Consider the following 57,671-nt stretch of genomic DNA (forward strand, 5'->3'; position numbering starts at 1 on the left):
ATTGAACTGTTAAATACCCGCCGTTCGCTTTTTTCGGCTCAAGACTTAGGGGAGTTGGCACAGTTAATTCAACCGTTACCGGATAAAATAGAAACGCTGTCTGATGCGATCGCACAATGGTGTAAGCAGGATGTCCATTCCTCAAAGCATCAGGCTTGGCGGGATTGTCTGTCTGGTAAGGTGGCGGCGACGGTGGAGGAATGGTTGACTCGAAATCTGGAAACATTGGAAACTTGGGAACCTTCGGTGAATAAAGCTATCCTACAGCAGGGGATTTCAACAGAGAATTCTAATTAGCGATCGCCTGTTGGTTCGGGATGATTCACAAACTGTTCATTTTGTCAATACAGTGACTGTAGGAATTTTCGGCTTCTGGGGTGGCACAGTATCAGATGTCAACTCTGTGCTGGAGGTCACTAGAAATAACCATCGGTTAGGACACATCATTTATGTAGAGACGTTCCATGGAACGTCTCTACAATGGCGCCGAAAGTCCTAATTGATGTGTCTATTGCTATAATCAATGTCTCAGCAATTTGATACCCGTTGGCAAAATTTTGACGGCTGAAAGCGGGGGCGAAAAACCGGGTCAGCCGTCAAAATCGCTAGAATGTTGATATAGTAAGAGTTCTAGCGTTTTAAGATTTTGATTAATTGCGAGTAGAGACGTTGCATGCAACGTCTCTACAATGGTGCCGAAAGTCCTAATCGATGTGTCTACTGCTATAAATAGCAACCATTCCCCTCTTGCTACTCACTAAGAGGGGATTCAATTCATCGAAACCTTAAGGGCACAGCAATACCGTACCCCTACCTATCCACAAAAAACCGCTATTCATCCCCCTTCATCCAACCCCCCTCAAACCCTCTCCCCAACCGGGATTCACCCCCACTCCAAAAACTCCCATTAATCCCCTTTAATTCCTAGCCTCACATCCCGAAGAATTGCTAGAGTACAGTCTAGACACCTAAACCCAAAGGAAATCCGCCGTGTCTGACTACACCGCCGCCAGTTTTGCCCCCGTACAAGGCTTTATCGAAAAATCCCGCAAACTGCGAGACTTGTATGGCTCATCGCTAATCTTATCCTTTTTAAGTTCTAAACTGGTGCAAAAGGCAGACTCTTTAGGACTCCTGGTTATCTCCCCCGGATTACCCGATGTCGCTAAAGGAATGCCGAATCGGATTCTGGTACAAGGGAAATTTGACCGCAATTTAGTTAAAACGACTCTACTCACTGAATGGCAAAGGATACTCACCATTTGCCGAGAGTGGATCGAAGCTAACCTAGGTATCCCCAAAAATCAGTATTGTTGGTCACAAACTGAAGCCGATCAAGGACATCAGAAAGGAGAATGGGAACGCTGGGGAAGTTATACCTGGGAAATCTTTTGGGGTTATGGTGACTCCGTACAAGCCGCCATGGATGACTTGGAACGGCGCAAACTTAAGCGTGATTGGATTGCGATTAACTGGATGGGGGAAAGTTCTAGTTTAACCGGAACTGATGCGATCGCGTGGCATCAATTGGGTAAGTTTAACCCTAATCCGGGGCGTTCTCTTAGCCAAGGGGAACTAGAGGAGATGGAACTGTTTTATCGGCGCTTGTCTTGGCTACTGGATAACCCGGATTATCGGGTGGGACAAGAGAGTCTGTCTCTGGATGAGTTGAGAGAAAAGCAAGCCAATCCTGATCAAATTGGTCGCTATATTGCCCCCAATGAACGGTTAAGTATTCCAGAATTGGTCAAGCGTTTAGTCACCTACGATAAACTCGCCGATAAAATTGGACTGGATAAACTCAAAGCCAAACCCGATGACCCCGAATTTAAGGATATTATTCGCGAACCCGGATATTGGACGGGTTGGTTTATGGGGGATGGTGACAAGGTGGGCGATAAGTTAAAACTTCTGGCAAGTCGCCCTGATGAACCTCGTAGAGACGGGACTGTGGAAGATCTCCCGCCTACAGCAACGAATCTCAAAAAATTTACCCAGTTAATTCGAGAATGGGGACAAGAGTTTCAGAAAAACTCTGACCTATTTCCCCAGGGAAAAGGACGAGTGATTTATGCGGGAGGCGATGACTTTCTCGGTGTTTTATATAGCCCAGAATCCGACCCTCCCACGCCACCGGACAAGGTTAAACCGATTGAAGCGTTGCAGTGGTTATTAACCTTAGAACAGCATTGGCAAGACCAACAACAAAAGATTAAACATCAGTTAAATCTAGACTTTACCTATAGTGTTGGCTTCGTTTGGGCAGGACATCAAGTTCCCCAACGAGACATTTTACAACATTGTCGAGAAGCCGAACAACGGGCAAAAAATCAAGGACGCGATCGCGTGACGATTCGGGTGGTTTTTAATAGCGGTCAATCTGTCCAATGGACTTGTCCCTGGGACTATTTACACGTCCTCACCCAGTATCGCGATCGCGATGGCAAATCCTGGGGAGAGGAACCGAATTGGAACCATGTTTATAGCGATTGGGCGCAGTTAAAAGCCCGTCATGGAATTCGCTTAAAGGAAATGGAGGGAATGCCGATTCGGAAAGATGTCGCCTTGGCGATTTTTGACCTGTATTTTAATCAGGCGGGAGAAAGGTTCAGTCAGGAGAATAAATGGAGTGATATTGCTGGCGATAACACCAATATCGTGATTGTAAATTGGATTAACGACTTGATTCAAGTAGGGTGGCAATTATGTCGAACAACGGCTTCAAATACTTAATCGCCGTCAAGCCATTAGGCTTCATGTATGGTAGTGCTGGTGCTTTTTTATCCCCAGAAAACCTGGTCGGGCGATCGGGGACAAAATTCCCACCGGATGCGGCGACAATGGCGGGATTATTTTTTCATGCTAATCAGGAACATCAGTTTTCCAATCATAAAGAGTTAAGCCATAATCTGGTTGTCGCGGGGGCGTTTTGGGCAGAACGGGATGACCCCAAACACTTTTATGTACCGATTCCTTGGCATAAAGTTATCGCCGAAAAAGAGGAGGATGAATGGTATTTTGTCAAGAAAAAAGTTGCCCCCTCAGCAGCCAGTGACAGCGATGAAACCAACTGGATTCTGGGTCAGTATCGATGGCATCGGGATAACAAAGACCTCAATCCCGATTATACCTGGCAATCGATTTATAGCTGGACTTTACCCACCGCCGAACTGAGAAAAGGTAAAGAGGTTGAGACAGCCCCCTGGGAGTTTATCCCGTTTTTACATCCGCAACTGAAACAGCAGGAACGTCATGTGGTTAACCAAGATGGACTCTTCTTAGAAAATGCCGTACAACTGAATCAAGACTATTGCTTAGTCTACCTAGCCAACTATGAACTCCCTAGCGGCTGGTATCGGTTTGGCGGGGAAGGACATTTAGTCGATATTCAGACGCATCCTCTCTTAGAAACCCACCCCATTAATAAACTCTTGCGCCAAAAGATTCACCATGCTTTTGCCCTAATTACCCCCGGCGTTTGGGGGTCAAATAAACTCTCCTATCGCTATCCTCACCATCCCAGCTTTCCCCATCAGGGACTAAAAATGCTCACCGATAGACCGATTCCTTACCGTTATCGTATCGGTGAATCTAAACCGGAAGACGCCGAAAAACAGGACTATGATCCCAGGAAAACGGGACGCTTAAGTCGGGGACGCTACGCCGTTCCCCCTGGAAGCGTTTACGTGTTCAAACATCCCTTAAATCTGACGTGGTGGGATTTTCCCGATGCATGGTTTCCCCAAGAAGGATTCCCCCTCAAGCATTTAGGATGTGGCTTATGTTTACCCATTGATATCAAAGGATTACCCCCATGTACCACCAAGGCTACGGCATAATTAAAACCCTCGCCCCCCTTTATGTCGGCGCAACCGCTGGCGAAGAAACGGGGAATTTGAATCTAATTTTTCGGGATAAAATTACCCAAACGGGAATCATTCCCGGAAGTTCGATTCGGGGACGATTTCGGGCAGATATGCGACTTAAACGTCAAGATTGGTTAGAGTTAAACCTCAAGGCGGCGAAGGTGGAGATTCCCGATGCAGAGGTGTCAGAGATTGAAGTCGAAAGTAAGGGTACTACCCAAACCATTCCGCGATTAGTCTGGTTAGAACAACAGGCGCAAAGAAACAACCTGACGGTTCCGAAGGCGATTAATGATAATTACTGGTATGGGCAAACTGTACAGGGAGGAGACGATAATAGTACGACTGAAGCCTTAGTTAAATTTGAATACGCCTCCCTCCTCTGGTTACCTGTATTTTGTCCCGGTCAACCTGTAGTTTGGGTAACTTGTCCCTGGTTACTCAGACGATATCAAGACATCGCCAAGATTGACGCCGATGTTCCCAAGCCCTACACCGCCGGGAAAGGACTAAAAGGGAGACAAATAGCAGGGCGCGGTCAAGTTCTCTTCTTTAATTTAGGCTTCGTTGAAGTAGAAGAGGACGAGGACGAGGATTTATCACCTTGGATTCCACCGGGAAGCCAGTTAGAACAAAACAAATTAGTTGTTCTCAGCGATAACGATATTGCCATGGTGCATGATATGGCATTATATCGTCAAAGTCGGGTCAAACTCTTAGATGAGATGAAGAAAGTCGAGAATTTTTTCAATGTAGAAGCCTTACCCGAAGCCAGCGTCCTAGTCTTTCCCATCGCCCAGAAGAGAACCGGGTGGAAACCCTTTCAGGAGAAAGCCTCATTAGAATTATATTTTGGCGGATTAGAATCAATTGGATTTGGTCGCTGTCGGGTATTCATTCAATATCAAACCCCTGACAAAAAACCAATGACGAATGACCAATGACCAATGACAAAGGACAAATCAACCATGGCTTGGCAATCTTACGAACTCGATCACATCGCCCAAAAATTAGTTCTAGACGCCCGCAGACGCGACTCTGAATCCCTCAAGCAATCCCACAAAATGCGGTTAGCGGTAGCCTATGGACTAGAACGATTTTGGGGTGAACATTTGCGACTGCAAGGGAAAGAAGACAGCAAATCCCACTATTGGAAAGACACCTGGGATGCATTACACAAGCTGATGGAAAAAGCCGGAGTAATCATTCCCAATGATCCGGTAAATCCTAACCAAGTAGATGAAATTGAAGCCATGTCTGAGAAATTATGGCAACTCTCTATAGAGGATCAACGAGTCGCGATCGCGGTTTTAACTCAACTCTGTGATTGCATTGTTTGGTGGACACAACGATACAAAGTTAAGTAGGTGGACATAATTAACGTGAACGGTGAAGATCGTCATTCGTCATTCGTCATTTGTCCTTTGTAAGGGTTTAAGTCAATCGTAGGGTGCGTTAGCGAAGCGTAACGCACCATGGATAACCACATTTTTACACATCATTTATCGGTGTCAATGTTAGCAATATTCCCCCTCACCCCCAACCCCTCTCCCACCCTGGGGAGAGGGGAGTCAGAAAAGATAACCAGCTATATTTTTAAGCATGAATCATTCCGGTTCCCCTTCTCCCTTGATGGGAGAAGGGGTTAGGGGAAGAGGGTGAACCAATGTTAGTTTAGGATAGAATCAACCGCGCATTTTTAGGGCGCACGTCGGTGCGCCCCTACGATTTCCCCCCATCATCTAAAACGCCACTGAACCGAATCATGAAACCCATACCCAACGCCTACAAAAAAGTCCCAATGATGTTCCGCGCCCAAATCCTGGGACGCAGCCAACTCCACTATATTGACCCCCAGAAAAAGAAAGACGGGGAAAAACAAGATGTCCAATATTGGGCAGAAGAATGGATGGAAAAAGCCGAATTTATTCCCCTCACCCATTCAGACGACAGTCAAAACCCAACCGACCAAACCAAAACCTATCAAATTCGCTGGCGATTCGTTACCAATGGCGGACAAGATGATGGGATGATTCGTCCGGTTATTGGGGGTTATGGTATTCCCTTTTATCCCGGTAGTAGTATGAAAGGCGCATTCCGCCAAGCCTGTGAACAAGCCGAACAAGCCGGAATTATTCCCCCAAATCGCTGTAATCTGTACTGTGGCGATGAAACCAATTTCACCCCAGGACTTCTCCGCTTTCACGGCGCTTATCCGATTAATGATTGGACTAAAAATTTAGTTGATTTAGTCCATCCCCAGCAAGGATGGCAAGTGAAAACCCAGAATACAAGAGGGAAGAATCAATTAAGTGGAGAAAGTGCTTATGCGTTAGTCTCGCTGGTGCAACCGACCTTACGATTTGGTATATCTAGTCGTAAACCTTTATCGACCGAACAATGGCAAGAAATTTGGCAGATTTGGCAATACGCGATCGCGACGGGTTTAGGAACCCGAGTCAGTGCCGGATATGGGCAGGTTGAGACAGATTCTCGTTCAATTTTATATCAGGTTCGGGTCAAGGGACAAGGACAAGCCGCTAAGTTAATTGATGGGACGGGAGAATTTCGTCCGAATATCTTTCGCGCCAGTTTACGGGGTCATGCGTTACGCTTATTTGGCGGCTTAACCAATGCCAAAACAGCGGAAGCCTTGGTGGAACAATTGTTTGGTGGCGTGGAAGGAAATGGAAGCGTAGGACTCTTAAAGCTAGGGTTTCAAACGGAGGAGTTACGGTTAGGGACGTTTGGTCGAAATGAGTATGAACAGCCCACCTATAATGTAGAAGGAGATATAATTTGGTCATTAACTCGCCCCCTCCCCGATGATCAACACGCCGCCTTACAAAACCTCGTCACCGATTTAATCTGGTTTGCTATGGTGTTTGGCGGATTTGGCAAGTCTTGGCGACGGGCGGATCATCGCTTATTTTATGATGATGATGAGTATGAAAAGTTAATTGGTTGTCATTGGCAATGGGCGGGAAAAATTGACCAAAAAAATGCCTTTCGCGTCCGGAGTCCTAAAACAATCGGCAAGTTTATTAATTCGGTCTTAGACACAGCGAAAACCTGGATGAAATTACAAGGAAAAATCCCCAATCCCAATCATCCTGCCAATTGGCGCGAATCCTGGCATCCCTCTCGCGTCCAAGTCTGGGGACGATTGGCAAAAAATCGGGATGAATGTGTGGCGATTTATTGGTTACATAAACGCTATCAAGAAGGCATTCGTCGCGGCGAAACTGACAAAAGTATTAAACGGACATCGGTAACCGGAGAACTGGGTCAAATTGGTCGCTTGTGGCATCGAATGTATCCACCGAAACTCTTCTGGATTAAGAAAGAGGGAAAACTTGAACCGAAATCAATGAATCGGTTTATTGAGTTATTAACTCTGTTTCCGGATGAGTCACCGGAATGTAAGAAGTTTGTCGCATTTCTTCAGCAAAAACCAAAGGGATTTGAATTATTGTGGGGAGGAAAGGAATAATGGCAATTTGGATTGTAACCATTGGCAGTAGTGATGTGCAATTAGACAGTGACAAAATTAGTAAGAAAAAGGGACGAAGGGAAAAGCAGCGCAGTGATAAGATGTGGACTAATTGGTATAAGGATGAGATTCTGGGCGAATTCCACAATATTAAATTTGAACTCAAGCAAATCGATAACCATGTCACTCAACCTTATCGGATTGAACCCAGGGTATTGGGAACGGTTTATCAGTATCATTCCCCCCAGATACAGGAACAGATTTGGTCGTATTTAAATTTTCCCCTGTTGGATACATTTGTAAACCGATTAAAAGCAGAAACCGATCAGTTAGATCAAATTATCGTCCTGTTAACCGATCAATCCCAGATTTTCTCCGATTACCAAACCCAGCACCAAATTACCTGTCCCTATTGGCAAGATACCCATCCATTACAGCCTATTTTAGCCCGATATTTTCAGGGGGAGGATAAGTTTCCAAAAACCCCCTGTGAATGGATTTACCTAGCGCCGAACTCTAATGATCCAGGATTAGATGAATGGGATTATGTTCTCGATTTAGTCCGAAAGGAATTAGATTCTCTCCCTTTTACCGCCAACCCTAATCCGGCGACGAGTCAAACCGTTTATGTTAGTCATCAAGCCAGCACTCCAGCCATTTCTTCAGCGGTTCAGTTTATGAGTCTCGCCCGATTTGGCAAGCGGGTACAATTTTTAGTCAGTAATGAATATCACCTAGAACGTCCAGCGAATATTATTAGCAATTCCCAATATCTGCGGGGAATTCAGGTACAACAGGCGAAGGGATTAATTCAATCCGGAACTCCGGGTGCGGCGTTACACTTGTTAGAATTAGCAGAACTTAAGGGAAGTTTAGAGGCGTCGGTGGTGGCTGAGTTGGAAAAACTGGTGGATTTTTTCAATCTGAATCGTTCCCTGGCGGATAAGTCAAGTGAATTTGACCTTAAAGCAGCGACGGCGCGAATTGTTGATGGGATTGCCTTGATTGAACGATTATTTGAGCAAGAGAATTATCTGCCTGGAATTGCGCTATTGGCGGCGGCGCAAGAGACGTTTTTGCGGTGTGCGATTATGACGGAAATTCAGGGACGTTCAGTTTCGTTATCGATTAATGGAACTCAGCAACGTTTTCCGGCGGAGGATTTAATTCAATGGCTAAGGAGAGGGTTACAGTTTGTTTCTACGGATGATTTGAAGCATTATTGGTCTGTATCGGGTTCGAGTAAGGAAGAAGTGAATAAAACGATTAAGACGCTGAAGCTAGAGACATTAAAGCAATTACAGTTTCCCATTGATGACAACCGATTCAAGCGTCAACCCAACCAAATCGGCAAGAATGAATTTATGCTCAAATGGCTGTGTCATCTCCGGTCAGATTTCCAGCCGTGGAAGGTATTGCACTGGTCATGTATTCAGAAGAACGAAGCGGGAGAACATGATGATGATATCCGCAACCAATTGATGCATAATTTGCAAGGCATGAAGCCGGAGGATGTGGTCAAGTATTTATTAGGGAATCAAGAGAGAGATATATCGGTTATTCAGGCGTATCAGACTGAAGTGAAACCGCAATTTATGGCGGCGATTCGTCTGTGTGGTTTGCCATTTACTGAGCCGAAGTTAACAGAGAGGCTGCAAGGTGTGGCAGATGCGATGCGGATTAAATTATCTTAGCATTTACTCAAGGCGAACCCACACAAAAAACGTCGGGGCGCACCGATGTGTATTGCGGTCAACTTAAGGTTAACCCCTCACCCCCAGTCCCTCTCCCAGCCCTCACCCCCAGCCCCTCTCCCAGCCCTCACCCCCAGCCCCTCTCCCAAGCTTGGGAGAGGGGAGTAAGAGGGGAGTAAGAGGGGAGTAAGAGGGGAGTAAGAGGGGAGCAAGAGGGGAGCAAGAAAATCCGGTTCCCCTTCTCCCACCCCCCTCGTTCCCCCCTACAAGAGGGGGGAGGACAGAGGATGCTATCGCTTTTGTTTCAAGGGAGAAGGGGTTAGGGGATGAGGGGGAAATGTCGAGGAGTAGATAGACACAGCTTAAAATATTACCAGCATTAGTTTTTCACATTAAGTTGACACGGATGACCGACGTGCGCCCGATTTAATCAAGTCAGCAGATGCTTCGCTTTTTGCCACAGAAGGGAAAGAATTCAAAGCCTCTCTCCCCATTCCCCCCTTTCAAAGGGGGGTTAGGGGGGATGGAGAGAGGTTTTCCAGATTCCGACCAAAAGTCAGCAAAATTACCCGCTTTTCTCAGGCTGGCGATTAATGATATAATCTCGATCAAACGCTAATTTAACTGAACCTTGAAACGTGAATAAGATAGCGGCGAAATCGACCAATCGACACACCTCGCCCAATCGCTGAAACCCTATGTTTTTCGTTGAGGTGTGTCGATGCCTTACAGGGAGCGGGTTTGAGGGCTGTGTCTGGCTCAATTTAGGCAGGATATGTTAGAGTTTTAGCGAGGTGTGTCGATTCGGGCGCTGAAACCCAGTCTCCGTAAGGCGTCCTCAGCGAACTCTTCCCACTCGCTGGGAAAACAAGTTGAATGGAAACGAAGGTGTAATCTGTCGCAAAAAACAGTTTCTCAAAGGGCTTCCCACTCGCTGGGAAAACAAGTTGAATGGAAACTTGCCTCAGGATTGTACTTGAAGTTGAATTTAACCTCAAGCTTCCCACTCGCTGGGAAAACAAGTTGAATGGAAACGTTGAACGCCGTTGTTGCACAACGGATTGGAGCATACTTCCCACTCGCTGGGAAAACAAGTTGAATGGAAACTTATCGCTAGAGCTGCTAATAGCAAACTCGGAAGTCTTCCCACTCGCTGGGAAAACAAGTTGAATGGAAACACTAGCTAAAAAGCTACTACTCCATCCCTACTGGCCTTCCCACTCGCTGGGAAAACAAGTTGAATGGAAACTCACAGTCACTTGGATACAATATTTGTACCCAAACTTCCCACTCGCTGGGAAAACAAGTTGAATGGAAACGTAAATGTAACTCCTGTGGCTTGGTCTACAATTAGCTTCCCACTCGCTGGGAAAACAAGTTGAATGGAAACCTTCGTGCTAGTAAAGTTTCTCCGGAAAATTTCAAGATTATCTTCCCACTCGCTGGGAAAACAAGTTGAATGGAAACTGTTTTCTCCTTCTTGTTAACTTTAGGATCGTAAAACCTTCCCACTCGCTGGGAAAACAAGTTGAATAAACAAAAAAACCCTGGCAAGACCAGGGTTTATTATTATGTAGGGATAAAACCAACCTTGGACAGTCGCCCATGCCCAAGAAACCCCAACCCCACCGTTACATCGATCGCACTTCCTTCGAGAGACTCTTAATCCTCATCGCTACGCTGATCCAGCATCCCGGCGTCGGGAGTCGCCAACCCTTAGAACACACCCCAAACCGCACTCACCACAACGCCTTAACCCCCCTCCAAAGCCAAATTCGCCAGGTGGCTAAATCCCTGGGTATTTCATATCCCGATCGCTACCCATCAATCGGTACCCTCCGCAAAGACTTAGAAACCCTGCGAAATTACGGCATACTAGACCACAGAAAATATCGCTGGGGATACTACCTAGGAACCGGAGTCATGAATCGAGATGAACTCAAAGTCGCCTTCAACGCCCTCCACTCCCAAGCCATGTATCAAGGCGATCCCCAAATCCGCAAGATCTACTACACCCTAGAAAAGCGACTACGGGGATTAGAACTAGACGGAAACACCGATATATCCTATCCTGTCCGCGCCTATATGAATCGCCCGATTATCCAAACTGACCCCGAAGTCATGGCGGAAAAAGGCACAACTCGCCACACCTTGTTTCACTGCTTAGACAGGATTGAGGACGCGATCGCCACAGGTCAATTAATCGAACTTTATCGCCTCCGAGAACCGTACCACAACAACATCGGATACTTACAGATTTACCCTCTACAATTGTTCTATCATGACATTGCTTGGTATTTACTTTACGAAACCGCCAGCAATCCGAATTTATACCAACCCGACGAAATCCAGCACCTAGAAGTCGAACGACTTGATCGGTTAAAAAATTACTGTAAAATCCTTGATTCCCCCGGACGAGGACAAAACGCCCAATTCGAGAGTCTCAAACTCGCCCAGAAACTCTTTAAAACCGGATGGGGAATAAATCTGGGAACCCCAGAGGAACAATACAACGAGCGAAAAAACCAGGAATCCTTTGAACGAATCACCGTGCGATTCTTCCCCCCATGCACTCAATTTATCCGAGAAGGCGAATGTCGCCATAACAACCAAAAAATTACATCCAAAAAAGACCAAGATGGACAAGAGTACATCGACTATAGTATCAAACTGCCCCGTCGTTCACTCCCGGAATTCTGCCGTTGGGTTTACCGTCATATTGGATGCAGCCAATTTATCTCACCCCCCGAATTAGTGGAAAAACACCGAAACGCTATTCAAGCCGCCGCTAACCGTTATAGCGCTACGCGAAGCGGGAATAAGGAATAGGGAAACGGAATATATTTCTTATTTGGAGGGGCTTTGATGCTCCCCCTTCCGTGCAATAAAAGCGAAGCATCCTCTGTCCTCCCTCCTCGCAGGGGGGAATGAGGGGGGTTGGGAAGGGGGCTGGGGGGTTAGGTTTTTCCAATTCACCATTGGTATCAGCCATAAATTGTCCTCGATGTTCAATAACGGGATGATCCGGTTTTCTCAGGCTGGCAATTAATGATATAATCTCGATGAAACGCTAATTTAACTGAACCTTGAAAAGCGAATAAAATAGCGGCGAAATCGACCAATCGACACACCTCGGCAAATCGCTGAAACCCTATATTTTTCGTTGAGGTGTGTCGATGCCTTACAGGGAGAGGGTTTGAGGGGTGTGTCTGGCTCAATTTAGGCGGGATATGTTAGAGTTTTAGCGAGGTGTGTCGATTCGGCGGCTGAAACCCAGTCTCCGTAAGGCGTCCTCAGCGAACTCTTCCCACTCGCTGGGAAAACAAGTTGAATGGAAACAAAAACATTGTCTTCCTGAGCTTCATCATTTTTCTCATCTTCCCACTCGCTGGGAAAACAAGTTGAATGGAAACCAGGTAGAGAAAACAACCAACGATTAATTTTGTCGGCTTCCCACTCGCTGGGAAAACAAGTTGAATGGAAACACTAAAGCCTCAAGCTGGGCTTTATTCAGAGCAACTTCCCACTCGCTGGGAAAACAAGTTGAATGGAAACTATTTCCATGTATATTGGAACCATCTCCAGGGTGGAGACTGACTTCCCACTCGCTGGGAAAACAAGTTGAATGGAAACTCAGTGTCAGTTCACACTGAATTTTAGGACTACTTCCCACTCGCTGGGAAAACAAGTTGAATGGAAACGGATTAGTCCGTAGGAAATCTACAGACTCTTGGGCTTGCTTCCCACTCGCTGGGAAAACAAGTTGAATGGAAACTCTAATCCAAGAGGTTTGAGCTCAGTTAGTACTGAGCTTCCCACTCGCTGGGAAAACAAGTTGAATGGAAACAAGCGACATTCTAGAGACCTTGTGCGCGAAGCCACAGACTCTTCCCACTCGCTGGGAAAACAAGTTGAATGGAAACCAGTCGGTTGTAACCGCTGCCCGTTTACATCGTAGACTTCCCACTCGCTGGGAAAACAAGTTGAATGGAAACGAGGCCGTCGATTCTTCTTGCTCGTGAGTCTCGTGAGTCAGACTTCCCACTCGCTGGGAAAACAAGTTGAATGGAAACAGGGTACACACCCTGTAACCTAAAAATCAGACAAAAAAAAGGGCACGGCATTGCCGTGCCCCTACCTTTCTCTATCAAATCAACCTATTGAATTTTGCGATATCCTCCACCCAACCTGCTTAAACCTTAATATCAGCACTGAATAAATATAAAGCTAAAGTTCCTCAACTACGAACTAAGGCTAAAATTCCCCAACTACGAACGACAAACAACCCACCCAACGATATAATAGACACAACGCTAAAGTCGTCAGGACAACCTGGGGACAAACAGCAAAACCCGCGAAACTAATCGCGCTGGAGGTAGCATTGTTAAAGATTCGTCAGGACAACCTGGGGAAATTAACCAACAATGCTACCGTCTCAACTCTGCCCCAGAATTTGCATCTTATCCTTCAACCGTTGGGTAATATCATCATCAAACTCAGCCTTCGTCCAACTCGGATTCCTAGCAATACTCTCCAGCGTCAAATCATCAAATACCGCCCCTTGAAACTTCGCCCGTTGTAAATCCGCCTCAGCAAAGTCCACCCGTTCCAAAATTGCCCCCTTAAAAAACGCCGTATTCAGATTCCCCCGCACAAAAGAAACCCCCCTCAAAATCGCCCCATCCAGATGAATTTCCTGTAACCTTGCCCCCTGAAACGTCGTATTCTCTACCGTAGACCGTTTCAATTGCACCGATATCAAATTTGCCTGATTCAAACTCGAATTAATAATTAGAGTTTTAGGATCAGACTTACTCCGGTTGTGATAATCACTAAACACCGCCTCCTTCAGATTCGCCTGATCCAAATTCACATTATCCAGATAACTATAGGTCAAATTCGCCTTTTGCAGCCTCGCCCCGATTAATTGCGTCTGTCGCAATACCGCCCGTTCCAGGTGCGCCTCACTCAAATTGGCTGGAATTAAACTTAAATTCGCCAAGGTAATCCCATTAATATAACACCCCGATAAATCCAATTGAAACTTCCGTTCCGTTTCCGTCAGCCTCGTCAACTCTGGCTTTAAATAAATATCAATCACCTGTTCAAACACTTGCACCAGCAACCGATTAATCGTCGCATCTTGATTATCCAACTTTAAATTCGCCAGAACAATTAAATACACCTGTTCCCAGTATTTTTCATACCCCGGTTCCAGAAACGTCAACAGAGAAACCGTGGCACTTGCCTTCAGTTCCGACTGTTCACTCCCCAACCGTTCCACAATCGACGTAAACCGTTGATCCAGTTGTTGGTTTTTCTCCCGGCGAATTTCCGTCAACTGTCTCCCAATCGTCACAAAAGCACCAACAATTGCCACAATTGCCGTCACCGCATTTGCCAGGGATGCAATTGTCGTCACCAAAGCAGAATTTTCCTCCCAAAAATTCTGATCCAGATTCGCCGCTTCTTTTTCAATTTTGACCGTTTCCTGTTCCAGTTTCTCGATTTCCTGTTTCAGCTTTTGATTCTCTAACTGTTCCCTTTCCGCCGCGAGTTGTGGGGAGGAAGGAGAAGGCGTGGCTGTCTGCGTCAATCCCGGTAACGGCTGAAACAAAACCAAGGAAATCAGGACGTTAGCCAATAAAACGGAACGGTGAAAATAGTCATTGGTCATTGGTCAGGATTCTCACCTCTAGACAAAACCCACCTTAGGTTAACTATTTATTATAAAACCGTTAGATAATTGTAGGGGCGGGTTTAGGGATTTAATTTTGGCATCCACCGATAACCTATCAACAAAACCCGCCCTGGATTAAGGGTTAATGATAGAATCTTTTGCGTTGCAGATATTCAACAGCAAATTGATACCGCACTTTGCTCTGCTATGCGGTACATTGTCGATCCCCCTAAATCCCATAAGCAAAAAAAGCGAAGCATCCTTTGGTCTCCCCCATGAAACAAAAAGCGAAGCATCCTTAGTCCTCCCCCCTCTTGTAGGGGGGAATGAGGGGGGTAGGGGGACGGAAGGGGGATCTAAAAAGGGAAGAGGGGGATCTGAAGGGGGACTTTGATCTACTGTACTTTATTACAGCGCAAAGCTCTGTAAATAATCATTCACTTGTCGGGGCGGTTTTAGGGATTTAATTTTGGCATTTACCAATAACCTATAAACAAAACCCGCCCTGGATTAAGGGTTAATAATAGAATCCTTTTCATTGCAGATATTCAACAGCAAATTAATAAATAATCATTCACTTGTCGGGGCGGGTTTAGGAATTTAATTTTGGCATTTACCGATAACCTATAAACAAAACCCGCCCTGGGTTAACGGTTAATGATAGAATCTTTTTCGTTGCAGATTGTCGAGAAGTAACCTCCTTTGTTGCTCAAGGGCGGGTTTTGTTGGGAACTTATTCCTAGATAATTCAATTAAACGGCTAAACCCGCCCCTACAATGAACTTATAAATTCTTTTGACCCAGCTAAAATGGTGGACTAGATTTGACATTTAACCCTGAATTTCGACAAGCTCAATTGCCGCGAAGTCGAAGGGTTAAACCGGGCGCACATCGGTCATTGGTGTCAACTTAAGGTAGAAAACCAATGCTGGCAAGGTTTTAAACCGTGTCTATCTATAGCGCTTCGCGCTGGTCTAGTTACACTTTGTTTGTACGAACATCCCATCTGGACTCAGTTTCAGGTAAGGGAGTTGTAAATACACCAGAGCGATTTGCTATACTTCTCAACATTTCCCCCTCATCCCCTAACCCCTTCTCCCACCGTGGGGAGAAGGGGGATCGGATGCTCTTGCTCCCCTCTCCCCGGCGTGGGAGAGGGGCTGGGGGAGAGGGGTTGAGCTTAAGTTGACACGGGCGCACATCGGTGCGCCCCTACTGGTTTATTCCACCGCTTCAACAGACATAGATACAGGCGATACGTCTGGCAGATAGGTTTTTTCCACAACTGGAGTACACCCCAACCACTGTACCGATAACTTCGCAAACTGCTGCGGACAACCACTGACACAAAATCGCGTCGGTAGCGGTGGTGAACTATTTTTTAATCCCATTAAATCCAGTTCTTGCGCCGCCGCCGCTACCACATGTTCAGCCGGATCAATTAATTGGACAGATGCAGGTAAAATTTGTCGCAGTACAGGCGCCAACAAGGGATAATGAGTACACCCATAAATCAACGTATCAATTCGCTGCTGAAGTAATGGCGTCAGATACTGCAAAGCAACTTCCGAGGTATAGGGTTCATATAACCGATTTTGCTCCACCAAGGGGACAAACTCTGGACAACTGACTTGCCAAACTTGAACCGTGGATTCCACTTCTAACAAAGCGCGTCGATAGGCATTACTCGCCGCCGTCGCCGGGGTAGCAATCACGCCAATCCGACGCCCTGCTTGTACCGCCGCACGAGATCCAGGCAAAATTAATCCCAAAATCGGCAGTTGAAACTCACGCCGTAATGTTTCTAGGGCTAAGGCGTCACTGGTGTTACACGCCAGCACCACCATTTTCACATCTTGCTCAACCATCCAGGTGAGAATCTCGCGCCCAAATTGGACGATTTCCCTGGCTGAACGAGTGCCATAAGGGAGTCGTGCGGTATCGGCAAAATAAAGAATCGATTCATGGGGAAGTTGTCGGTAGAGTTCCCTGAGAACCGTAAGTCCGCCAACACCACTGTCGAATACGCCAATCCGACGGTGTTGTGCTTCTCCCCTTAAGGTCAAAATCGGGTCATTTGTCATTCGTCATTCGTCATTCGTCATTCGTCATTCGTCATTTGTCAAAGAATTTTCCCACTTGGTAAAGGGGACTATTGAGAACCCCGATAACACTCGTGTTAAAAATTCTGCTGAATGTACTGAAGGATACCACGAGCGATCGCCTGTGCCGTTTGGCTACGGTGATTTGGATCATTGAGTTTTACCGAATCATCTCGACCCGTGACAAACCCCACTTCCACCAACACCGCTGGCATTGAGGTTTTCCTCAGCACATAAAACCGGGCGCGTCGGACACCCCGATCCTGTATGGGAACCGTCTGTAAAATGTTATTGTGAATCGTCTGGGCAAGTCGTTGCCCACTGGCGAAATAATAGGTTTCCAATCCATTGACATCTGGGCGGCTGAGACTAATGGCATTCGCATGAATGCTGACAAATAGATTAGCATTGACTCGCTCCGCCATGGTCACACGGGGCGCTAAATCCACAAAATAATCACTATTGCGGGTTAATACGGCTTGCACACCCTGCTTTTCTAATAATGCTGCCACTTCTTGGGCAATGGGTAAAATAACATCCTTTTCCCGTAATCCGCCAATACCCACAGCGCCGGGATCTTTACCGCCATGTCCCGGATCAACCATCACCACAATTCGACTATTGGGAACCGTGGGAAATGAGGTTGGGGGTGTGGGGGAAGGGTTTGGCGGCGGTACTGGAATCGATTCACGGGGCGGTAATGTGGCGCGTCGGGTTTGTATGGGTAGCGCCAATAGGCGATCGCTAATTTGATTAAGGCTACCAATCTGAGTTCCGGAACTCGGCTGCACCAAAATTACCACGGTGTTAGAGTCTTGCTGGCGCAGCAATACCCGTGATAAAGGACTATTAGCAGTCAGTTGAGGTCCTTTAACCTGATCCGCTAATTGAGCATTGGGGATAGTAATCCGGTACGCCCTCTCTTTAGCATCCCAACGACTGGTGGCTTGGACACTGCGATCGGCTTCAATCAATAGTTGAGTCTGATTATTTCCCAGTTCAACCGATTGAATTGTTGCTTGTTGATTAATGCTGACTGGTCGATTCGAGGTTTGCGATCGCGAAGGATAAGAGACTAAGACATTACCCGAACCATTAGAACGACTCTCTAAACTGGATGCTGAGGTTCCTCTGGGGATAATCACCAACCCGCCAACATCGCTGTATAATGCCTGCCAATCGGGACTATCTCGGTCAACATTTAAGGTGATCCGAGTCAAGGGGGGTGAATCTTTCAGCTTTTGGAATTCAATTTGGCTAACGCCGTAGCGATTCACGTTCAACGTTTGCTCAACCAGACGGCGGGACAGATTTAACCCCTCCACCTCAATCTCAATCTGGCGGCGATCGCGACTCCGCTTCACCTTAATCTGATCGGGTTCTCCACCATCGGTATGGATAAAAAATCCATTCCGAGTCACCTGGAAACTATCCACTTGTGTCGCCGATGTTTCCACCGTCACCGTTGGGGGTGAACTCGGTTGGCGAGATTGGCGATCGTTAACCCTGAGCGAAGTCGAAGGGTTAACAGTTCGGACTGAGGGAGGCGGACTGGGTAAACTGGATATCCGTTGTGGATCAGGGATATTCACCGTCCACTGCGTCGGCGATAGTCCTCTAAATTGTACCTGTTGGGGGTCGAGGGTATAACCTGGGGCTAATTCCACCACAATCCGAGTGGTTTGGTTTTCAAATTGTCCGACTCGGATTTCTTGAATCGCACCGCCCACTTGTTGATTCACCGTCGGGCGTCCCAGTCGAATTCCGGGCAAATCAATAACCAGCCGAGTCGGATTCGCAATCAGTTGCGCCCTCGGCTGAACACCCTCATCCGTCGTAAAGACTAACTGGTTTTGAGCGCGGTCAAACCGCCAAAACAGCAGTTGACGCGCTTCGGCGGCGGATGTATAGAGAAAAACACTCAAAAAGCTGGAGAGTAGCAGTAGCCAGCGAAATCTCACAATTATTGCTCCTAACTTAAAGCTCGGTGCTGCATACAGCATTTGGGTGGATGGCGTTTCACTTAAGGCAGTTGCTGAGTTCAAAACCGAACTCAGTCAGGTTGAGCGGGTTCACCCTATATCCCGAAGTCCAACTGCTTGCTTTGGTTTTAACCCTGGCTTAAGCCAATGACTCACCCAAGTTGAGTTGAGTAGCTGTTATAGACAGTCCGCTCTCAGGGACGTAGAGTAACGAATTTAAGTTTCAAACAAAATAGTATAGTCCCTTTTCGGATGAACAATCCCAACTGCTCCCAGACGCGCCATGGCACGTCTCTACATTGCTCCCCCTGCTTGTACTTCAGGAGAACTGGGGATGATTAAGTCATTCGGGTTTAGACTCTGACAGAGTTTCCACTGGCTCTGATCCGGGGACAGTTTCGGGTTCTTTTAAGACTAATCGCAATAAGGGGGGAGCGATAAATGTGGTTAAAATCACCATCATAATAATCGCCGCCTCAGTTGCATTAGAAAGCGCCCCACTAGCCGAACCGACGCCAGCAAAAACCAGTCCCACTTCGCCTCGGGGAATCATCCCCACACCAATTGCCAAACGATTAATACCCGGTTGACCAAAGACCGTAAAGCCTGTGACTACCTTACCGATAATCGCCACCACGATCAGGAACAGTGCCAAAATCAATCCTTCTCGATTGCTGGGAACGGCTGGATTAAGGACACTTAAATCAGTTTTGGCACCCACCACCACAAAGAAAATTGGGGTAAGGACATCAGCCACAGGTAACACCTGTTCCTCTAATTCGCGGCGTTTATCGGTTTCCGCCAGAATTAAGCCAGCAGCAAATGCGCCTAAAATAGCTTCAAGTTGAATCGCGGCGGCAATATAAGACAGAATCGCGGCAAAAATCAGGGCGGTGAGAAGTACCTGACCCCTTGTCTTCATTTCATCCACCAAGGCGACAAAATAGGGACCCAGAAAGCGCCCCACTAAAATCGCACCCACTAAAAAGACACCCGCACTGATGATTAGATAAATAACATTCGCGATCGCGATTTCCCCGGTTTTGGCTAAACTCGCCACCACGGCTAGCACGATGATGCCTAACACGTCGTCTAAAACCGCTGCACCAATGATAATTTGACCTTCTTTGGAACTGAGACTGCCGATTTCAGCTAAAACTTTGGCGGTAATCCCAATACTGGTAGCGGTGAGCGCCGCCCCTGCAAAAATAGCTGGGACGGCTGGAACGTCGAACAAATAGGTTAACCCAGCGGTTCCGGCGGCAAAGGGGGCAATCACCCCCACAATTGCCACAACAGCCGCTTGTGGACCAACTCGGATCAGTTCTTGCAAATCCGATTCCAGTCCAATTTCAAATAGAAGAATTACCACCCCCAGTTCGGCTAAAACCGAGATCACCTCACTCTGAGTGTCAAACACCGACTCAGCCGCCATTGGACTCAAGCCCGCTGTACGTTCCAGGAAGCTAACAATCATTGAGCTAGCGGCATCTGCTCCCGCTTCGGGAAAAACAAGTAGATGCAGCGCTGAGACGCCCACAACTACCCCACCAACGAGTTCCCCCAGTACAGGTGGCAAGTTAATCCGCGCACAAAGTTCGCCACCTAATTTGCTAGCGAAGTAAATGACGACTAAACTCAGCAATACGCCAGCGAAGATTAATGAACTCTCTTCGGCTTCGCTGGTGGTGGCTTCACTGGCTGCGGCTATCAGGGAGTGGTGGGTAGATAGCCAGGGGAAGCTAAAGGGGGGAGTTAGGGAACTCACCCAGGTAGTTGCATCAGCTATAGGTTGAGAAAAAAGCATGGATTCCATTCTACAGGGAACAGGGAACGGGGAACAGGGAGCTGGGGGAGCATGTAGAGACGTGCCATGGCACGTCTGGAAGCTGGGGGAGAGAAAGTTATCTCTTGGTCCATATCAAACCACAGGGTTACAAAAACCGTAACCTCAGAAATGATAATGCTCTAGGGTGGCAAAGTGAAAGCTTAATCTATCTATATGTGGAGAATCAATACAATGATGTATCTAGGTTCATCTCGTTCTCATTTCCTCAACCAAAAACAGTTACAGGTGATGGCTGGGGTTGTGGGATTAATCATGCTGGGATTGATCAATCCCGCGATCGCACAGGAACGAATGTTGCGAACGCTCACAGTAACTGGACAAGGCGTAGAACGAATTCCCACAACTCTGACGCGAGTCCAGTTAGGGGTTGAGGTAGAGGGAAAAACCGCCCAGGCGGTGCAACAAGAAGTGGCACGTCAGTCAGCGGCGGTGGTGGAGTTGCTGCGATCGCGTAATGTTGAACAACTCCAAACCACCAGCATCCAACTCAACCCTGTCTATAGCTACGAGGACAATCAGCGACGCCTGATCGGGTATTCTGCCAGTAACACGGTCAGCTTCCGCCTTCCCACAGAACAAGCAGGAACCCTTTTGGATGATGCTGTGGCTGCTGGTGCAACCCGCATCGATTCCATTAGCTTTACCGCCCCAGAAAGTGCGATCGCCACGGCTCAAAAACAAGCGCTACGAGAAGCCACCCAAGATGCCCAACAGCAAGCCGATGCCGTGTTAAATGCCTTGAACCTCACCCGTCAAGATATCGTGAACATTCAAATTAATGGTGCCACACCACCGTCTCCACCCATGCCGCTGATGAACAGGGCGGAGTCCTTTGCCCCAAATGCTCCAACACCAATTATTGGCGGTGAGCAAGAGGTACAGGCATCCGTCACGCTGCAAATTAGCTACTAATACCAAGTTGCGTTCTATGATGTCTAGGGAGAGCGAAGCGTGAAGCTTTCGCTATAGCGAGGAACGAGCTTTAGAATCTGGATAGATGCTTCGTGTCACTCTGTTTCACTGCGTTTTGCTCAGCATGACTGATTCTACTGGCGTGGCACACCTTAGCAAGATGAATTAAAATTGGAGACCCGAAACCGTAGGGGCGCAAAGACTTGCGCCCGATTCAATGGTCTACCTTAGACGGCAACTTGGTATAACCTTTAGAACTCTGTCTCGCCGTAGCGATCAACTGTACTAGGGTCATTATCGCGTTTAGATCCTAATAAATCCATTCGATCCACCCGGATAACGGGCTTGTGGTAATTGTGACCATCCCGCGTCGTTAACGGATCAATCTTCAGCGCTCCTTGAATCCCGATCAAACTTCCCTTCCGCACGTAGTTTGCCGCCACTTCCGCTGTCTTACCCCAAATCTCTATATTGAACCAGTCCGGCTTATCACTGTTGCGGCTGCGACGATCCACCGCTAGTGTTAACTTACACAAAACACTACCCGACTCGAAATAGCGGACATCGGGATCTGCGCCCACCCGACCCACTAGATTAACCACATTGAGACTCATTGTTTTAGTACCCTTGTACTTATCGCCAACCAGTTTAGCGAATTTATGCCGTCCGCCACAATCCCTTACCCTGGTGCAAAAAGGCAGAAATAACTGAACAGCAAACCTCTCCCCCAGCTTCCAGACGTAGCATGCTACGTCTCTACATGCACGCCCAGTGGTCAAAAACTTTCTCCGGATCAGCAAATTTCTCGTCTGAATGATACTTTCAGCTTTGATTTCAAAGATTAATCACGATGACTTTCTCAACTTCACTAGACTCAGCCAAAAAAACGTAATAGAATCCACCTCGGTTACAGTTCAGATACATTGTTTGTTATACATAGAAACATTCGACCTTGGGGGCGTATAAACGAGTGGGTATTTTCAATCGCTTTTCCCTATCCCGGGACATGGGTATCGATTTAGGTACAGCTAATACTTTAGTATATGTATCTGGCAAAGGCATCGTACTCCAGGAGCCTTCTGTCGTCGCCATGGACCAAGATGAAAAAGTGCCATTAGCGGTGGGAGAGGACGCCAAAAAAATGCTGGGTAGGACGCCCGGTAACGTAATCGCCTTGCGTCCTTTACGCGATGGCGTGATTGCTGACTTCGATACCGCCGAACTCATGCTCAAGCATTTTATCCGGCGAGTTCACGAAGGGCGGACTTTAGTGCAACCTCGGATTGTCATTGGCATTCCCAGTGGTGTGACGGGGGTTGAACGACGGGCGGTTATGGAAGCCGCCTCTCAAGCGGGTGCCAGAGATGTGTACTTAATCGATGAACCCGTTGCGGCTGCCATTGGTGCGGGGCTGCCAGTGGCAGAGCCAACCGGTAATATGATTATTGATATCGGTGGTGGTACGACAGAAGTGGCGGTGCTAAGTTTACAAGGTACCGTTTTGAGCGAATCAGTACGGGTCGCTGGTGATGAACTGAGTGAATCGATCACCCAGTACATGAAAAAAGTGCATAACCTGGTGATTGGGGAACGAACGGCTGAAGAAATTAAAATTCAGATTGGTTCAGCCTACCCGACTCATGAGGATGACGATTTCTCCATGGAAGTACGCGGCTTACACATGCTATCGGGTTTACCGCGCACCGTGAGTATTAAGGGACCCGAAATTCGCGAGAGTATGTCCGAACCACTGGCTGTTATTGTTGACGCCGTTAAACGGACATTAGAGCGGACACCACCTGAACTCGCTGCTGATATTATTGATCGAGGCATCATGTTAGCTGGTGGTGGTGCCTTACTAAAAGGACTAGATACGTTGATTAGTCACGAAACGGGTATTGTGACTCATGTAGCGGCTGATCCCCTAAGCTGTGTGGTTTTAGGCACAGGTCGTGTTCTAGAGAACTTCAAACAGCTAGAACGGGTGTTTAGTGGGCGCTCTCGCCATATCTAAGGTGATAATCTCTTAGAGAGCTACCTTGGTTGGTTCACAAGCTGCATGAGAAGTCAACTGCACTACTGCAACTCTGGCGCATCAGCCGGAAGCTGAACGAATACTGGACAGGTTATGTATATATTGCGTCGTTGGTGGGACAAACATGGAGTCGCTGTTGTGCTGGGGGGACTAACTCTAAGCCTTGCTTGGTTCGTTCGCCACACTCAGGGGGCAGCTCTCTTTGAGGCTTATCAGTTATTGACCCGTCCTTTACAATCAGAACCAACCCAAGAGGAGCGTTTGACCAATGCCAAAGTTTTGGAACTACAACAGCGTCTGATTGAACTCGAGAGCCAAAACCAAAAACTCAAAGAGCTACTGAATTATTCTAAAACCCAAGACAAGCAAGGAATTCTTGCTCCCATGATCGGGCGTAGTGCAGGTCACTGGTGGCAACATGTAACTTTAGGTCGAGGGAGTCGAGATGGGATTAAGGTGCATTCAATTGTTATGGCACCTGGCGGTTTAGTGGGTCAGATTGTTAATGTGACCCCGAATACAAGTCGCGTACTACTAATCAGCGACGCTACTAGCCGAGTCGGGGCGGTGATTAGCCGTAGCCGTAGCATGGGTTTTATTCGAGGACAAGGTTCAAATCGGGCTGTGCTTCAGTTTTTTGACAAAGTACCTGATGTACGTCGGGGTGATGCAGTTTCCACATCACCCGTGAGCAAACTGTTTCCGGCTGGATTACCGTTAGGACGGGTGGAGTCAGTCAACCTGGATAAAAGTCCAGCCCCCGAAGCTGTCATTGAGTTGACAGCGCCTCTAGAGGCATTAGAGTGGGTAATTGTTTATCCCCAATCAAAGACAGTTGATACCGAATAGAGTAAGTAGGTGGACACAATTAAAGTTAACGGTTGAGACTAGGGAACAGGGAACAGTAAGGGTTTTAGGGTGATTTACTTGCACTTAATACAGTACCGTTTACTTTTGTCCGACTACTTACAAGGGGATAACCTAAGATCCCGATCTCTCACAGGTAAAATCGATTTTCGGGATTTTCGTCAATTTTCGAGTAAGTTTTTATACTTAGGAATTTATCCCGATTAATTTTCCAATCAACAATCAACAAAAACCTAGATGTAATACTTGGGCGGTGAAATGGAGGTCAAAAAAAGGCAAAACTCATTGAGGATAGCACAGAAGAAACCCTGGAACAACATTTTCAACCTTTCCCAGTTTTCCCCCCAAGTTCGTCAACTGATCAATTGGACGGTAACGGCAGGTTCTGTGCTTTTATGTGTAATGGTTTTACCCACTCGGTTACCGGGCATGGAATTACTGGGAATTGCCCCGAATTGGTTGTTAATTTGGGTAGTTGCTTGGAGTATCAAACGCACCGCTTTTCAGGGGGCAATGGCAGGATTAGTACTGGGTTTGATTCAAGATGGGATGACTGCCCCTGAACCCACTCATGTTTTAAGTTTAGTGTTGGTGGGCATTTTAACGGCTCGAATGCAGAAGCAGCGATATATTCAGGAAGATTTTATTTCCGTGGCGCTAATTGTATTTGGGATGGCGGTTGTCGCGGAGACGGTGACAGCAATTCAGTACAGTTTTATGGGCGATCGCACTCTAGCAGAAATTTGGACGGATCACCAGCGCATTGCTCTATCCTCAGCGATTCTCAGTAGTTTGTGGGCACCTGTGGTGTATTATCCCTTAAGTCGTTGGTGGGAACAGATGCATTTGCTGGAACAGTCTTAAAATAGGGGCTGCTGAATAAGTCTTGTGGTGGGGAGAGGCAACAGGGAACAGACAACAGTTTCAACTGCCTGTTGGAACTTCAGGTTAAGGTTCAGGGAAGGGCAGATTGACCTATCTTTCTTAAGATTTGAAGCACCGTTGCTAGATCGCCATCATTTAAAATATTGAAATGGTTGGATAGCCCATAGACAGCAGTCGGTTGCGACTGTAGCTTGAGGAAGCTGAAACTGTCTCCACTACAAAGTAAGCCGTAGGTAGGCTGCGTTTGTTCTGGATTAGCCAGCATATAGGCTAATGCCTGCGGAATACCTAAAGATAAGGAAAACGTGGTACGCTTTGCTTCTAAAGGCAATCATGGTACATTTTTGGTTGAGTTACGCTATCACTAACCCAACCTACTTAGCTGACTTAGTGTTCACGCTTCATCTTTCCCAAAAGATAATCAGCCGCCGCTAGCAGATCAGAGCAAGTGTGAGTGGGTTGGAATTGCTGGAGATAACTATAGGAACGAATCCCACAGGTTAGCGCCACGGTGGGAATGGACACGGCTTGGGCGGCGAGGAGATCCGCTTCCGTGTCACCAATCATCCATGCTGATTGCGGCTGAAGAGAAAAACAGACGTGTTCAGTCAAGGCTTGTGCTAAAAGTTGTTGCTTGAGTTCAATATTATTCCGATAGGCGGCTTGATCGTCGTAAGTTCCATAAATACCGCTAAACAGACGAGTCAACCCGTAATTTCTCAAAATTTGTGTCGCTTGTTCCTGACAGCGTAACGTCACCAAGACTAGCCGGATACCTTGAGAATGGAGTCTGGCTAATGCCCAGCGCACTCCCGGTTGCAGCTTATCCAGATGTAACAGTAAGGGTTGATTGACAATTTCTAAGACTCGTGATAAGAAAAACTCAAATTGTTCCCCTTGTACACCTGATCGCAGGGCAATGTCTTCATCCGCCACCCGATCCTGTTTCATCTCCCAGAATTGTTGGGCTTCAAGCTGTTGAATCGGTAACGTGATTCCTTGGTCTTGATAAGCCGATCGCGTATCAGCCAGTGCTAGCTTGTAGGTGGTGTAATAGCGCTTAGAGACATCGACAATCGGTCCATCGAAGTCGCAGAAAACCGTCAGTGGCGCTACAGAGGGACTATTTCTGTGGGAGCGATCGCACGGCGGTGATTGCCAGTCGTAGGCAGCCACACCACTCATAAAATATTACTCAATTCAGCTTTTGAAAGAAACAGTTTTTTACATTTTAGCAGTTTCGATAGAAATTTTAATCGTTCGTCGAGGAATATTCCCCAGCATCCTTATCCGCATCCTAAGATCAGGGAAAGATCCTTCGTGACATGGCTGTAGCGAGATATGAGCTACTGTATCAATCCCCGGTGTCCTGAACCCAGTGATCCAGGTAACCTCAATAATCGAATTTGTCGCAATTGTGGCTCATTGTTGCTAATCCAAGGGCGCTATCAAGTGATGCGTCTCCTCAGTGATACCAGTGGCTTTGGTATGGTGTATGAAGCCTACCAAGGGGCTAATCCGAAAATCTTAAAAGTTCTCAAACCTAAGCACAATAACAATCCTAAAGTCATCGAATTATTTCAACAAGAAGCCACCGTATTAAGTCAACTTCATCATCCGGGTATTCCTCACGTTGAATCCGATGGATATTTTCAGGTTATTCCCCCAGGTGGGGAACCGCTGCATTGCATGATCATGGAAAAAATTGAGGGGCTAAATTTAAAGCAGTGGATGCGACAACAGGGGAATCATCCCATTTCCGAATCCTTGGCATTGAATTGGCTAAAACAACTGGTTGAAATTTTACATCTGGTTCATGGAAAAAATTATTTTCATCGAGACATTAAACCGGAAAATATTATGCTGCGTTCCACCGGACAATTGGTGTTGATTGATTTTGGCACAGCGAGAGAATTGACCTATACCTACTTAGCGGAAGTGGGTGGTGCGGGGAATGTTACTAAAATTAGTTCGGCAGGGTATACACCACCGGAACAAGAAAAAGGTCATGCGGTTCCCCAGTCGGATTTTTATGCCTTGGGTCGAACATTGGTCTATTTGTTAACCGCAAAATCGGTAACTGATCCGAGTATGTATGACCCATTAACTGATCGCTGTAATTGGCGCAAACAGGTTCCGAATATCTCCAAACCATTAGCTGACCTCATTGACAAGTTAATGTCACCAACAGCAGCAACTCGGCATAAGACGACTCAGGAAATTATGGATGAATTGGCTAATATTTCATCGTCGTCTCTTACCTCTGGGATATCTTCGTTTGTGCCATTACCGAGTCATACAACGATACAAGCAGCAACCCAGCAGCAAGAAGAAACGGGGAGAACCTCTCAACGTCAACGTTTCATCTCGCCAAACAAATGGATTTGGTTGGGAACTTTAGCCTTAGTCATTGGTGTGGGTGTTTATCAAGTCAGGAAAATAGAACCTCAGCTTCCGGCAGACATTGCGACCTATCAATCCATCGAACTGGCTCAAACTATTAATGCTAATGCTAGTTATATTAATTACCTGATAATTAGTCCAGATGGAGAGATATTAGTGAGTGGACATGCAGATAAAACCATCCGATTTTGGCAGTTGGACTCAGGTCAAGAAATTCGCCAACTTACAGGATATACCAAGCCTGTTAATTATTTTGCGATTAATTCAGACTGGGATAAACTGGTTACCGGAAGTGGCGATAGGATAATTCAGGTTTGGAATCTGGTTACTCAGGAAAAAATCAAAACGCTATCAGGACATTCTAGCTTTGTTAATTATTTAGTCATTAGTCCAGATGGGCAGACGTTAGTCAGTGGGAGTGCCGATAAAACGATTAAACTTTGGGATTTAGCTACGGGGAAAGAAACTCACACACTAACCGGACATTTGAGTTCAGTCAACACCTTGGCAATTAGTCCGGATGGGAAAACCTTAGTCAGTGGAGGTGCGGATAAGACGATTAAACGTTGGGATTTAACCACAGGAAAAGAAATGGGTACGCTTTCGGGACATTCAAGTTCAGTCAACGCTCTAGAAATTAGTCCGGATGGGAAAACCTTAGTCAGTGGAAGTGCAGATAAGACGATTAAACTTTGGGATTTAGCCACAGGGAAAGAAATTCACACCCTGACAGGACATTCTAGTTTTGTGAATGCGTTAGCCATTAGTCCAGATGGTCAGGTTTTAGCCAGTGGAAGTGCAGATAAGACGATTAAACTTTGGCATCTTGCCACAGGACAATTAATTCGCACGCTAAAGGGTCATTTAAGTTCAGTGAATTCTATCGCGATTAGCCCAGATGGAGAAACATTAGTTAGTGGAAGTGCCGATAAAACCATTAAACTCTGGCGCGTACCGAAATTGGAATAGTGTTCCAGACACTATAAATCTAATTTTGAATATCCATCGAATATAAGTAGCCAAACGATAACAACAATCCAATGAATTACAACGGGAGACCAGATTGAGCGAGAGTGCCAGTAGGAAATCGTCAAGGTGATTCCTAAAATTAGTGTTGACAACAGAAAACCGGGATTCGTGAAAACTCCAAATGCTTTTTGGTAAACTAAAGCGGCAAATAGAGGATGACCGATGACATAAAGAACTATGCTGAGAAAAGCCATAGTCAATTGGATCTTGACTGGATTATTAGGGGTTGGGCTGGGCAGGAGGAGGACGCGAAATAGCAGCTCTTCGGCAAAACAGGGGAAAAAGAAGCGACTCACTAAAATTTTGACAATACCTAGAAAAGATAAAGGCAAAATTCTAATCTCTAAAAGCCCCGAATAAAATCCTATGGGTAAACAGGTTAAAGCAATAACCAATAACAGAAAAACCGTCATTAGCCAACTTTCCAGAGTCGGTACAGTGAGTAAAGCCGAGATGACTTTGTGGTAAATTCTGTCCCTAAAATTCATCTCGGCTTCTCCCGTACTTATACCAAGTTGCGTTCTATCATGTCATTCTGAGCGAAGCGAAGAATCTGGACAGATGCTTCGCGTCATTCCGTTACTCAGATCAATATTGCCACCAATCGTGCCATCTGATTCAGAGAAGGAACTGAGGTTACTTGTGCTAATACCGCCTTGATTTGTGCTGAGATTGATATCGCCACCGTTACCCCCGGCTGAGGTGGAGTTGTACGCCCCACTGGTGGTGTCAATCGAGCCGAGACCATTATTGATTGTGGCAGTAATGCTAAGACGAATGGCACGCTTTGGAAGACTGGTGGGTAATGATTGCACGACAAGGTTCTAAACACTGAACAGCTTAAGCGTTTGATCAAAATTTACATAATTTAATATTAAGATAACTTTATAGGATCGCAGGGATTAGTTCAAGCTTGTCAGTAGTGAGACTTGCATTAAAGGTGACGGTTGAGATTCGGAAATAGGGAACAGTAACCATTTGACACTTGTTAATATTTCTTAGTAATGCTGATTCAGCCAGCCTAGTTATAGTAGTATTTTCACAATCTCCAACCAATGACGCACCATATCTTAGTTGTGGAAGATGAGGCAAAACTCGCCAAGTTTATCGAACTGGAACTGCAATATGAAGGATATCAAGTCAGCGTAGCGCCGGATGGGTTCGCGGGTTTAGTCAAAGCGCGGGAATCGCAGCCGGATTTGCTGATTCTCGACTGGATGCTACCGGGAGTATCGGGACTGGAAATTTGTCGCCGTCTGCGGAGTACGGGGGATAAGGTGCCAATACTATTATTAACCGCTAAGGATGAAGTGAGCGATCGCGTGGCGGGATTGGATGCGGGTGCGGATGACTATGTGGTGAAACCGTTTAGTGTGGAGGAGTTGTTAGCCAGAGTCAGGGCGCATCTGCGACGGAATCAGGAGGAAGACCCAGATACTCTACAATTTGCTGACTTAAGCTTAAACCATTCCACCCGTGAAGTCTATCGGGGCGATCGCTTAATTGAACTCACGGCGAAGGAGTTTGATTTACTCGATTATCTGATCTCTCATCCTCGCCAGGTTCTCACCCGTGACCAAATCCTGGAACGAGTCTGGGGGTATGATTTTATGGGGGATTCTAATATTATCGAGGTCTACGTGCGCTATTTGCGCCTGAAACTGGAAGCCAATGGCGAGAAGCGCTTGGTGCAAACGGTTCGGGGGGTTGGTTATGTGTTACGCGAATAATCTCAAAAGCTAAACCGCCGATGAATCCTCGGATTCAGCTTTTCATCAACTGGTTTCCCTTCTTTCAGGTGTTGTTCCACAATCCGGCGGACATCGCTGGGTTGAACCCGATAATACCAGGTTTCTTCGGGTACAACGCGCACCGTCGGACCACAACTACATTGTCCTTGGCAATCTGTGCCTTTTATCTTAAAGTCTGTATCCTCAGCCGTTTCCTCAAACGCCGCCAAGACATCGGCTGAACCTTCAGCTTGACAGGAACGATGTTGACAAACTAAAACTTGCTTGGGTGTATTATTTTGGGAGTCGGTTGCCACGGATGATTAAATTGAGTTTTACCTGTTCTTTTTTATTTTATAGCAGTCGCCAGGATCATTAGGACATCAGATGAATGCCGCTTATTGCGTCAATGCACGTTTAGTGTCCTAACCGTTGTGGCGGTTGCTATACAAGTATAGCCGGGAAATAAATTTCCGGCTGAAAGCTCAAGTAAGCTAAAGCTTACTGGGATGGGTAGCTGTAATCAAACTGTATCCCGATTTTTTTTAGAAGCAGTAAGCTACCTTGTCCTGTAGAATTGCCTGATCAAAAACCAATAAATGATAGTTAATGTTTACCATGACCATTACCATCTCGCGGTGGATTAGCCGTTGGTTGTTGATCGAGCCACTTTGCCAAACTCTGGGATAGTTGTGCCAATGATTCAACTAATTGCGGAGAAATATCGACTGGTAAATTCCCTGAACGAACATGAAGATCCCGTTGCGGGAAGGGAATTTCCACATCTCGATGGCGGAGAATGACTTCAATCCGAAAATAAAGGTCACTCTTAATTTGGAACTGCTTGCGAGGTTCACTAATCCAAACCAACAAATCAAAATCGAGAGAACTATCACCAAATCCCTTAAAAAAGACTCTGGGTATCGGTTGAGGTAGAACATCACTATGTTCTTTTGCCGCATCAATCAAAGCACATCTCACCGTCTTTAGGTTTGACCCATACGCCACGCCCACAGGTATCTTTAATCGGGATACTGCACTGTGATGCGACCAGTTAAGCACCTCCGATTCCAAAAATCTGGAATTGGGAATAATAATCGAAACATCATCTAATGTTTTGATTTCGGTACTGCGAACACTAATATATTCCACCGTTCCCATCAATCCGCCCACATCGACGAAATCGCCAACTTGAATAGGACGTTCAAAGATTAAAACTAAGCCGCTAATAAACTCTTTCGCAATTCCCTGCAATCCTAAGCCAATACCCACCCCCAACACACCCGCAAATACGGTGAGGGAACTAATATCTAAACCCCATAACTGTAATAAGACAAGGCTGCTGATAAAAATAAAGGCATAATTGAAAATAATCGCAATGGTTTCCTGTGCTGCACGACTCAAACCCGTGAACCGTAAAATCCGCGATCGCAACCCTTGTTTGATCACTTTTGCCAGGATAATCAGCCCGACAAATAAGCTGATCAGGATTAATAGATTCAACACCGAATAGGAGTTATCTCCTAAAGGAATCATGTCTGAGGTTAAGCTGGCAATTATCGTATCGGTAACGATGCGACTTAATTCTCGAGTTTGGCGAAACTGGGTGGTGATATAAATCAGTGCATACACCCAGATAGCACACCGGATGAGTGTCAGGAGAAATTGTCCGGCGAATTTGGGACTGTTCGCCTGTTTCGTTCCCTCTAGGGAGGCTGACTCCGCCGCCTCTTTATCCAACTGAGGTTTCAGCCAATCAGACCAAAGCTTACCAAGTAGCCAACTCAATGCGATCGCCAGTAATATGCAACCCATTGAGAGCAGGGTAGCTTGAATCAAATAGATTGGTGTACGCTCATATTGTGCCTTTTGAATAACCGTTTGCAGTTTTTTTCGCCAAAATTCAGCCTGTTCTTGAGGACTTCTTCCTTCTGGTGTATCGTCTGACGTTACAGAAACCAAATGCTTCCCATCAATCTCAATTACGGGTATTTTCTCTTTAGAAGTGAGTTCGACGCTTATCGGAGTTTCCGCCGTTTCCACCAGTTCTTGGAGAACTTGATTCACATACTCAGCTCGTTCTTGGGCGCTGTATTGTTCAGATGGAGTCACTTCAAAAATCTTGCGCCCATCCAGCATAATCGGTGCTGTAGAATTAGTTTGACTTGAATTAGTTTGATTGAAATTGTTTTGAGCTAAACTAGGCAAAACGGCGAGTAAACAACCAACCATAAATGCCACAACTAGCGTCCGGACAATCCGCACCCGGACAAAAGAAACGAACTTCATATTAATATTAACCTTTCATCGATAGAGTGCTTTGAGTTTCTTCCCTAGGATGGTGGTGATACTGCTGCGGCTTGCTGTTCCGCCAGTCGTTTGGGTTGCAGGTAGAGATTTTCTAACAAGACAGACGCCCCGGCTATCCAAGGGGGAACAATTAACGCCCCAATAATTCCCAACACCTGTGCGCCACCGACCACCGCCAACAATTGATACAAGGGATGAACTCTTACCGAAGAACCGACTAAAAGGGGATCAAGCAAGTACGTTTCCACATTTTGAATAATCGCAAACAGGAGAAATACCCATAAAAAAGTCCACCCTCCTTGGGCAATTGCCACAATCAACGCCGGAATCGCCCCCAACACGGGACCAAAAAAAGGAATCAGATTGGTTCCTCCAGCAATCACACCTAAACCTAAAGCAAATTCAGTAATCCCCAAAACTTTTAAACCAATGGTAATTGCAACTCCTAAAATCCCGGAAACTAACACTCGTCCCTGGATATAATTACCCATGCGCCGACTCACTGGCTTAACCTGCGCCGCCAAGCGCTCATCCCAGGGTTTGGGGAATAAACTCACAATCCCTTTAATTAAGCGTTCCGCACCGGATAGCATATAGCCCGATAGAAATAACGCTAGAATCACACTGAGAACACCACCCAGAAACCCCCGCGTTACCCCATAAGATCGGACAACGAGTTGTTGACTGGAACGAATTGCCCAATTGGTGAGGGTTTGGGTATCAAAAATTTGACTAATGACGGGTTCGCTAATACCCAGGCGCACTGCCAAACGGTCGATTAAGGTTTCTAACACTTCTAGATAGGAGGGGAGTCGGCGAAACAGGCGCTGGATTTGCTGTGCCACGGTTGGTCCAATTAACACCCCAACTCCAACTAAAATGGTCAGTAAACCTAAATAGACCAGGAGAACAGCTAACCAGCGAGGAATTCCCAACTGTTGGGCGCTATTGATAATCGGGGCTAAGGTGGCGGCAAGAACTACCGCAATCATCAGGATCACCAACAGACTACTGAGTTGCCACAGCAGCAGCAGCAGCAAAACGGTAGCAGTAATGAGCAGGATATTTTGAATGGAAATCGCAATCCGCCGTTCAGACATGGCAACGGTTCAGCTTAAAAGACTGTTGACAAACACTAAATATAATAATGTTAAAGCTGATTCACCGTGGCTACATCCTCCAATAATAATAAAACCTGGGCTGTTCATTTCCCCAACTTTTGACGCAAACGACTCACCAAAATATCCACTTCCGGTAACTTCAACCGAGCAACCAAAACCGCAAAAATCCCCAACGCCACCGACATTGCCAAACTCAGTTGTAAGACTTGCAGCAGTAAATTCCCACTCCCCACAACCTCTTGCCAACCCCAACTCACCCCCCAACTGCCCAATCCCGCCACAACACTACTCCCCGCCAAACCCACCAGCGCTATCCCCCATTCCCCTAACGGTAAACCATGCAGCCGCCGATTTAACACCCACAACAGCCAACTCATGGAAATAATATTCACACCAATCGTGGCAAAGACTAAACCCGGTGTGGCAAAGGCATTCACCAACAGATAATCTAGCAGGGCATTAATAAAGATATTGGCAATACTAATCCGAAATGGTGTCTCCCCATCCCCCAAGGCATAAAATACCCGCACCAAAACATCTCGTGCTAAATAAAAGAACATCCCCAACCCATACGCCATCAATACCGGGGCGACAATCTGAGAAGCCTCTGCACCAAAAGCATAGCGTTCATAAATCACCCGCACAATTGGCACCGATAGAGAGATAAAAATCGCCGTCAGGGGTAACATCGTCAACGCCGTCAACAATAATCCCTGACGAATCCGCACTTTCAACTCCGCCCAATTCTCTGGCGCCGCTAACCGGGAAAACACAGGCAGCATCGGCACCAATATCATATTAGAAATAATTCCTAGAGGCGTCAGCACAATAAAATTGGAATAGCGCATCGCCGCCGCCGCATTGGGAATAAACGAGGCGAAAAACAGATCCGTATACACATTGATATGTAACATCCCAGAGGATAGCGTCGCGGGTGCCATTACCCGCATCACCTCCCTCACCCCTGGAAGCCGCCAATTAAACCGCAACCGTAACCGCCCCATCCCCGATCGCCACTGGGCAATCAGTTGCATCACCCATTGCCAAATCGCCCCGGCTAGAGTACCCACAGCTAATACAATACTACCCAAGCGGATATACTCCGGGGTATTCACTTGTCCGCTAGAATAGACTGTCAATATCCCCAACCCCGCAATCACCGCCAAGCTAGAAAATAATGGGCTAACACTGGGTAACCAATATTGATCCGAAGCATTCAGCGTCCCAAAACCAATCCCAATCAACCCCGCCAGAACCGCCAACGGTGCCATAATTTGCAACTGTTGCACCGCCAGCGATCGCGCGGGTTCCTCTAATCCGGGGGCGAGGATATCGATAAACGTGGGCGCAAATAGAATTAAGATAATCGTCACCAGCAACAATATCCCACTCACCAGAGTGGTAACCGTTTCCACCAGGGGGGCGGCTTCCGATTTATCCCGTTTTGCCAACACACTCACCAAGGCGCTATGAAACGGACCATTAATCCCACCCAGTAAGATCAGCAGAAAGCCCGGAATCACGTAGGCGTAGGCATAAGCATTCACCACCGGACCCACACCAAACGCCGCCGCGATCGCTTGTTCACGGACTAAGCCAAAAATTTTACTAATCAGGGTGGCAATTGCCACAATCGAGGCAATTCCGGCGAGGGAACGAGACGGTTTAGGCTTGTCAGACACGAAAGGTTACTATTTTTGGTGACTTATCCTATTTAATCCTGAATCGGGTCACACGCTTCAGGTAAATCTCACTAATTATCCACCAAAGCCTGAAACTAGAGTGTAACTCCAGTCATAGCAGTTAGTCGTGGGGAAGAGGTAATCAGTCAGGAGTTCCCTTTAGTCACTGTAGGGGCGGGTTTAGGAATTTAATTTTGAATCCTATTGATAATGTTTGTGGCAAAACCCGCCCTTTCTGAAGGTTTAATGTATATTTTACGTTGATAGTTTCGGTGTTGCGATGATAGGCTAAAGCCCTTACTACAAGCGACGCGATCGCACGTTCCTCTATTTACCCTGAGGTTGGCGAAACTGATAGATATCCTGGATTACCCGTACCCAACCCGATACCAAAGACTCTAGGATGCGATCGCCTTTTTCTTTGGTGGCGGGTGTGGGATCACCCAATGTCCCACTCTGACTCAATTCTCGCGTTAACCAAGCAAAGGGTAACTTTCCCTCCATACTTAATAAACTATCTTCCGGTAACCCTTGAGGGTATTCAGCCACCGCCCGTTCCATTTTCACCTGTTCCGGTAATAGGGATAACATCAAACTGGTTTCCGCATCTCCCGCATGAATTCCCAACTCCAACTCCTTAGCTGAAATTAACTCCTTCGCCACATTGGGAACCCGCCAGGTAAACAGAGGAAACACCAGGAAATCACCATACTTTTGATGAATATCCCGCGCCGCAATTTCCATGATCTGAGGTTGTCCTCCGTGAGAATTCATCAACACTAACTTCCGAAATCCCGCCCGATAAATACTATCCGCCACCTCCATTAACACCGCCAGCAACGTTTGGGCGCTGAGGGTAATCGTACCGGGAAAATGCCAATGTTCATTCGATTTCCCATAAAATAAATTCGGCAACGCATAAGCGGGGATATCCGGTTCCAGTTGGGCGAGGGCTTTACCCAGAACCCCCACACCAATCGCCGAATCTACAACTAAGGGCAAATGATGACCATGTTGTTCAATCGCGCCAACGGGTTGAATAATCACCACATTTTCCTTATCGAGCATAGTTTGGATGTCTGCCCAAGTGAGATAAGGAAAGAAGCGTTCTGGGGGAATAAAACTGTGCATTTTAGTGTTTGGCTTATAAATTAGTCCAATTAAACTATAAGGCAGATGGCAGAAGAAAAGGAATAAGGTTGTAAGAAAGAAGGAAATGCTTCCCGTTTCAACGAAAATAATATAATCCCAATCCATAGATATATTTATGTGTAGGGGCGGGTTTAGGGACTAAATTCACCTATTCACCGATAACCTCTCAACAAAACCCGCCCTTATACAGGTAGAAGTAGCCAATGTTTTAATGGGGAGGATTGTAGGGGCGCACAGACGTGCGCCCGATTTAATCGTAAAATCTATGCCACAATTTTAGCTGTGTCAGTCCAGGAGTAGATGTTCGATTATTGAAATTGATAAAAAACTCTATTCTCGCTCCTCCCATCCTCGCATCTTACCCGGATTCATCAACCCGTAAGGATCAACCAGTTCCTTAAACTGCACCTGTTCCACATCAATTGTTTTACGTCCCCCATCTTCCAGAATATAAGTATGGGGATTGGCAATAAACGCCCCCTGTTCTTCGTGATAGCGAATAATTTCATTTAACCGTTCCTCCGTGGTATAGCGAACCAGTTGCAATCCGGCTGGAATCGCTTGACCATTCACCCGCAAAAACTCTAAATGCATCATCACTTCATCACCGAAATGATCATACAATTGCTTCACCCGTTCCAACGTAAAAAAGAAGGTTTGCAAATACGTCAGCGTCGGGTCGAGACTCCGAGCATGTAATGTCGTATGATTCCAGGTAAACTCAGCTAAACTTGTGCCTTTACTCCCATCTTGGGCAGATTTTTGATAAGTAATTTCCCCGTCATACTCCCGCACTAATTCCTGAAACGCTTCTAAACAAGACTCCGCTATCGTTAATAAAGCACAGTGTTTCCCATGGGGTAGGTATGACTTCAATCCACTAAAATAGGTTGGGATAGGATGAGCATGAATACTAATCAACTTTTTCACCAACCCATCCGCATCACTTAAAGCCTGACCAAACTGAGCAGCCGTGATAAAGTTATCGAAAATAACAATAACCTCTACCCAGGCATAAGCCGGGGCGAGAGGAACCTCTAACTCCGTAATAATCCCATTCGTGCCATAGGCGTGATTCACCTTCTGCACATCATCTCCCCGTAACTCAATCACACGGGGGTCTTCCTCCAGTGTAACCACACGCACCGCCAAAAGATTGCCGCGATCGCGCAATTGCCCATAATTAATTGACCCAATTCCCCCACTTCCACCCCCAATAAAGCCACCAATCGTGGCGCTGCGGTACGTTGAAGGCACCATCCGCCATTCCCAGCCGATTTTCCGCGCCTGTTTATCAAACGCCGCTAACTTCACCCCCGATTCCACACAAGCTAAACCCCGTTTAATCCAACGAATCCCATTCATCCGGGTGGTATCCAAAATTACTCCACCGTGCAGGGGAATACATTGCCCATAATTTCCGGTTCCCGCACCTCGAATCGTCAGGGGAACTTTGTGCTTGACACAGATTCGCGCCACCTGTAAAACTTCTGCTTCAGTCTGAGGGCGTACCACCAGATTCCCTCGCTTATCCTCTAACAGGGGTTGCAGAACCGGACTGAAATGGTAATAGTCTAAAGATAACTTAGCCACCTGAGTCGGTTCAGTAATCGTTTCTATCCCCGCGAATTCCGAGGCTAAGGTATTCCAGTCAAAGGATTGGGCAGGAGTTGAGGTCATTGCTGGTTAAGGATGGGAACAATAACAACGATTGATGAACTGCCGCGTTTGGCTTCACGTTAACTTTCTATCTTACTGCATATCCAAACTGGTAATAGTTCTAACTCTGTGGGGAAGCTCAACAGGGAGGAGTTGCGCGAATCTAGAACTAGAAGCGATTGATACGCTTTTTGACCAATTCATTTTCATAGCACTAACCCAAGTGCTAGAAACACCTTAATTAGCAACGAAACAGGAGAACTCACTATGAAAACCTTTAACAAACTGACTCTCGGCGTTCTAACATCCACCTTTTTTATGGGCGCTTTGATGGGCATTAGTTCAGAAGCCCGCGCTCAAACCTCACCGAATGCCTATTCCGAACCTGACAGTGATATTGTCATGGTTTACGACTCAGACTATATTAGAGCGCTGAATCGAGCCAAAAACCTAGCTCGCATGGCAGCCGAAGAAGCCAACGGCGGTTTAGACGATTATCGGGCGGCATCCTACATGCATGGACCCGCCGTAGAAGTTCCATTTGTCGATAATGGGCAAAGTTGGACATTCGCCTTTTATGGAACTGAACCCGCCTCAGACGTTCCTGCCTATAAAAGCATCGTCACCGTCAGTAAAGATGGCGAAATGGTAAGAATGGAATACAACGAAGCCATCTGAACAACTTAAGTGAGGAGGGCGGGTTTTGTTGTTCCGTTATCGGTGAATAAGCTGTTCGGCATTTAAACCATAATGTCAAGAATTGCGAAATCCTTGTAGTGCGTTAAGCGAAGCCATGCCGCAGGCTTTGCATCTTGCTCGCTACCCATTCCCAATTTAAATGCGTGACAGCTTAGCTGAATTTAGTCCCTAAACCCGCCCCTACAATTGTTCCTAAACCCGCCCCTACAATTGTCCCTAAACCCGCCCCTACAAATGCGTAACTTTTGTTACATTATGTCCTTCTGCCTTCTTACACTAGTGCAAGAAGGCAGAAATAACTGAACAGCTAATATCTCCCCCAGCTTCCCCAGCTTCCCCAGCTTCCCCAGCTCCCCCAGCTCCTCCACACCTACAAAGCTGCTCACATATTTCCACCGCGCTGCACTAAGACTTCCGATAAGCGCGAATCATCGCCTGAGTACCCTGTTCCCCTCCTTTACCACTATCAAACTCTTGAACCATCTTAAATAAACGGTCAGCAAGTTCCACTCCTGGCAATTCCTGAGGTGATGAATTTAAGGTCTCCTGCACCAGTCTTAAATCCTTAAGGATATGCTTAATCATAAAACCTGGTTGGAAATCCGACGCCGCAATTTTCGGTCCCAAATTCGACAGCGCCCAAGAACCAGCCGCCCCCGTACTGCAAACCTCTACAATTAAGTTCGGGTCAATATCCTGCTGCTGTGCCAACTGCATCGCCTCACACAACGCCACCGCATGAACCGCCCCCAAAACCTGGTTACACAGTTTGACCGCTTGACCACTCCCCATCGGTCCACACAGGCGAATAGTTTTGCCTAAAACCTCTAACAACGGTTTGCTGTCCTCAAAATCTTTAGCCTCTCCGCCAACCATAATTGTCAGCGTGCCATTTTTTGCCCCAATATCACCCCCAGAAATGGGTGCATCCAAAAAGCGCAAGTTATGCTGTTGCAATTGCGTCCCTATCTCACGCGCCGCCTCTGGACCAATCGTACTGGTATCAATCACCAGCGTACCTGGACGCGCTGATTCGGCAACCCCTCCCGTTCCCAGCAGAACCTCTTTGACATCAGGAACATCACTGACACAGGAAAAGACAATATCAGCCGATGCGACAGCCTCACGAATCGAAGGCACCACCGTTACCCCCGCCTGAGCCGCCATCTCTACACCTGGACGATTAGGGGTTCGATTCCACGCCTTAACCGCGTAACCCTCTCGTGCCAAATTTGCCGCCATAGGTCCGCCCATGACGCCGAGTCCGATAAAGGCAATCTGTTGATTCATATCTCTTGACTCCATTGTCTGTGTTTCTGATAAGTTGCTAGAGGTGTCATGCCTTTGTCATACTAGAATCTCTTGGTAGAAAATCGGGGAGTCTCAGTCTCACGCCAATCATCGAGTTGGTTTGCCAGAAAAGCGACAGTAAATAAGCAGTACCGGATAAACCGACGGAATAGAAAATACCTTATAAAAATAACCAGAATACTTTAGAAATACTATGGTAAATCCCAGCGAGATTCAAGAGTCCACTCGTCCCCAGCAGCAACTCGCGCATCAGCAGGTTGGGAAAATGGCGTTCGCCCTATCCATTGGCATTGGGCTGATTTATCTGGCATTTCTCAAACCGGGGATTTGGGGCTTTGATGGCAATGACATGCTGGATGTTTCCCAGTCATTAGTTACCGAATTTGATTTTAGCGTGCCGCCCGGTTCCGGAGCCTTGGGTCGCGATGGGCAATATTACTCAATTCGATATCCCTTATTACCGATTATTGCCACACCCTTTGTTGCCGTGGGACTGGTGTTGGGTCACTGGTTCAATATACCGACGAACTATTCATCGGCGGTTTGTGCCTTAGTGGTATCTGTCTTATTAACGGCTTTAACCACATCGCTGGTGGCTTTGTTGGCATTGCGCTTGGGAAGCAGTCGCACAGGGGCGTATTTAGCCGCCTTATGTTTTGCCTTGGGTACGACAGCCTTGGTCTATTCGCGAGAGTTCTTTGCGGAACCCCTCCTCTCTTTTATAACCGCGTCCAGCCTCTATCTCGCCCTGGGAAAAACCAGTCGTGAACATGCGGGTGCGAGTATTCTTTCCGGCTTAGCCTTGACCGCGAAACCTGCGGGTATTGTGATTGGACCGGTGTTGTCCGCCTATCTCCTGCTCAAGCGGTATCCTCTGCGGAATGCTCTAGGTCCCCTACTGGGTACAATTATGGGGTTCATGCTGTTTATGGCGTATAACTACCTGCGGTTTGGTGGTTTACTATCCAGTGGACAAAATGCCTCGAAATTTACCCTGGATGGAATGCTAGAACGATTCATCGGTTTGATCTTGAGTCCAGGGGCAGGGGGGGGGTTAATCTGGTACTGTCCGCCAACGATTCTGGCAATTATTGGGTTCCGCAACGCGCTCAAATCTAAACCCCTAGAAGCCTTAGCCATTGGGGGTATATTCGGTGGGTATTGGCTACTCCATTCCTTGTGGGAATTTGGCGGCTGGAGTTGGGGACCTCGATTTTTAGTTCCCGCACTTCCAGGATTGATGGCGCTAGTCGCACTGATTGGGAAAAGGTGGTGGAAGTGGTTAATTGGTTTGACGGTACTGGGGTTCCTTGCCAATGCCCCTACTTTGGTATCGTATTTTCAACGCTACTATGCTGAAGCCCTTGATGGAGGATATATTAACCGAGCCAGAGCCTTATGGGATTCACCCAGCTATGCTCCTCTATTTAATGCTTGGGGTGCCGCCTATCGCCAGGTTAGCAGTGCCTTAAGTACAAACGTTCGAGATGTCCTAGGGCAAGTTGGAGAACCACCGCCCGGTGACCAAATGACCAGCGCTCAATTGTTACATATTGTGGCGGTATGGTGGTGGGTATTGCCTGCTGTTGGTATCCCGATTTGGGTGGGTGGACTTTTCGCCGTCCTGTTGATTGGAGCAGGCGTTTGGGTACTGCGTTGGGGCTGGCTACACGCTAGAGCCAAAGCCTAAACGGAATAGGTGAAACAAGGCAGAAGGCAGAGGTCAGAGGGCAGAATGTTTCCAGGAAAATACCAAATATACTTCGCACGGTCAAATTTGTCATTCTGAGTCCTGAGCGAAGGGAAGGAACTTTCTTAACTAGGTACTTAGTTGTCAGAAAGAAGCGGTATTTTAATCTTATGATTCAACTGTTTTGGCGATACGTGCAATGAAATTAATCATCCAAATCCCTTGTTACAACGAAGAAGCAACCCTGGGACTAACGCTGTCCGAACTTCCCCGTCAAGTGCCTGGAGTCGATACGGTAGAGTGGCTGATTATCAATGATGGCAGTCTCGACCGGACAGTTGAAGTTGCCAAAGCCTGTGGCGTTGACCACATTGTTAGCTTTGATCACAATCAGGGTTTAGCCAAGGGGTTTATGGCAGGGATAGAAGCCTGTTTAAAGGCGGGAGCCGATATTATCGTAAATACGGATGCCGATAATCAATACTGTGCCGCAGACATCCCCAAACTAATTGAACCTATTTTACAAGGTCAGGCAGAAATTGTCATAGGTGCTAGACCCATCCAGCAAATTAAGCACTTTTCTCCCGCCAAAAAGTTTTTGCAAAAATTAGGAAGCTGGGTAGTCCGAATTGCGAGTAAAACCAATATCCCTGACGCTCCTAGTGGCTTCCGCGCCATCAGTCGGAATGCGGCGCTGCAACTGAATGTCTTTAGCCAATATACGTATACCCTAGAAATGATTATTCAGGCGGGACAGAAAAATATAGCCATTGCTTCGGTGCCAATTAGAACCAATGATTTCCTGCGCCCGTCCCGTTTAGTCAAGAGCATTCGCGCTTATATCCAGCGCTCCATTCTTACGATTATCCGCATTTTCATGACCTATCAACCTCTCCAGTTCTTCATTGTTCTGGGGACGGTTCCTTTCGGTTTAGGGTTGATTTTGTGCGTGCGTTGGTTGGTGGTATTTGATCCGGATAGAAGTCGTGCGCCTAGCTTAATTGTAGCCGCCATTTTAATTCTGATTGGCTTTCAACTGTGGATGTTTGGATTAATTGCGGACTTGATGGCGGTGAACCGTAAGCTGTTAGAGGATATTCAACTGCGGCGGCGATGTGCTGATATTGAAGAATACAGGAAAAATAATAAATTATGAATCATCAACAAAGGCAGAGAAAAAGGCTCTTACTCAGATATTACAGCATTGAGCATAAATCCCAAGTTACCGTGAGGTGGGCAAGAGAAATCAACGAGAATAAAAGCGTTTCCAAGTTGCTCAGTCTTGCCCACCCGACATAAAATCGCCGTATTGAGGCAGTTGCAAGATATAAGTTTGAGGAAACCGAGCAGATGACGCAAGACGTAGCTTAATTATTGAAAAGCGAGTATAACAAACAAATGACAAATGACAAATGACAAATGACAAATGACAATGAATAAAGACCTATTTGCCCGCGAAGCCCTTGCCCAAATCCCCAAACTTCTCACCCTGCTAGACCGCAACCCGCACAGTCCAACTTATGGCTGTTTTGACCGCAACTTCTGGCAGTATAAAATTATTGATTTTCCCAGTGGGATGGCTCAGGAGTTTGTTCTCCCCCTGGCATTGGCGTATAATACTCAATTATCCGATAATCCTTTCTACCAACAACCAGCGATTCAAGATTGGGTGGAAGCCGGAATTCTTTATGCGGCTAAAAGCGCTCATCCGGATGGGTCTTGTGATGACTATTTCCCGTTTGAACGGGCTGGAGGCGCAGCGGCATTTTCCCTACTTGCCTGTATTGATAGTTATCAAGAATTAGGGTTAAATAATCCAGTTGCGTTAAAGTTTTTTGAACAACGAGCCGATTGGCTAGCCCATCATCAAGAAAGTGGACGCCTGACCAATCACCAAGCGTTAATTGTTTTGTGTCTAGATTTACTGTCTAATCTATTACAAGCAACCCAATGGGATAGAGCTAGAGTGCAACGTTTAGAACAAGTATTATCTTGGCAAAATCCCGAAGGTTGGTTTATTGAGTACGAAGGTTGTGACCCCGGTTACCATACGTTAACGATTTCTTGTTTAGCGCGGATTTATCAACTTAGACCTGATCCTCGGCTTAAAGAAGCATTAGTCAAAGCGGTTGATTTAGCCGCAGAGTTTGTCCATCCTGATGGCTCTTATGGGGGAGAATATACGAGTCGCAATACATACAATTTCTTTCCCCATGGCTTTGAACTGGTTGGACAGTGGTATCCCCAAGCCCTAGAAATTAACGATCGCGTCCTGGTAGGACTGGCAAATGGACTGGCTCCTTGCTATGCTGACGATCACATTATTGGTCACCATACCTGGAACTATTTACTCACATGGCGCGATTTTGTGTCAACTCGACCTGAACCCACTTCCCGTTCTCCCGGTCGAGTTTGGTTTAAGGACGCACAAGTTTTAATTGACCGTCGCCAAAATACGGAACTGTATTTAGCCTTAAACAAAGGGGGAGTTTTTAAACTGTTTCAGGACAAGCGTTTAGTCGCCTCTGACACTCAATTTTCATTGCAAGTCCTAACGGGTAAAAAGATAAAAAATGCTGTCGGTCATTTAGTTGATACCTATCAAGTCAAAGTTGAAGACAATGAAATTATGATTGAAGGAGAGTTGGGGTGGGCAAAACAGAAACAAATGACCCCCACAAATTTACTAATTTTGCGAGTCGTTATGCTCACAGTGGGTCGCTTTTTTCCCAACTTAATCCGCAAACTCTTACAAAAAATGCTAATTACAGGCAAGCAAAACGCTCCGTTCCACTTCCGTCGCTTGATCGAGTGGAAAAATGGACAGTGGCATATCACCGATGAGTTGCAAGCTCAGTCCTGGAAAGACGTGATTGCTGCCGGAATTTGTGGCGATCAAACTTCGATTTATGTGGTTATGAGTCGCACGTTTCAACGGGGACAATTACAGCCCTGGTTAGATTTAACCAATCAGGTTAAGAAACTAGATGCTTATGAATGGCTGCGATTAGAGCGAAAATTTTAAAGGAATAAATCATCAACAATGAACCATGAACCATCAACAATGAACAATAAATGATGAAACGACTAATTTCAATCGCTGTCAGCCTAATTATCCTGGCAGTGATTTACTCAAAAATTGATTTTCCCGAACTCATTGCCGTTTTTCAAAATAGCGATCGCGTCTGGATGCCTGTAAGCTTGGGAATGGTTGTTCCCCTAACCTTATTCACCTCTTGGCGGTTGCAACAACTGATGCCCAGTGGCGCTCGCTTGGGCTTTTTTGAGGCTAATCGGTTAATCTTAGCGGCAAGTGTTTTAAATATGGTACTGCCGTCCAAGATGGGGGATATTGCCAAAGCCTATTTCATGAAACAGCGCGGTCATTTGAGTGGGACGCTTTCACTATCGCTGGTGATTTTTGAAAAAGCTTGTGATCTGTTATCCCTGCTGTTGTGGTGTGTTTTTGGTTTATTACTCTATGAACCAAAAGATTGGCTATTTTGGCTGATGACGACGGCGGTGGGCGTGGGGTTGATCTTGGGAATTTGTCTCTTGGCGTCTCGCAAATTTGCTTATTTTTTCTTTATCGTGGCTCGCAAGATTGCTCCAAAAAAAATGCGTTCCAAATTAGAAACAATGCAAGGGTCTTGGGGCGACATGCATGACTATTTTTGGCGAGATCAACGTCAGCTTCTCAAAATTACTGGAACGTCGATTTTTATTTGGTTTTTACACTTATTACAAATTTGGTTCTTTATCCTAGCGCTGAAAGCGACGACTCCATTTCTAGTCAATCTCGCCTTGTCTCCCCTCGCCATTTTAGCCGGATTATTACCTCTAACCTTTGCCGGAGTTGGCACACGCGATGCCGCATTAGTATTGTTTTATCAGGACTATCTAGATCCCGCAACTGCCGCCGCCTTGGGATTGCTGTGTACCTCGCGATACTTTTTACCTGCTATTGGCGGATTACCGTTCCTGAGTCAATTTTTAGCAACAGTCCGTACAATCAAGGGCAGTCAAGACACGTAGCGCTTAACGTGATTCATATCACTCAATTTAGTGATTGAAATCACAAGTATTGCGGACTACATATCACTGATAGCGTGATCCGAATCCTAGAAGCTAGTAGTAATGCCCAGATATGCTTAGCAACACCCCCATGTTACTTCCCAGCAGCGACCGTTTACTCAACAGTCCACCTGATTGGTTGGAGTCAGACAAACCCTTATGTCCTAATTTGGTTAAGCAAACTCGGCAGTTAGAAGTGTTGAATGAGGAATTAGCGGATCAAATTGCAGAACGTCAAGATATGGAGTTAGCCCTGAGGAAATATCGCAGCATGTTTGAGGGTGCCGTTGAGGGCATCTTTCAAACCACTCCAGACGGGCATTTTATTGACTGCAATCCAGCGCTAGCAAAGATTTATGGTTATGCATCCCCAGCTGAACTATTGGAAACGCTAACCAACATTGGACAACAAGTCTATGTCAATCAGAATCGACGCCGGGACTTTATTGAGAAACTGCGATCGCACGATTCAGTTACAGACTTTGAATCCCAGGTGTATCGAAAAGATGGGCAGATTATCTGGATTTGTGAGAATGCTAGGGCGGTACGCGATCGCGATGGGAATTTACTCTACTATGAAGGATTCGTCACAGATATCACCCAGCGCAAAGTTACCGAAGAATCCTTGCAGCGATCGGAAGCAAAATACAAAGCCCAAGCCGAGCAACTGGAGGAAACATTAAATCAACTGCGCCAGACGCAACAACAGTTGATCGAAAAAGAACATCTTTCCACCTTAGGCAAATTGCTGGCTGGAGTTGCCCACGAAATTAATAATCCGGTTAATTTCTTATGTAACAATTTTCCTCATGCTCAACAGTATACCACAGACTTATTAAAGTTACTCCAACTCTACAGCCAATATAATCCCCAACCTGCACCAGAAATTCAACAGGAAGTCGAAGAAATTGATTTAGAGTTTGTAGTTGAAGACTTTCCCAAAACCCTGTCATCTATGCAAATGGGGGCTGAACGTCTGCGCCAACTTGTTTATTCCCTCAAAACTCTATCTGGAGCAGACGAAGAGCAATCGATAGATATTCACCAAGGGCTAGATAGCACTCTAGTCATGCTCTACTATCGTTTAAAATCCAAAGGAAACAAGCAAGAAATTAAAGTGTTCAAGGATTATAGCAAACTGCCTTTAGTCACTTGTTATCCTTGTGGGTTAAATCAGGTATTTATGAATGTGCTGTGCAATGCCATTGATGCCCTAAAAGATATGCGTCCTCAACCCGCTAATGGGGACAGTGAGCAAACTATAACGCCATCCATCTGGATTCGCACAGAATTAATTAATAATGGGAAATCTGGGGCGTGTGCGGTTATTCGCATTATCGATAACGGACCGGGAATAGATGACGAACTGAAACAGCGAATATTTGAGCCTTTTTTTACTACTAAACCTCCGGGGAAAGGTACGGGTTTAGGATTGTCAATTAGCCATCAAATCATTGTTGAAAAACATGGTGGAACGTTTACCTGTAATTCCAGACCGGGTCAAGGAACCGAGTTTGTGATTGAAATTCCGATTTAAGTTTAGGGTTCATAGTTCATAGGTCATAGTTAATTGGGTAGCAAGGTTTTCACGCAGGTCTAGATTTCACCTTAGATAAAGGGGCGCGTCCTCGGGTTGTTGTGTTGAAGTGCAAGGCTCTAGGCTTAGGGATTATTTACTATAATTCTAGTTGTGTAGAGACGTTATGCCATATCTTTATAGTAACTGTAGGGTGGGCAAGATAAATCAATTTATTTTTGCAGCTTTTCAAGCTGGGAAATTATTGCGGGTGCATGTCAACGCAAGTAGGTTGGGTTGAGGAACGAAACCCAACTCCCTTAGTTAACTTGAATATTTTGTGCTATCCCTGACATGCTCCCAATTTTTGCCCACCTTACCTAAAACGGTAAGCTGTTCGGCATTTAAACCTTAATATCAATAACGGCGAAAGCCTTGTAGTGCGAGCATCTTGCTCGCTACTAATACCCAACTTAAATAACTATGATCACTACTCCTGTTGGACAACAAGTTTTCTCATTGGAAGACTATATGCAAAATCCTCCCGATCGCATGGAGTGGATTAATGGTAAACTTGTTGAGAAAAATGGCATGACGTTTAAGCACAGTGTCACTCAATCCAGATTAGATTATTACTGGAGGAGTTATAAACTATCCAGTGAGCAAGGGGGAGAGGTATTGACAGAAGCCCCCTGTCGTACTAAAAAGCAAGGGCGGCGTCCCGATGTTGCTTATATCACTCGCGAATTGCTTGAAGAGTATGGTGAGTTTGAGGTACTTCCTGTCAGTTTTCCGTTAATTGCTGAAGTGGCTTCTCCGACTGACTTAGTTGAGGATTTTTGGGCAAAGGCGACTGAGTATTTGGAGTCAGGTTGTCAGGAAGTTTGGTTAGTCTTACCAGAGAATCGCTTAATATTTGTGCTGACTCAAACTCAAAAGTTATGGTTTGGTAAGGGTGAGGTGGCAAGGACACAGGAGGTATTACAAGGATTTAGTGTAGCAGTGGATGAATTATTGGATTGATATTACAGCGCTTTTGGTAGTAAGTGAAGTACACAGACAGATCCCCGACTTCTTGAAGAAGTCGGGGATCTTGCTTAAGGCTTGACCTCCTCAACCACCAAATCTGCTGTATGTTTGTCTAAACAGTTATTATTTCTATACTTTGCATCCCTACTCTTTGCCTTCTGCCCTTTGTCTTGTCCCTACCAAAACGGGGGTAGTCGATTTTTCGGCGTTGGTAAGGGCGCACATCTATGCGCCCCTACTTGTGTCAAAACGTATTTCTGAATAAAAAGGGAGAATCTCCACGAATTCTCCCTTTGTTATCGCTATTGGCAATTAAACCCTATTCAGTTTCCGGCGAATAATTGCCAAAATAAACGCCATAGCCGGGAATTTCTACCACCCCGTTATACCGTCGGTTGGTAAAATCAGACTCATCGGCTCGATAACAGTTGGGGTAGGGCGATAAATCATAATGCACAGGCATTGGACTCAAATTAAACAGACAAATCAGGTTTTGTTCGTCACATTGGCGAGTAAACCCGAGTAACGGTTCCTCTGTCTCCAATAGGGTTAAATCCCCCTTGAGTAACGCTGGCTGTTTCTTGCGCCAATGAATCAAACGGCGATATTTATTCAACAGAGACATCCGTTCGTGATCCTGTTGATCAATCGCTTGGTCGCGATGTTCATCGGGAATGGGTAGCCAGGGTTCTTCTGCTGTGGTAAAGCCAGCATTGGGCGCATCTTTCTGCCAAGGGAGAGGGGTGCGTGACCCATCTCGACCCACAATTGACGGATACCCCGCTAGTCCAAAGGGGTCTTGCATTTTTTCAAAGGGAATCGTGGCTTGGGTTAAGCCGAGTTCATCCCCTTGATAAATACAGCACCCTCCCCGCAAGGAAAGCTGGAGCGCGATAAATAGATGATCAAAGACGGCGTGGGTAAATTTATCATCAATCAGAAACTTCAGCCAGCGACTTTTCAGTCGGGGAAAATCATGGGTTCCTCCTGTCCAGCAGATGACGCCATCTTGGAAATGGCTTTCTACCTGCTCAATCATGTCCCGCACTCGCTTATAACTCAACGGTTCATCGTGCATCAAGGCTGAGTTATAGGCTGTATGTAAGCGTTTCTCTCCTTTAACATATTCACTGGACGTAACTACCGTATCTTCAGCCGAACTAATTTCAGCTAATGTCATTGTTCCGGGATATTGATCCATCAATTCCCGAATTGGTTCGAGAAATTCTAAGGTTTCCGGTTGGCAGAAATTATATTTATTCCATTGGGAGAAAAAGGGATCGTGAGCATCTGCCCCGGCTGGACGTTTCCTATTTTTGGGTCGAGGTGGATTATCCCGCAGTTGGCGGTCGTGGGTAAAGAAGTTTACCACATCTAGGCGGAAACCATCGACTCCCATATCTAGCCAAAACTTGGCGACATCCAGAATGGCTTGTCTAACTTCTGGGTTATACCAGTTTAAATCCGGCTGTTCGGCGAGGAAATTGTGCAGGTAATACTGTTCTCGTTGAGGGTCCCATGTCCACGCACTTCCGCCAAAGGTGGAAAGCCAGTTGGTGGGGGGTGTCCCATCGGGTTTGGCATCTGCCCAGACATACCAGTCGGCTTTGGGATTGTCGTGACTACTGCGACTCTCTAGAAACCAGGGGTGTTCGTTTGAGGTGTGGTTCCAGACTTGATCAATGAGTACCTTTAACCCCAAATCATGTGCCTTATTCAGGAGATTCTGGAAGTCTTCCATCGTGCCGAACATGGGTTCGATCGCACGATAGTCAGAAATATCATAACCAAAGTCCTTCATCGGGGACTTGAAAAACGGGGAAACCCAAACCGCATCAACGCGAAGGGAGGCGATATAGTCTAGTTTTTGCATGATCCCCTTCAGATCACCGATACCGTCGCCGTTACTATCCATGAAGCTGCGGGGATAGACCTGATAGATAACGGCACTACGCCACCACTCATGGGATTGTTGATGTTGATCGGGTTTTTTAACCGGGTCTGTGGTAGATGTGGGGTTGAGGGTGGATTGTTCACTCATACGCGATTAATTTTATCGTTACCTCTTGTCGCTTTACTCTGTACTTCTGTACTAAGGCTCTAAGTACAGCCTGACATAAATTTTTGGCGAATGGAGAAATTCTTGACATCCCGCCAACGTTACATTAGATTATCTCTCCAAAAAAGACACCATAAGCAGGAAGTTTGAGGGTATCGCCTTGTCTATCGGCCGTAAACCCTGAATCTGTGATGTCTTTGACTTGCGGATAATCGGCTAAATCATAGTGAGTGGGTACATCACCCCAATTAAATAGACACAGTAAACACTGTTGTTCACCGTCGCGGATAAACGCCAAAATTGGTTCCTCTGTCTGTAAAATCTTCGTCTCGCCTTGGATGAGGGCGGGTTGCTGTTTGCGCCAATGCAACAGACGCCGCCAGGTATTTAATAAGGAATTGGAGTCTTTGTGTTGAATATCAACAGCATAAGGGATATGCTCCTCTGGTATGGGTAACCACGACTGTTTTGCCTCAGTGAAGCCTGCATTCGCCGCATCTGCTTGCCAAGGCATGGGGGTGCGGGAGGCATCTCGTCCGGGGATATCGGGGTAAAGGGCTTTGCCAAAGGAGTCTTTCATCTGTTGGGCGGGGATATCGTCGGGAATCTCGGCATCGGTTAACCCTAATTCATCCCCCTGATACAGACAAAAGGCTCCGGGTAACGAGAGGAGCATTGCCGCGATCGCATGATAAAATTCCTCTGGATAAGGATTACCCTGGGCATCTTTTCCCGTCCAACGGGATTTCAAGCGACGGTAATCATGATTTCCGGCTATCCAACAGTTCCCCCCACTGGAGAAATGGTGTTCTATCCGTTCCAAGGTTTCACGCATCTGAGTGGCGCTGAAGGGGTTCTGGAAAAATAGCGAACTGTTGTACACCAGATGTAATCGTTCGCTTCCGGTAACATAATCGCTGGAGATCGCGATCGCATCTTCCGACAGTGTAACTTCTCCTAACGTAATCGCCTCATAACAATCAACATGTTGGCGAATTTGTTGCAGAAGCTGGTAATTTTGGGCATCACATATTTGATTGTGGAACAGTTGCTTGGCTAAGGGATTAGCCGAGAGGATACCATCCGGGGGTGACGCATCCTCTGGACGCGGCGGGTTATCTTGTAATTTGGGGTCATGAATCAAGAAATTGACCGCATCTAAGCGGAATCCATCCACACCCCGTTCTAACCAAAACGTGGCACATTTGAAAATGGCATCTACGACTTGGGGATTGTGTAGATTTAGTTTGGGCTGAAACTCTAAGAAGTCATAAAAATAAAATTGTTCTCGCTGAGGTGCCCATACCCAAGCACTTTTTCCCAAAAACACCGATAACCAATTATTCGGTGGAGAACCATCTTCCTGGGGATCTGCCCAAACATACCAATCGGCTTTTGGATTATCCCGACTTTGGCGACTTTCTAAGAACCAAGGATGCTGATCTGAGGTATGATTCCACACCTGATCAATAATTACTTTTAAGCCTAAATTATGAGCATCTGCCAAAAGCTGATCAAAATCCTCCAAAGTACCAAAATCTGGATCAATGGTATACATATCTGTCACGTCATAGCCAAAATCATCCATCGGCGATTCAAATAATGGGCATAACCAGATAGCATCCACACCCAGGGCGGTAATGTAATCCAGATGAGCAATAATTCCTGGAATATCACCGATACCATCGCCATTACTATCGTAAAAGCTGCGAGGATAAATCTGATAGATAATGGCATTCCGCCACCAATCAATCAATTGAGGATTTTTACAGTTGACGTTATTCATAGGCAATAGGGAACAGGGAGATGAAAGAGATGGGAAATGGGGCAGATAAATGATCAATTAGAAAAGAGTTTTATGTGTAAGGGCGGGTTTCATTACTATCATTTTTTGCCCACTCTAATGTCACTAAAACCGCCCTGTCTAAATGATATGATAAATTGCTTACTCGTCAGCTTCAGATAAGTTCAATTCTCCAAAAAAGACACCATAAGCCGGAATCTTTAACATATCACCGGATCGGTCTGCGGTAAACCCAGACCCCTTAACTTCCTGACAGTCTGGATAAGCCGATAAATCATACTGGACTGGCGTATCACCGAGATTAAACATACACAGTAAACGCTGTTCAGCGGATTCCCGAATAAAAGCAAATAAAGGTTCATCGGTATCCAGAACTTTAGCATTCGTCATTCCCCACATTAAAGCGGGTTGCTCTTGACGCCAATGCATCAGCCGCCGCCAGGTATTTAATAGGGAGTTGGGATCAGGTTCTTGGTCATTGACGGCTTGATTCAAATGAGGCTTGGGAACAGGTAACCAGGCACGTTGGGCGATAGTAAATCCAGCATTGGCGGCATAAGATTTCCAAGGCATCGGGGTGCGGGAACCGTCGCGTCCAGGGACTTCTGGGTACAGGGCTTTACCAAAGGGATCTTTAATGTCTTCGGGGGGAATATCTTCTGGAATCTTGGCTTCGGGTAAGCCTAACTCATCGCCCTGATAGAGGCAAAACGTCCCTGGCATAGCCAGTAACATTGCTGCAATTCCATGATAAAATTCATCGGGATAGGGATTCCCATTGACATCCTTTCCAGTCCAACAGGATTTGAGACGACCATAATCATGATTCCCGACAATCCAACAATTACCACCGTCGCTGAAATAATGTTCTACTTTCTTCAGGGTATCGTGCATTAACTTAGCGCTAATGGGTTCATCAACCAGCAAGGCACTGTTATATGCCATATGCAGTTTATCGGGTCCCACATGCTGACTCGATAGCACAATTGAGTCTTCACAAAATGTGACTTCAGCTAAGGTGATTACCCCAGGATACTGATCCACCAGTTCCCGAATCGGTTTGAGGGCTTCAAAGGTTTCTTCACGGCAGAAATTGTACTTAAACAGTTGCCGAACAATGGGATTATCAGGGGCGACACCATCGGGTAAGGGTGCATCATCGGGGCGAGGCGGATTGTCTCGCAATTGGGGATCATGTAAGAAAAAGTTAGGCGCATCAACCCGAAAACCATCTACACCTAACTCCAGCCAGAATTTTGCCCGTTTCATCAAAGCATCAACGACTTCCGGATTATGCCAATTCAAATCCGGTTGACTGGGGAGAAAATTATAGAAGTAAAATTGTTGACGTTCACCAGACCATTGCCAAGCGCTTTCACCCATAAAAGCAGATAGCCAATTATTCGGAGGTGAACCATCTTCTTTGGGATCTGCCCAGACATACCAATCGGCTTTGGGATTATCCCGACTTTTTTTACTTTCCTGGAACCAATGATGCTGATCTGAGGTGTGATTCCAAACTTGATCAAGCATGACTTTCATGCCCAGGGCGTGAGATAAGTTTAGTAATCGCTCAAAGTCTTTCAGCGTACCAAACATCGGATCAACCTTACGCATGTCAGTAATGTCATACGCTAGATCATTCATCGGGGATTGAAAGATGGGCGTTAACCAGATGGCATCGACGCCAAGGGCGGCAATATAATCGAGTTTCTCTATAATCCCTTCTAAGTCTCCTTTACCATTTTCTGTGGTGTCTTTGAAACTCCACGGCGAAATCTGATAAATGACAGCGTTTTTCCACCATTGTTGACGTTGCATGAGACCTCCTTTTTTTTAACAGAAACAGCACAACGAATCTCAAGTCTAATTAACCCGATTGCAGGTGGAATGCCATAGAGTATGGCGTGGTTCTCACTTAGCCTTTCTAGGCGATACGAAGGAGACAATTGCCCCTTACATTTACACCGACTAACGGTTTAGCCGCAGCTTTGGGTCATTCCTGCGGCAATAATCTAGGATTTTCTGGTTCACTGGCAGCCACCAATCTACAGGACTATCCTGACAGGGGGTAGGCTGATGATTCATCCTTCTAGAGTAGGAAGATGGGGGAGAGGGGGTGATGGGGTGATGGGGTGATGGGGTGATGGGGTGATGGGGGAGAGAAGAATTTTATCGGCGGAACCATGAACAATGAACTATGAACTATGAACCATCAAATCTTGCAGAAAGCTAGGGATATCGCTAGACTCAAAGACGAGCAAAATTTGTGGAGTGTTGACCGCGCCATCGGTAAATCTGGATCGGGAACTCTCAAAAGCAGAATAATAATCTAGTTCTTTGTTCAATGAGGAACAGCTTATGTCCGCAACAGAGTGGGAATTTGAAGCTTTATTAGAGTATCTCAAGTACAGCCGTGGCTGCGATTTTACCGGGTACAAACGTTCTAACTTAGTGCGCCGATTCCATGTTCGGATGCGGGAGTTAAAGATTGACAGCTATGCAGACTACTTGCACTATTTGCAGAGCCATTCCCAGGAATATATCCCTCTATTAAATACTGTCTTAATTAACCTGACCAGCTTTTTTCGCGATCGCGCCTCCTGGGAGTACCTAGCCAACGAACTCATCCCCAAAATCATCGCCAGCAAACAGCCCGATGAACCGATTCGAGTGTGGAGTGCCGCCTGTGCGTCTGGGCAGGAACTCTATAGCCTCATTATCCTATTTGCGGAAGTGTTGGGCATCAAATCCTGCTTACAGCGCCTTCAATTTATTGCCACCGATTGGGATAAGGATGCCCTCTCTCAAGCCCGAAACGCCACATATAAACCAAAAGACGTCAGCGCAATTCCTGCTGATCTGCTGGAGAAATACTTTGAGCAAACCGAACAAGGCGATTATATCTTTCATCGACAACTTCGCCGCACGATCATCTTCGCTTATCATAACCTGGCAAAACATGCACCCATGTCTAAAATCGATTTGCTGGTGTGCCGCAATGCCCTAATGTACTTCAAATCAGACATTCAAATTACCATTCTGATTCGCTTTCATTTTGGACTCAAAAATAACGGCTTTCTCTTCTTAGGTCAGCCAGAGATGGTCATGACTCGCAGACCAATTTTCACACTTGTTAACTTCAAGCATCGGGTTTATCAGAAAGGGGTAAAACTGGAGTTAGAGGAACACTTGCAAATCTGTTCGCGATCGCGCAAAAAGCCAGCCATCGATTCTCCAGTTACCGATATCCGCGTCTGGCAAACAGCCTTTGAGAGAAGTCCCTTCGCCCAGCTAGCTGTAGACAGCAACCGTTGCTTAATCCTGGCGAATGCAAAGGCAAATACTCTATTTGACTTAACCCTCAACGATCTGGGGAATTCCCTGGAAAAGCTCACACTTGGGCAGCTTCCGGGTTTATGCCAATCTATCGAAAAAGCCAATCGCGATCGCTATCCCGTCACGCTGGAAAATGTAGCCTGGAAAACTGACAATGATACAACCTATTTCGATCTTTCTATTACCCCCGTTTTTAATGTGGACGCTCAAGTGATTTGTTTGAGGGAAGTCTCCCCCCCCCGAACAAATGTACTATAAAAAGGGGTTTGGTGACAAATGGAAAATGATGATTCCTACTGTTAATTTTAATTGTCCTCACCTACTTATGAAAGGGGTTTGGTGACCAAACCCCTACTGTTGCTTTAACACTAATAACGTGATGTCATCAAAAACCTTTTGCTGACCAATATATTGCCGTACATCCTCAATGACAATCTGGCGGATTTCTGAGGCTGATTGGTGACGATGGGCTTGTACGATCTCACAGAGTCGTTGGAGTCCATAGTGGGACTGATGGATATTTTCTGCTTCGGTAATACCATCAGTATAGAGAACGACAACATCACCAGAATTTAACTGGATTCTTGCTTGGGCAATAAATTCAATAATATCAGCATCTAACCCGATAGGGAAGCCTAAATCAAGGGTATCAATTTTTTCTAACCTGCCATCGGTTCGCACTACAATTATTTCCTCATGTTGACCACTCAGGGTGATAAATCCATCGGCGTAGTCAATTAAAATTAGGGTCATATTTTTATAACAATCCATCCGCTGTAAATTGGCGTAAAGGGTGCGATTGAGAATATCTAAAAAGCGCACCGGATCAGTTTCATGACTATTTTGCAACGTCCGAATCGCGGTTTGTGCCATAATCATCAACACACCACTCTCTAAACCATGTCCTGTGACATCACCAATGCCAATTTTGACCCGTCCCATATCGGTGAGGACATCATAATAGTCTCCCCCCACTTCCTCAGCCGATTCCATAAATCCGGCAATCTCTAACCCTTCAATTCCATCTAATTCAGATGCTTTGGGTAAAACCATTTGTTGCATTTTTCGCACTACATCTAACTCCGTCGCTAATCGCAGATTTTCCGCCTGGAGATGTTTGATATTCAGATGAGTTTGGATGCGGGCTAAAAGTTCGTCTTTGGAAATTGGTTTACTTAAATAGTCATTCGCACCACTATTTAAACCTGTGACAATATCTTGCACTTGGTTTTTTGCCGTTAACAGTAGAATCGGGAGTTCTGTGGAATTGAAGCGCTGACGGAGTTTTTCGGTGAGTTCATATCCCGTCATTTTCGGCATCATCACGTCCAGGAGAATGATATCAGGACGTAAGCCATTTGTAATCAGTTCCAGGGCTTCTTGTCCGTTATTGGCTTGAGTGATGACATAGTTTTGTAGAGAAAGGTTATTTCTTAAAACTTGCAGATTGATTGGTTCATCGTCAACGATTAACACATGAATACCTGGGGAATCAGAGAGGGAATCTTGTGGCGTAGTCGGGGGAACAGAAGCGGGAATTTCTGAACCTATAGTTTCTGCGATCGCCTGACGCGGCGGTTGAGGTTCTGCGGACTGATTGGAAAGGGGTAAAGTAACGCTAAACTGTGACCCTTCTCCCAGTTTAGAAGTGACATGAATTGTGCCGCCATGCAGTTCTACCAAATGTTTAGTTACCGCC

44 protein-coding genes, 1 pseudogene and 2 CRISPR repeat arrays (1 of these 47 running past the window's edge) are annotated in these 57,671 nt (G+C 46.2%); of the genes and pseudogenes, 25 read left to right on the forward strand and 20 right to left on the reverse strand.

From position 1 onward, the window contains the following. The 8 genes and pseudogenes from RID53_RS32335 to RID53_RS32370 form a co-directional block, all read left to right on the forward strand. A pseudogene (locus RID53_RS32335) lies at positions 1–297 on the forward strand (Rpn family recombination-promoting nuclease/putative transposase); the annotation flags it as partial. Positions 298–990: 693 nt separating this feature from the next. Next, positions 991–2,733 (forward strand): Cas10/Cmr2 second palm domain-containing protein, encoded by a 1,743-nt coding sequence (locus RID53_RS32340; RefSeq protein ID WP_446391998.1) that lies wholly within the window; start codon positions 991–993, stop codon positions 2,731–2,733. Beyond that, a complete protein-coding gene (locus tag RID53_RS32345) occupies positions 2,706–3,839 on the forward strand; it encodes a type III-B CRISPR module-associated Cmr3 family protein (RefSeq protein WP_446391999.1) in 1,134 nt (377 codons plus the stop codon). Before RID53_RS32340 ends, RID53_RS32345 begins: the two co-directional genes overlap by 28 nt. Then, the gene (locus RID53_RS32350; RefSeq protein WP_446392000.1) at positions 3,815–4,810 is read left to right on the forward strand and encodes an RAMP superfamily CRISPR-associated protein; all 996 of its coding nucleotides are present in this window, start codon (positions 3,815–3,817) and stop codon (positions 4,808–4,810) included. Before RID53_RS32345 ends, RID53_RS32350 begins: the two co-directional genes overlap by 25 nt. 24 nt (positions 4,811–4,834) lie before the next feature. Next, a complete protein-coding gene (locus RID53_RS32355) occupies positions 4,835–5,233 on the forward strand; it encodes a hypothetical protein (RefSeq protein ID WP_446392040.1) in 399 nt (132 codons plus the stop codon). 398 nt (positions 5,234–5,631) lie between these two features. Next, on the forward strand, positions 5,632–7,359 hold the full coding sequence (locus RID53_RS32360) for an RAMP superfamily CRISPR-associated protein (protein ID WP_446392001.1): 1,728 nt from the start codon (positions 5,632–5,634) through the stop codon (positions 7,357–7,359). Further along, complete coding sequence (locus RID53_RS32365; RefSeq protein ID WP_446392002.1) at positions 7,359–9,053, forward strand: hypothetical protein; 1,695 nt, start codon at positions 7,359–7,361, stop codon at positions 9,051–9,053. The genes RID53_RS32360 and RID53_RS32365 overlap by 1 nt, the downstream gene beginning before the upstream one ends. Positions 9,054–9,901: 848 nt before the next feature. Then, positions 9,902–10,593: direct repeats of the CRISPR family, unit length 36 nt; unit sequence CTTCCCACTCGCTGGGAAAACAAGTTGAATGGAAAC. A 65-nt stretch (positions 10,594–10,658) separates the two neighbouring features. Then, on the forward strand, positions 10,659–11,882 hold the full coding sequence (locus tag RID53_RS32370) for a helix-turn-helix transcriptional regulator (protein WP_446392003.1): 1,224 nt from the start codon (positions 10,659–10,661) through the stop codon (positions 11,880–11,882). A gap of 474 nt (positions 11,883–12,356) precedes the next feature. After that, positions 12,357–13,126: direct repeats of the CRISPR family, unit length 36 nt; unit sequence CTTCCCACTCGCTGGGAAAACAAGTTGAATGGAAAC. A 362-nt stretch (positions 13,127–13,488) separates the two neighbouring features. Here the strand turns inward: RID53_RS32370 and RID53_RS32375 are convergent. The 4 genes from RID53_RS32375 to RID53_RS32390 form a co-directional block, all read right to left on the reverse strand. After that, positions 13,489–14,730, reverse strand: a complete 1,242-nt coding sequence (locus RID53_RS32375) for a pentapeptide repeat-containing protein (RefSeq protein WP_446392004.1) — start codon at positions 14,728–14,730, stop codon at positions 13,489–13,491. Between the two features lie 1,223 nt (positions 14,731–15,953). Then, positions 15,954–16,817, reverse strand: a complete 864-nt coding sequence (murI, locus tag RID53_RS32380) for a glutamate racemase (protein ID WP_446392005.1) — start codon at positions 16,815–16,817, stop codon at positions 15,954–15,956. A gap of 95 nt (positions 16,818–16,912) precedes the next feature. After that, entirely contained in the window at positions 16,913–18,838 is a 1,926-nt protein-coding gene (locus RID53_RS32385; protein WP_446392041.1) for an N-acetylmuramoyl-L-alanine amidase, read from the reverse strand. Positions 18,839–19,160: 322 nt separating this feature from the next. Next, a complete protein-coding gene (locus RID53_RS32390) occupies positions 19,161–20,624 on the reverse strand; it encodes a cation:proton antiporter (RefSeq protein ID WP_446392006.1) in 1,464 nt (487 codons plus the stop codon). Between RID53_RS32390 and RID53_RS32395 the strand changes: the two genes are divergently transcribed. Together RID53_RS32395 and RID53_RS32400 are read left to right on the forward strand one after the other, a co-directional pair. Then, positions 20,623–20,766 carry a hypothetical protein gene (locus RID53_RS32395; protein ID WP_446392007.1) on the forward strand — a complete coding sequence of 48 codons (144 nt, stop codon included), beginning with the start codon at positions 20,623–20,625 and terminating at the stop codon, positions 20,764–20,766. The genes RID53_RS32390 and RID53_RS32395 overlap by 2 nt on opposite strands. A 128-nt stretch (positions 20,767–20,894) precedes the next feature. After that, positions 20,895–21,578, forward strand: coding sequence for an SIMPL domain-containing protein (locus tag RID53_RS32400; RefSeq protein ID WP_446392042.1), 684 nt, complete (start codon positions 20,895–20,897; stop codon positions 21,576–21,578). A 251-nt stretch (positions 21,579–21,829) separates the two neighbouring features. On the opposite strand, the gene RID53_RS32405 is transcribed toward RID53_RS32400, so the two are convergent. Next, positions 21,830–22,192, reverse strand: a complete 363-nt coding sequence (locus RID53_RS32405; RefSeq protein WP_446392008.1) for a single-stranded DNA-binding protein — start codon at positions 22,190–22,192, stop codon at positions 21,830–21,832. Positions 22,193–22,584: 392 nt separating this feature from the next. Here RID53_RS32405 and RID53_RS32410 point away from each other — a divergent pair, with 392 nt between their 5' ends. The 3 genes from RID53_RS32410 to mreD all read left to right on the forward strand — a co-directional run bounded on the left by RID53_RS32410 (position 22,585) and on the right by mreD (position 25,344). Further along, the gene (locus RID53_RS32410; RefSeq protein ID WP_446392043.1) at positions 22,585–23,592 is read left to right on the forward strand and encodes a rod shape-determining protein; all 1,008 of its coding nucleotides are present in this window, start codon (positions 22,585–22,587) and stop codon (positions 23,590–23,592) included. A gap of 114 nt (positions 23,593–23,706) precedes the next feature. Continuing rightward, positions 23,707–24,462 (forward strand): rod shape-determining protein MreC, encoded by a 756-nt coding sequence (gene mreC, locus RID53_RS32415; RefSeq protein WP_446392009.1) that lies wholly within the window; start codon positions 23,707–23,709, stop codon positions 24,460–24,462. 276 nt (positions 24,463–24,738) lie between these two features. Beyond that, positions 24,739–25,344: a rod shape-determining protein MreD gene (gene mreD / locus RID53_RS32420; protein ID WP_446392010.1), complete on the forward strand. Its 606-nt coding sequence runs from the start codon at positions 24,739–24,741 to the stop codon at positions 25,342–25,344. 91 nt (positions 25,345–25,435) lie between these two features. On the opposite strand, the gene RID53_RS32425 is transcribed toward mreD, so the two are convergent. Then, positions 25,436–25,696, reverse strand: a complete 261-nt coding sequence (locus RID53_RS32425) for a hypothetical protein (protein WP_446392011.1) — start codon at positions 25,694–25,696, stop codon at positions 25,436–25,438. Between the two features lie 56 nt (positions 25,697–25,752). After that, complete coding sequence (locus tag RID53_RS32430; RefSeq protein WP_446392012.1) at positions 25,753–26,550, reverse strand: HAD family hydrolase; 798 nt, start codon at positions 26,548–26,550, stop codon at positions 25,753–25,755. 156 nt (positions 26,551–26,706) lie between these two features. Between RID53_RS32430 and RID53_RS32435 the strand changes: the two genes are divergently transcribed. Further along, positions 26,707–28,737, forward strand: coding sequence for a protein kinase domain-containing protein (locus tag RID53_RS32435; RefSeq protein ID WP_446392013.1), 2,031 nt, complete (start codon positions 26,707–26,709; stop codon positions 28,735–28,737). Positions 28,738–28,748: 11 nt separating this feature from the next. On the opposite strand, the gene RID53_RS32440 is transcribed toward RID53_RS32435, so the two are convergent. Then, positions 28,749–29,285 (reverse strand): CPBP family glutamic-type intramembrane protease, encoded by a 537-nt coding sequence (locus RID53_RS32440; protein WP_446392014.1) that lies wholly within the window; start codon positions 29,283–29,285, stop codon positions 28,749–28,751. 42 nt (positions 29,286–29,327) lie between these two features. After that, entirely contained in the window at positions 29,328–29,612 is a 285-nt protein-coding gene (locus RID53_RS32445) for a hypothetical protein (RefSeq protein WP_446392015.1), read from the reverse strand. 240 nt (positions 29,613–29,852) lie between these two features. On the opposite strand from RID53_RS32445, the gene RID53_RS32450 reads away from it, so the two are divergent. Further along, entirely contained in the window at positions 29,853–30,527 is a 675-nt protein-coding gene (locus tag RID53_RS32450) for a response regulator transcription factor (protein ID WP_446392016.1), read from the forward strand. Positions 30,528–30,529: 2 nt separating this feature from the next. On the opposite strand, the gene RID53_RS32455 is transcribed toward RID53_RS32450, so the two are convergent. From RID53_RS32455 to RID53_RS32480, 6 genes are all read right to left on the reverse strand, one after another. Beyond that, on the reverse strand, positions 30,530–30,844 hold the full coding sequence (locus RID53_RS32455; protein WP_446392017.1) for a (2Fe-2S) ferredoxin domain-containing protein: 315 nt from the start codon (positions 30,842–30,844) through the stop codon (positions 30,530–30,532). A gap of 289 nt (positions 30,845–31,133) precedes the next feature. Next, on the reverse strand, positions 31,134–32,816 hold the full coding sequence (locus RID53_RS32460) for a mechanosensitive ion channel family protein (protein ID WP_446392018.1): 1,683 nt from the start codon (positions 32,814–32,816) through the stop codon (positions 31,134–31,136). A gap of 44 nt (positions 32,817–32,860) precedes the next feature. Further along, positions 32,861–33,937, reverse strand: coding sequence for an AI-2E family transporter (locus RID53_RS32465; protein ID WP_446392019.1), 1,077 nt, complete (start codon positions 33,935–33,937; stop codon positions 32,861–32,863). A gap of 104 nt (positions 33,938–34,041) precedes the next feature. Beyond that, positions 34,042–35,640: a murein biosynthesis integral membrane protein MurJ gene (murJ, locus tag RID53_RS32470; RefSeq protein ID WP_446392020.1), complete on the reverse strand. Its 1,599-nt coding sequence runs from the start codon at positions 35,638–35,640 to the stop codon at positions 34,042–34,044. A 327-nt stretch (positions 35,641–35,967) separates the two neighbouring features. Further along, entirely contained in the window at positions 35,968–36,771 is an 804-nt protein-coding gene (locus RID53_RS32475) for a creatininase family protein (RefSeq protein ID WP_446392044.1), read from the reverse strand. A 351-nt stretch (positions 36,772–37,122) separates the two neighbouring features. Continuing rightward, positions 37,123–38,472, reverse strand: a complete 1,350-nt coding sequence (locus RID53_RS32480; RefSeq protein ID WP_446392021.1) for an FAD-binding oxidoreductase — start codon at positions 38,470–38,472, stop codon at positions 37,123–37,125. Positions 38,473–38,718: 246 nt separating this feature from the next. Between RID53_RS32480 and RID53_RS32485 the strand changes: the two genes are divergently transcribed. Next, positions 38,719–39,129, forward strand: coding sequence for a hypothetical protein (locus tag RID53_RS32485; RefSeq protein WP_446392022.1), 411 nt, complete (start codon positions 38,719–38,721; stop codon positions 39,127–39,129). A 426-nt stretch (positions 39,130–39,555) separates the two neighbouring features. Here the strand turns inward: RID53_RS32485 and RID53_RS32490 are convergent, their stop codons facing one another. Continuing rightward, positions 39,556–40,440: an NAD(P)-dependent oxidoreductase gene (locus tag RID53_RS32490; protein WP_446392023.1), complete on the reverse strand. Its 885-nt coding sequence runs from the start codon at positions 40,438–40,440 to the stop codon at positions 39,556–39,558. Positions 40,441–40,654: 214 nt separating this feature from the next. Here RID53_RS32490 and RID53_RS32495 point away from each other — a divergent pair, with 214 nt between their 5' ends. From RID53_RS32495 to RID53_RS32520, 6 genes are all read left to right on the forward strand, one after another. Then, positions 40,655–42,151 (forward strand): hypothetical protein, encoded by a 1,497-nt coding sequence (locus RID53_RS32495; protein ID WP_446392024.1) that lies wholly within the window; start codon positions 40,655–40,657, stop codon positions 42,149–42,151. A gap of 199 nt (positions 42,152–42,350) precedes the next feature. Next, complete coding sequence (locus tag RID53_RS32500; protein WP_446392025.1) at positions 42,351–43,307, forward strand: glycosyltransferase family 2 protein; 957 nt, start codon at positions 42,351–42,353, stop codon at positions 43,305–43,307. A 276-nt stretch (positions 43,308–43,583) separates the two neighbouring features. Beyond that, the gene (locus RID53_RS32505) at positions 43,584–45,176 is read left to right on the forward strand and encodes a hypothetical protein (protein WP_446392045.1); all 1,593 of its coding nucleotides are present in this window, start codon (positions 43,584–43,586) and stop codon (positions 45,174–45,176) included. Positions 45,177–45,229: 53 nt separating this feature from the next. Next, complete coding sequence (locus tag RID53_RS32510) at positions 45,230–46,186, forward strand: lysylphosphatidylglycerol synthase transmembrane domain-containing protein (RefSeq protein WP_446392026.1); 957 nt, start codon at positions 45,230–45,232, stop codon at positions 46,184–46,186. Positions 46,187–46,298: 112 nt separating this feature from the next. Then, complete coding sequence (locus RID53_RS32515; protein ID WP_446392027.1) at positions 46,299–47,762, forward strand: ATP-binding protein; 1,464 nt, start codon at positions 46,299–46,301, stop codon at positions 47,760–47,762. 462 nt (positions 47,763–48,224) lie between these two features. Continuing rightward, positions 48,225–48,764, forward strand: coding sequence for a Uma2 family endonuclease (locus RID53_RS32520; protein WP_446392028.1), 540 nt, complete (start codon positions 48,225–48,227; stop codon positions 48,762–48,764). 325 nt (positions 48,765–49,089) lie between these two features. On the opposite strand, the gene RID53_RS32525 is transcribed toward RID53_RS32520, so the two are convergent. The 3 genes from RID53_RS32525 to RID53_RS32535 form a co-directional block, all read right to left on the reverse strand. Beyond that, positions 49,090–50,811 carry an alpha-glucosidase gene (locus tag RID53_RS32525; protein WP_446392029.1) on the reverse strand — a complete coding sequence of 574 codons (1,722 nt, stop codon included), beginning with the start codon at positions 50,809–50,811 and terminating at the stop codon, positions 49,090–49,092. A 124-nt stretch (positions 50,812–50,935) separates the two neighbouring features. Further along, positions 50,936–52,615: an alpha-glucosidase gene (locus RID53_RS32530; RefSeq protein ID WP_446392030.1), complete on the reverse strand. Its 1,680-nt coding sequence runs from the start codon at positions 52,613–52,615 to the stop codon at positions 50,936–50,938. Positions 52,616–52,774: 159 nt separating this feature from the next. Next, entirely contained in the window at positions 52,775–54,454 is a 1,680-nt protein-coding gene (locus RID53_RS32535) for an alpha-glucosidase family protein (RefSeq protein ID WP_446392031.1), read from the reverse strand. Positions 54,455–54,582: 128 nt separating this feature from the next. Here RID53_RS32535 and RID53_RS32540 point away from each other — a divergent pair, with 128 nt between their 5' ends. The 3 genes from RID53_RS32540 to RID53_RS32550 all read left to right on the forward strand — a co-directional run bounded on the left by RID53_RS32540 (position 54,583) and on the right by RID53_RS32550 (position 56,230). Beyond that, on the forward strand, positions 54,583–54,708 hold the full coding sequence (locus tag RID53_RS32540) for a hypothetical protein (RefSeq protein ID WP_446392032.1): 126 nt from the start codon (positions 54,583–54,585) through the stop codon (positions 54,706–54,708). A gap of 132 nt (positions 54,709–54,840) precedes the next feature. Further along, complete coding sequence (locus RID53_RS32545) at positions 54,841–54,969, forward strand: hypothetical protein (protein ID WP_446392033.1); 129 nt, start codon at positions 54,841–54,843, stop codon at positions 54,967–54,969. Between the two features lie 25 nt (positions 54,970–54,994). Next, a complete protein-coding gene (locus RID53_RS32550) occupies positions 54,995–56,230 on the forward strand; it encodes a CheR family methyltransferase (RefSeq protein ID WP_446392034.1) in 1,236 nt (411 codons plus the stop codon). 93 nt (positions 56,231–56,323) lie between these two features. On the opposite strand, the gene RID53_RS32555 is transcribed toward RID53_RS32550, so the two are convergent. After that, on the reverse strand, positions 56,324–57,671 hold the end of the coding sequence (locus RID53_RS32555; protein WP_446392035.1) for a SpoIIE family protein phosphatase. Its footprint extends 1,934 nt past the window's final position; 1,348 of the gene's 3,282 nt are visible here — the last part of the coding sequence; its start codon lies off the right edge, out of view; the stop codon is at positions 56,324–56,326.

Source organism: Coleofasciculus sp. B1-GNL1-01 (assembly GCF_040220235.1).
GTDB lineage: Bacteria > Cyanobacteriota > Cyanobacteriia > Cyanobacteriales > Coleofasciculaceae > Coleofasciculus.

Excerpts from the sequence above, each read along its gene's own strand:
- RID53_RS32345 (WP_446391999.1), top strand. The coding sequence starts at position 2,706 with ATGTCGAACAACGGCTTCAAATACTTAATCGCCGTCAAGCCATTAGGC.
- RID53_RS32350 (WP_446392000.1), top strand. The coding sequence starts at position 3,815 with ATGTACCACCAAGGCTACGGCATAATTAAAACCCTCGCCCCCCTTTAT.
- RID53_RS32355 (WP_446392040.1), top strand. The coding sequence starts at position 4,835 with ATGGCTTGGCAATCTTACGAACTCGATCACATCGCCCAAAAATTAGTT.
- RID53_RS32360 (WP_446392001.1), top strand. The coding sequence starts at position 5,632 with ATGAAACCCATACCCAACGCCTACAAAAAAGTCCCAATGATGTTCCGC.
- RID53_RS32365 (WP_446392002.1), top strand. The coding sequence starts at position 7,359 with ATGGCAATTTGGATTGTAACCATTGGCAGTAGTGATGTGCAATTAGAC.
- RID53_RS32370 (WP_446392003.1), top strand. The coding sequence starts at position 10,659 with ATGCCCAAGAAACCCCAACCCCACCGTTACATCGATCGCACTTCCTTC.
- RID53_RS32375 (WP_446392004.1), bottom strand. The coding sequence starts at position 14,730 with ATGACCAATGACTATTTTCACCGTTCCGTTTTATTGGCTAACGTCCTG.
- murI (WP_446392005.1), bottom strand. The coding sequence starts at position 16,817 with ATGACAAATGACCCGATTTTGACCTTAAGGGGAGAAGCACAACACCGT.
- RID53_RS32385 (WP_446392041.1), bottom strand. The coding sequence starts at position 18,838 with ATGCTGTATGCAGCACCGAGCTTTAAGTTAGGAGCAATAATTGTGAGA.
- RID53_RS32395 (WP_446392007.1), top strand. The coding sequence starts at position 20,623 with ATGGATTCCATTCTACAGGGAACAGGGAACGGGGAACAGGGAGCTGGG.
- RID53_RS32390 (WP_446392006.1), bottom strand. The coding sequence starts at position 20,624 with ATGCTTTTTTCTCAACCTATAGCTGATGCAACTACCTGGGTGAGTTCC.
- RID53_RS32400 (WP_446392042.1), top strand. The coding sequence starts at position 20,895 with ATGGCTGGGGTTGTGGGATTAATCATGCTGGGATTGATCAATCCCGCG.
- RID53_RS32405 (WP_446392008.1), bottom strand. The coding sequence starts at position 22,192 with ATGAGTCTCAATGTGGTTAATCTAGTGGGTCGGGTGGGCGCAGATCCC.
- RID53_RS32410 (WP_446392043.1), top strand. The coding sequence starts at position 22,585 with ATGGGTATCGATTTAGGTACAGCTAATACTTTAGTATATGTATCTGGC.
- mreC (WP_446392009.1), top strand. The coding sequence starts at position 23,707 with ATGTATATATTGCGTCGTTGGTGGGACAAACATGGAGTCGCTGTTGTG.
- mreD (WP_446392010.1), top strand. The coding sequence starts at position 24,739 with ATGGAGGTCAAAAAAAGGCAAAACTCATTGAGGATAGCACAGAAGAAA.
- RID53_RS32430 (WP_446392012.1), bottom strand. The coding sequence starts at position 26,550 with ATGAGTGGTGTGGCTGCCTACGACTGGCAATCACCGCCGTGCGATCGC.
- RID53_RS32435 (WP_446392013.1), top strand. The coding sequence starts at position 26,707 with ATGAGCTACTGTATCAATCCCCGGTGTCCTGAACCCAGTGATCCAGGT.
- RID53_RS32440 (WP_446392014.1), bottom strand. The coding sequence starts at position 29,285 with ATGAATTTTAGGGACAGAATTTACCACAAAGTCATCTCGGCTTTACTC.
- RID53_RS32450 (WP_446392016.1), top strand. The coding sequence starts at position 29,853 with ATGACGCACCATATCTTAGTTGTGGAAGATGAGGCAAAACTCGCCAAG.
- RID53_RS32460 (WP_446392018.1), bottom strand. The coding sequence starts at position 32,816 with ATGAAGTTCGTTTCTTTTGTCCGGGTGCGGATTGTCCGGACGCTAGTT.
- RID53_RS32465 (WP_446392019.1), bottom strand. The coding sequence starts at position 33,937 with ATGTCTGAACGGCGGATTGCGATTTCCATTCAAAATATCCTGCTCATT.
- RID53_RS32475 (WP_446392044.1), bottom strand. The coding sequence starts at position 36,771 with ATGCACAGTTTTATTCCCCCAGAACGCTTCTTTCCTTATCTCACTTGG.
- RID53_RS32480 (WP_446392021.1), bottom strand. The coding sequence starts at position 38,472 with ATGACCTCAACTCCTGCCCAATCCTTTGACTGGAATACCTTAGCCTCG.
- RID53_RS32485 (WP_446392022.1), top strand. The coding sequence starts at position 38,719 with ATGAAAACCTTTAACAAACTGACTCTCGGCGTTCTAACATCCACCTTT.
- RID53_RS32490 (WP_446392023.1), bottom strand. The coding sequence starts at position 40,440 with ATGAATCAACAGATTGCCTTTATCGGACTCGGCGTCATGGGCGGACCT.
- RID53_RS32495 (WP_446392024.1), top strand. The coding sequence starts at position 40,655 with ATGGTAAATCCCAGCGAGATTCAAGAGTCCACTCGTCCCCAGCAGCAA.
- RID53_RS32500 (WP_446392025.1), top strand. The coding sequence starts at position 42,351 with ATGAAATTAATCATCCAAATCCCTTGTTACAACGAAGAAGCAACCCTG.
- RID53_RS32505 (WP_446392045.1), top strand. The coding sequence starts at position 43,584 with ATGAATAAAGACCTATTTGCCCGCGAAGCCCTTGCCCAAATCCCCAAA.
- RID53_RS32510 (WP_446392026.1), top strand. The coding sequence starts at position 45,230 with ATGAAACGACTAATTTCAATCGCTGTCAGCCTAATTATCCTGGCAGTG.
- RID53_RS32515 (WP_446392027.1), top strand. The coding sequence starts at position 46,299 with ATGCTTAGCAACACCCCCATGTTACTTCCCAGCAGCGACCGTTTACTC.
- RID53_RS32520 (WP_446392028.1), top strand. The coding sequence starts at position 48,225 with ATGATCACTACTCCTGTTGGACAACAAGTTTTCTCATTGGAAGACTAT.
- RID53_RS32525 (WP_446392029.1), bottom strand. The coding sequence starts at position 50,811 with ATGAGTGAACAATCCACCCTCAACCCCACATCTACCACAGACCCGGTT.
- RID53_RS32530 (WP_446392030.1), bottom strand. The coding sequence starts at position 52,615 with ATGAATAACGTCAACTGTAAAAATCCTCAATTGATTGATTGGTGGCGG.
- RID53_RS32535 (WP_446392031.1), bottom strand. The coding sequence starts at position 54,454 with ATGCAACGTCAACAATGGTGGAAAAACGCTGTCATTTATCAGATTTCG.
- RID53_RS32545 (WP_446392033.1), top strand. The coding sequence starts at position 54,841 with ATGAACCATCAAATCTTGCAGAAAGCTAGGGATATCGCTAGACTCAAA.
- RID53_RS32550 (WP_446392034.1), top strand. The coding sequence starts at position 54,995 with ATGTCCGCAACAGAGTGGGAATTTGAAGCTTTATTAGAGTATCTCAAG.